General features: G+C 38.6%; 44 protein-coding genes and 1 tRNA gene (1 of these 45 running past the window's edge). 21 read left to right on the forward strand and 24 right to left on the reverse strand.

Translation table 11 applies throughout. The annotated features are described in order from the left end of the window. Nucleotides 1–194: 194 nt before the first annotated feature. The 3 genes from H4J59_RS07075 to ppiC form a co-directional block, all read right to left on the reverse strand. Nucleotides 195–1,394 carry an IS91 family transposase gene (locus H4J59_RS07075; RefSeq protein WP_182238033.1) on the reverse strand — a complete coding sequence of 400 codons (1,200 nt, stop codon included), beginning with the start codon at nt 1,392–1,394 and terminating at the stop codon, nt 195–197. 9 nt (nt 1,395–1,403) lie between these two features. After that, nucleotides 1,404–2,306: a tyrosine-type recombinase/integrase gene (locus H4J59_RS07080; protein WP_182238035.1), complete on the reverse strand. Its 903-nt coding sequence runs from the start codon at nt 2,304–2,306 to the stop codon at nt 1,404–1,406. A gap of 355 nt (nt 2,307–2,661) precedes the next feature. Continuing rightward, nucleotides 2,662–2,940, reverse strand: a complete 279-nt coding sequence (gene ppiC, locus H4J59_RS07085; RefSeq protein WP_182135705.1) for a peptidylprolyl isomerase PpiC — start codon at nt 2,938–2,940, stop codon at nt 2,662–2,664. 227 nt (nt 2,941–3,167) lie between these two features. On the opposite strand from ppiC, the gene can reads away from it, so the two are divergent. Both can and H4J59_RS07095 read left to right on the forward strand, forming a co-directional pair. Further along, nucleotides 3,168–3,770: a carbonate dehydratase gene (gene can / locus H4J59_RS07090; RefSeq protein ID WP_182238037.1), complete on the forward strand. Its 603-nt coding sequence runs from the start codon at nt 3,168–3,170 to the stop codon at nt 3,768–3,770. 144 nt (nt 3,771–3,914) lie between these two features. Beyond that, nucleotides 3,915–4,562 (forward strand): sulfotransferase, encoded by a 648-nt coding sequence (locus H4J59_RS07095; RefSeq protein ID WP_182238039.1) that lies wholly within the window; start codon nt 3,915–3,917, stop codon nt 4,560–4,562. Nucleotides 4,563–4,590: 28 nt separating this feature from the next. Here H4J59_RS07095 and arsJ read toward each other — a convergent pair whose 3' ends face one another. The 3 genes from arsJ to H4J59_RS07110 form a co-directional block, all read right to left on the reverse strand. Next, complete coding sequence (gene arsJ, locus H4J59_RS07100; RefSeq protein ID WP_182238041.1) at nt 4,591–5,835, reverse strand: organoarsenical effux MFS transporter ArsJ; 1,245 nt, start codon at nt 5,833–5,835, stop codon at nt 4,591–4,593. A 43-nt stretch (nt 5,836–5,878) separates the two neighbouring features. After that, entirely contained in the window at nt 5,879–6,928 is a 1,050-nt protein-coding gene (locus H4J59_RS07105) for an ArsJ-associated glyceraldehyde-3-phosphate dehydrogenase (protein WP_182238043.1), read from the reverse strand. Between the two features lie 77 nt (nt 6,929–7,005). Beyond that, nucleotides 7,006–7,356: a metalloregulator ArsR/SmtB family transcription factor gene (locus H4J59_RS07110; RefSeq protein ID WP_182238044.1), complete on the reverse strand. Its 351-nt coding sequence runs from the start codon at nt 7,354–7,356 to the stop codon at nt 7,006–7,008. Between the two features lie 267 nt (nt 7,357–7,623). On the opposite strand from H4J59_RS07110, the gene H4J59_RS07115 reads away from it, so the two are divergent. From H4J59_RS07115 to bfr (H4J59_RS07125), 3 genes are all read left to right on the forward strand, one after another. Next, nucleotides 7,624–7,818 carry a bacterioferritin-associated ferredoxin gene (locus H4J59_RS07115; protein ID WP_182238046.1) on the forward strand — a complete coding sequence of 65 codons (195 nt, stop codon included), beginning with the start codon at nt 7,624–7,626 and terminating at the stop codon, nt 7,816–7,818. A 155-nt stretch (nt 7,819–7,973) separates the two neighbouring features. Continuing rightward, nucleotides 7,974–8,438, forward strand: a complete 465-nt coding sequence (gene bfr / locus H4J59_RS07120) for a bacterioferritin (RefSeq protein ID WP_182238048.1) — start codon at nt 7,974–7,976, stop codon at nt 8,436–8,438. 35 nt (nt 8,439–8,473) lie between these two features. Further along, nucleotides 8,474–8,941, forward strand: coding sequence for a bacterioferritin (bfr, locus tag H4J59_RS07125; RefSeq protein WP_182135647.1), 468 nt, complete (start codon nt 8,474–8,476; stop codon nt 8,939–8,941). 510 nt (nt 8,942–9,451) lie between these two features. Here bfr (H4J59_RS07125) and secF read toward each other — a convergent pair. From secF to queA, 5 genes are all read right to left on the reverse strand, one after another. Continuing rightward, nucleotides 9,452–10,399, reverse strand: coding sequence for a protein translocase subunit SecF (gene secF / locus H4J59_RS07130; protein WP_182238050.1), 948 nt, complete (start codon nt 10,397–10,399; stop codon nt 9,452–9,454). A 12-nt stretch (nt 10,400–10,411) separates the two neighbouring features. Continuing rightward, on the reverse strand, nt 10,412–12,259 hold the full coding sequence (gene secD, locus H4J59_RS07135) for a protein translocase subunit SecD (RefSeq protein WP_182238052.1): 1,848 nt from the start codon (nt 12,257–12,259) through the stop codon (nt 10,412–10,414). Between the two features lie 173 nt (nt 12,260–12,432). Continuing rightward, nucleotides 12,433–12,768 carry a preprotein translocase subunit YajC gene (gene yajC / locus H4J59_RS07140; protein WP_182135644.1) on the reverse strand — a complete coding sequence of 112 codons (336 nt, stop codon included), beginning with the start codon at nt 12,766–12,768 and terminating at the stop codon, nt 12,433–12,435. 56 nt (nt 12,769–12,824) lie between these two features. Then, nucleotides 12,825–13,967 (reverse strand): tRNA guanosine(34) transglycosylase Tgt, encoded by a 1,143-nt coding sequence (tgt, locus tag H4J59_RS07145; protein WP_182238111.1) that lies wholly within the window; start codon nt 13,965–13,967, stop codon nt 12,825–12,827. 112 nt (nt 13,968–14,079) lie between these two features. After that, nucleotides 14,080–15,132, reverse strand: a complete 1,053-nt coding sequence (queA, locus tag H4J59_RS07150; protein WP_182238054.1) for a tRNA preQ1(34) S-adenosylmethionine ribosyltransferase-isomerase QueA — start codon at nt 15,130–15,132, stop codon at nt 14,080–14,082. A 224-nt stretch (nt 15,133–15,356) separates the two neighbouring features. Here queA and aceK point away from each other — a divergent pair, with 224 nt between their 5' ends. The 8 genes from aceK to H4J59_RS07190 all read left to right on the forward strand — a co-directional run bounded on the left by aceK (nt 15,357) and on the right by H4J59_RS07190 (nt 24,600). Then, nucleotides 15,357–17,087 carry a bifunctional isocitrate dehydrogenase kinase/phosphatase gene (gene aceK / locus H4J59_RS07155; RefSeq protein WP_182238055.1) on the forward strand — a complete coding sequence of 577 codons (1,731 nt, stop codon included), beginning with the start codon at nt 15,357–15,359 and terminating at the stop codon, nt 17,085–17,087. A gap of 212 nt (nt 17,088–17,299) precedes the next feature. Then, a tRNA-Trp gene (locus tag H4J59_RS07160) sits at nt 17,300–17,376 on the forward strand. A 150-nt stretch (nt 17,377–17,526) separates the two neighbouring features. Continuing rightward, nucleotides 17,527–18,009 carry a DNA polymerase III subunit psi gene (locus H4J59_RS07165; RefSeq protein ID WP_182238056.1) on the forward strand — a complete coding sequence of 161 codons (483 nt, stop codon included), beginning with the start codon at nt 17,527–17,529 and terminating at the stop codon, nt 18,007–18,009. Then, nucleotides 18,006–18,470: a ribosomal protein S18-alanine N-acetyltransferase gene (gene rimI, locus H4J59_RS07170; protein ID WP_182238057.1), complete on the forward strand. Its 465-nt coding sequence runs from the start codon at nt 18,006–18,008 to the stop codon at nt 18,468–18,470. Before H4J59_RS07165 ends, rimI begins: the two co-directional genes overlap by 4 nt. A gap of 423 nt (nt 18,471–18,893) precedes the next feature. After that, nucleotides 18,894–19,751 (forward strand): delta-class carbonic anhydrase, encoded by an 858-nt coding sequence (locus H4J59_RS07175; protein WP_182238058.1) that lies wholly within the window; start codon nt 18,894–18,896, stop codon nt 19,749–19,751. 495 nt (nt 19,752–20,246) lie between these two features. Then, on the forward strand, nt 20,247–21,827 hold the full coding sequence (gene prfC, locus H4J59_RS07180) for a peptide chain release factor 3 (RefSeq protein WP_182238059.1): 1,581 nt from the start codon (nt 20,247–20,249) through the stop codon (nt 21,825–21,827). A gap of 129 nt (nt 21,828–21,956) precedes the next feature. Then, entirely contained in the window at nt 21,957–23,696 is a 1,740-nt protein-coding gene (argS, locus tag H4J59_RS07185) for an arginine--tRNA ligase (protein WP_182238060.1), read from the forward strand. 94 nt (nt 23,697–23,790) lie between these two features. Further along, a complete protein-coding gene (locus H4J59_RS07190; protein ID WP_259369429.1) occupies nt 23,791–24,600 on the forward strand; it encodes a TatD family hydrolase in 810 nt (269 codons plus the stop codon). Nucleotides 24,601–24,649: 49 nt separating this feature from the next. On the opposite strand, the gene H4J59_RS07195 is transcribed toward H4J59_RS07190, so the two are convergent. Next, nucleotides 24,650–25,252 carry an AhpA/YtjB family protein gene (locus tag H4J59_RS07195; protein WP_259369434.1) on the reverse strand — a complete coding sequence of 201 codons (603 nt, stop codon included), beginning with the start codon at nt 25,250–25,252 and terminating at the stop codon, nt 24,650–24,652. Nucleotides 25,253–25,359: 107 nt separating this feature from the next. Between H4J59_RS07195 and serB the strand changes: the two genes are divergently transcribed. Beyond that, nucleotides 25,360–26,394 carry a phosphoserine phosphatase SerB gene (gene serB / locus H4J59_RS19645; RefSeq protein WP_310733172.1) on the forward strand — a complete coding sequence of 345 codons (1,035 nt, stop codon included), beginning with the start codon at nt 25,360–25,362 and terminating at the stop codon, nt 26,392–26,394. A gap of 176 nt (nt 26,395–26,570) precedes the next feature. On the opposite strand, the gene H4J59_RS07205 is transcribed toward serB, so the two are convergent. After that, the gene (locus tag H4J59_RS07205) at nt 26,571–29,024 is read right to left on the reverse strand and encodes a PilZ domain-containing protein (protein ID WP_182238062.1); all 2,454 of its coding nucleotides are present in this window, start codon (nt 29,022–29,024) and stop codon (nt 26,571–26,573) included. Between the two features lie 361 nt (nt 29,025–29,385). Between H4J59_RS07205 and radA the strand changes: the two genes are divergently transcribed. Further along, nucleotides 29,386–30,774 (forward strand): DNA repair protein RadA, encoded by a 1,389-nt coding sequence (radA, locus tag H4J59_RS07210; protein WP_182238064.1) that lies wholly within the window; start codon nt 29,386–29,388, stop codon nt 30,772–30,774. A 293-nt stretch (nt 30,775–31,067) separates the two neighbouring features. On the opposite strand, the gene H4J59_RS07215 is transcribed toward radA, so the two are convergent. From H4J59_RS07215 to metA, 3 genes are all read right to left on the reverse strand, one after another. Then, nucleotides 31,068–31,487 carry a BLUF domain-containing protein gene (locus H4J59_RS07215; RefSeq protein WP_182238066.1) on the reverse strand — a complete coding sequence of 140 codons (420 nt, stop codon included), beginning with the start codon at nt 31,485–31,487 and terminating at the stop codon, nt 31,068–31,070. An 821-nt stretch (nt 31,488–32,308) separates the two neighbouring features. Next, nucleotides 32,309–36,001 (reverse strand): methionine synthase, encoded by a 3,693-nt coding sequence (gene metH, locus H4J59_RS07220; RefSeq protein WP_310733173.1) that lies wholly within the window; start codon nt 35,999–36,001, stop codon nt 32,309–32,311. 28 nt (nt 36,002–36,029) lie between these two features. Continuing rightward, a complete protein-coding gene (metA, locus tag H4J59_RS07225; RefSeq protein WP_182238070.1) occupies nt 36,030–36,980 on the reverse strand; it encodes a homoserine O-succinyltransferase in 951 nt (316 codons plus the stop codon). A 336-nt stretch (nt 36,981–37,316) separates the two neighbouring features. Between metA and H4J59_RS07230 the strand changes: the two genes are divergently transcribed. Next, nucleotides 37,317–37,967 carry a methyltransferase gene (locus H4J59_RS07230; RefSeq protein WP_182135623.1) on the forward strand — a complete coding sequence of 217 codons (651 nt, stop codon included), beginning with the start codon at nt 37,317–37,319 and terminating at the stop codon, nt 37,965–37,967. 77 nt (nt 37,968–38,044) lie between these two features. On the opposite strand, the gene H4J59_RS07235 is transcribed toward H4J59_RS07230, so the two are convergent. From H4J59_RS07235 to H4J59_RS07245, 3 genes are all read right to left on the reverse strand, one after another. Continuing rightward, complete coding sequence (locus H4J59_RS07235; RefSeq protein ID WP_182238072.1) at nt 38,045–38,638, reverse strand: HD family hydrolase; 594 nt, start codon at nt 38,636–38,638, stop codon at nt 38,045–38,047. A gap of 180 nt (nt 38,639–38,818) precedes the next feature. Further along, on the reverse strand, nt 38,819–39,487 hold the full coding sequence (locus tag H4J59_RS07240; protein ID WP_182238074.1) for a YoaK family protein: 669 nt from the start codon (nt 39,485–39,487) through the stop codon (nt 38,819–38,821). 363 nt (nt 39,488–39,850) lie between these two features. Next, nucleotides 39,851–40,036, reverse strand: coding sequence for a hypothetical protein (locus H4J59_RS07245; RefSeq protein ID WP_259369430.1), 186 nt, complete (start codon nt 40,034–40,036; stop codon nt 39,851–39,853). Between the two features lie 593 nt (nt 40,037–40,629). Here H4J59_RS07245 and H4J59_RS07250 point away from each other — a divergent pair. Beyond that, entirely contained in the window at nt 40,630–41,274 is a 645-nt protein-coding gene (locus tag H4J59_RS07250) for a LysE family translocator (protein WP_182238076.1), read from the forward strand. Nucleotides 41,275–41,283: 9 nt separating this feature from the next. Further along, a complete protein-coding gene (locus tag H4J59_RS07255; protein WP_182238078.1) occupies nt 41,284–41,601 on the forward strand; it encodes a DUF962 domain-containing protein in 318 nt (105 codons plus the stop codon). Between the two features lie 311 nt (nt 41,602–41,912). Here the strand turns inward: H4J59_RS07255 and H4J59_RS07260 are convergent, their stop codons facing one another. Next, complete coding sequence (locus tag H4J59_RS07260; RefSeq protein ID WP_182238080.1) at nt 41,913–44,729, reverse strand: ATP-binding protein; 2,817 nt, start codon at nt 44,727–44,729, stop codon at nt 41,913–41,915. Between the two features lie 267 nt (nt 44,730–44,996). Further along, nucleotides 44,997–47,870 carry a response regulator gene (locus tag H4J59_RS07265; protein WP_182238082.1) on the reverse strand — a complete coding sequence of 958 codons (2,874 nt, stop codon included), beginning with the start codon at nt 47,868–47,870 and terminating at the stop codon, nt 44,997–44,999. A 390-nt stretch (nt 47,871–48,260) separates the two neighbouring features. Between H4J59_RS07265 and H4J59_RS07270 the strand changes: the two genes are divergently transcribed. After that, nucleotides 48,261–49,061 (forward strand): ion transporter, encoded by an 801-nt coding sequence (locus H4J59_RS07270; protein ID WP_182238084.1) that lies wholly within the window; start codon nt 48,261–48,263, stop codon nt 49,059–49,061. Nucleotides 49,062–49,299: 238 nt separating this feature from the next. Here the strand turns inward: H4J59_RS07270 and H4J59_RS07275 are convergent, their stop codons facing one another. Next, a complete protein-coding gene (locus H4J59_RS07275; protein WP_182238086.1) occupies nt 49,300–50,772 on the reverse strand; it encodes an NAD-dependent succinate-semialdehyde dehydrogenase in 1,473 nt (490 codons plus the stop codon). Nucleotides 50,773–51,361: 589 nt separating this feature from the next. Then, a complete protein-coding gene (proB, locus tag H4J59_RS07280) occupies nt 51,362–52,531 on the reverse strand; it encodes a glutamate 5-kinase (RefSeq protein ID WP_182238088.1) in 1,170 nt (389 codons plus the stop codon). A 1,399-nt stretch (nt 52,532–53,930) separates the two neighbouring features. On the opposite strand from proB, the gene H4J59_RS07285 reads away from it, so the two are divergent. Together H4J59_RS07285 and H4J59_RS07290 are read left to right on the forward strand one after the other, a co-directional pair. Beyond that, nucleotides 53,931–55,202 (forward strand): glutamate-5-semialdehyde dehydrogenase, encoded by a 1,272-nt coding sequence (locus tag H4J59_RS07285; protein ID WP_182238090.1) that lies wholly within the window; start codon nt 53,931–53,933, stop codon nt 55,200–55,202. A gap of 380 nt (nt 55,203–55,582) precedes the next feature. Beyond that, entirely contained in the window at nt 55,583–56,920 is a 1,338-nt protein-coding gene (locus H4J59_RS07290; RefSeq protein ID WP_182238092.1) for a sodium-dependent transporter, read from the forward strand. Between the two features lie 458 nt (nt 56,921–57,378). On the opposite strand, the gene H4J59_RS07295 is transcribed toward H4J59_RS07290, so the two are convergent. Further along, on the reverse strand, nt 57,379–57,671 hold the 3' portion of the coding sequence (locus H4J59_RS07295) for a DNA recombination protein RmuC (RefSeq protein ID WP_182238094.1). Its footprint extends 1,201 nt past the window's final position; 293 of the gene's 1,494 nt are visible here — the last part of the coding sequence; its start codon lies beyond the right edge, outside the window — the gene reads right to left on this strand; the stop codon is at nt 57,379–57,381.

Here is a 57,671-nt window from a genome sequence, read left to right on the forward strand (position 1 = left end):
TAAAAAGTGGACGATGCCGATAAGAAATTGGAAAACGGCCTTGAATCGTTTTATGATTGAATTTGAAGACCGTTTGAAAGATGTTATTTAAACCTGGCAGTTACACAAAATCTGTTACAGGGTCCGATTACAGTGTTTTAGACAAAGTGACCCCTTATCGAATGTTCGATAATTTCAATACCTTGTTACCGCTATTAATTCACAAGCTTCATCGGTGGTGCACGAGGTTTGAGCTGACTGTTCAAGATTTCTTTGATAACCATCGGCCCGCCACATTCAGGGCAGACAAAAACAGGCGCTTGCGCTTGCTTAATAGGTTTCTCTCCAACTAAGTCCTTAGTTTCGGGGATCACTTCAACTACATTGAGTAATTTGCGAGCCTTCTTCAAGTTCTTTTTACAGCCCGTGTTAGCAGTCAAGCCATAGTGACGAATACGATGAAAACCTAACGGTAAAGTATGTAGCAAAAATCTGCGGATAAACTCATTATTGCTTAACGTCATGGTACGATATCGTTTAGACACTTTAGCGCGATAATGCTTGCAGCGAAACGTCACCTCATTGCTATCACATTTAACCAAACGACTATTTGATATAGCAACTCGGTGGGTATAACGCGACAAATAGCTCAATACCGCTTTAGGGCCAGCAAAGGGACGCTTGGCATAAACAACCCATTCTTTTTTGCGTAATGGCGTAAGCCATTTAGCAAATGACGCCTTATCTTCAAGCGGTTCATCATTGCCAAAAAACAACAGAGAATGTTGCTGATGTGCTTGATATAACTTTTCAAGGTACAAACGTCTAAACAATCTTGATAGCACTCGAACAGGAAGAAAGAATCCTGATTTGCACGATACCCAATGCTCACCATCAGCAGATAATCCACCACCAGGTACAATACCATGTACATGCGGGTGATGAGTCATTGTAGAGCCCCATGTATGCAGCACAAATGTCACACCCAGTTTAGCCCCTAGACGTTTTACATCAGCGCCAATCGTCAGTAATGTTTCTGCCGCTACTTTGAGCAATAAACCATACATCACCGACTTGTTGTAATACGCTAAGTTGGCAACTTCTTTGGGTAAGGTGAACACCAAGTGATAGTAATCCACAGGCAACAGTTGTGCTTGTCGAGCTTCAAGCCACCTTTTTGCCGAGCTTGCTTGGCACTTTGGACAATGACGATTACGGCAGGAATTGTAAGATATGTGAGTGTGCTCACATGCTTGGCAACGTAATAAATGTCCACCTAACACTTGAGTTCGACAGTGTTCAATCGCTGACATGACTTTCAATTGATTTAAGCTTACATGCCCTTGATGAGTGTCACGCCATTGCTGTCCATGATGACGAAGTATATCGGCTATTTCTAATTGAGGACGAGTCATGGTGAATACTCACGACTTGTCCTTATCTTTTGTCTTACCCTTGTTTTCTAAGGCATCGAGTGGACTGATAACTTCGCGTAATAAGTTAGTAGCGACTTGCGCATACAAAGCGGTAGTGCTTAATCGAGCGTGCCCAAGTAACACTTGAATGATGCGAATATCAACATGAGCTTCGAGTAAGTGCGTAGCAAAGCTATGACGTAAAGTATGCATCGAAACTTGCTTTGTTATCCCTGCCAGTTTAGCCGTTTCTACACATATTCGGCTTAATTGACGAGCGGACATATGATTAATGGGATCAAGCCCTGGAAACAACCAACCTTCACGATGCATTTGTCCATGCTTATTGGCAAATACCCACCAATGTCGTAAATGATCAAGTAAGGCTGGGGATAGCTTTGCATATCTGTCTCGTCCCCCTTTACCTTGCACAACATGAAGTGCCATACGTTCTTTATCTATATCGCTGACTTTCAGTGATACCACTTCGCTAACCCGAAGCCCTGCACCATAGGCTACAGAAAATGCGGCATGATATTTTGGGTGTGGAGCCGCAGCAAGAAAGCGCTTAATTTCTAAGAGGTTCAATACGATAGGTAAATTACGAGCTACAGGTATGGAGCTTAATTTATACACGAGTTGAGGTTTATCTAACGTTATTTGATATAAGAATCGCAAACCAGTAATGATGCCATTAATAGTTGTTCCCGTGGTTCCATCATTCACCAAAAACAACTGAAATTCACGTAATTCTTTACGCGTAGTGTTTTCAGGTGAGTGTTGCAAATATTCAGATAAGCGATTAATAGCTCGGATGTAAGAAATTTGAGTTTTTACGGCAAGTTTACGTAAACTCATATCATCATTCATGCGTTGACGAAGGACTGGGGGGAAATATGTTGAAATCTTCATAGTAAATACTCCTAGCAAATTGAGGCGGAATACCTCAATACTAAGAGTAGAAAAGAATACAGGAGTTAGCAGGTGATACGAGACTTGAAAAGAACGCTATTACCGCGGAAGCGGTTTAGTTCTTTGAGCTTGAAGCGGACGTTAGGATTAACCAGTAGCTAACTTCCGTTTAGCGCACCAAAGACCTAAATGACAAAAGAAAGGAACCACAAAGTGTAGTGGTTGATCGGGCTAAGTGGATAACCCTTCAATCTTTATAGCTATTGAGATGGATAACTACTGAGCTGTATAACTACTGCGCTTTAAAAGTACTCCGCCTTACTAGGACTTACGAGGACTTAGTTTTTCTCTATGATTAGTTTCTATAAATAGTTTGAATAAGGTGATAACCAAATTTGGTTTTAATTGGACCATGTACCGTTAATATCGCTTTTTTAAAAACCACGTCATCAAAGGCTTTTACCATTTGGCCTGGCTTAAACTCGCCTAAATCTCCACCCTTCTTACCTGATGGGCAAGTTGAGTTTTTCTTGGCTAACTGTCCAAAGTCAGCCCCTTTGGCGATTTTAGCCTTTAATTCTTGCGCAAGCTTTTCGCTTTTAACTAAAATATGACGGGCACATGCAGCAGCCACATTATTCTCCAATTTAGGGTTAATAGCGTTATTATAACTAATTATGGTCAAGGCAAAGTAAATACTTTTAATTAACGCTGTAATTAGTTAACGCTGAATCATCTTGAGCAAAATTCATCACTTTATCCATAGCTAGGCGAATAGCCTTAGATATAAGACCAGTTTTTTCTTTACTTGTTAGCGTAACAACTTAAAATCACGGTATATTTTCCTTAGTTGTTCCCCCCATGAGTTCAATACAGCATTTATTTGACAATAATCAGCAATGGTCTGACAAGATAAAACAAGAAGATCCTAATTTTTTCAAGCATTTATCAGAACAACAGAACCCTGAATATTTATGGATAGGTTGCTCAGACTCTCGCGTACCGGCTAATGAATTACTGGGTATGCAACCGGGTGAAGTGTTTGTGCACCGTAATATTGCTAATCAAGTGATCCATACTGACCTAAATTGCCTTTCTGTGATTCAGTTCGCGGTTGATGTTTTAAAAATAAAACACATCATTGTTTGTGGACATTATGGCTGTGGCGGCGTTATTGCTTCTCTAGACAATCAAAGCCATGGGTTAATTGATAATTGGTTACATCATATTAAAGATGTTTATCGCTTTCATAAAGCGCGTTTAGATGCCGTTGAAAATAAAACTGAACGACTAAAATTGCTCTGCGAATTAAATGTGATAGAACAAGTTGCCAACGTTTGTAACACAACTATCTTAAAAAAAGCTTGGGATATAAAGCAAGATGTTACCGTACATGGCTTTGTTTATAATTTGCATGACGGTATTTTAAAAGACTTAAAAGTCTCGGTTGATTACAATAAATAATGGTGCTTAAAACTAGCCCTATAGCAAATATTGTTAACGGGTCATAAGACACTAAAAAGACTTAGTTTTTATTTCCCTCGGCTTATACAATGGTGCACTCACCTTGTACAATAGTGAATTTTCAGCACCAACATCGAAAATATTATGAACAAAATATTTATTATTGGCTTACCTAGAACCGGTACTACCAGTATTTGCGCTGCTATGCTTGAGCTAGGTTTTCATGTCGCACATACCGCGTATACCGATAGCTCATTCACTGAAGCGCAAGTGATCGCCGACACGCCGATATTTTGTGATTATCAATATTTAGATAAAGCTTACCCCAACGCTAAGTTTATCTACTTAGGGCGTGCTATGGATAGATGGCTACCTTCCATCCAGAAGTTACTCACCCGTATGCATACCAACCTTATTCGCGACGATGGTGGCTTTAACCCGATAATTAAACGCTGTTATCAAACAATATTTACGCCCTATAATCTAGATAACATCAATGATTTTGAGTTTTTAGCACTATGCTACCAACAACATCAAAGTCAGGTTTATCAGTATTTTCAAGACCGGGAAGATGACTTTTTATCAATAGATATTAGCGACAGTCAGAGCTATAAACAGTTACTGAGCTTTTTAGCGTTAACTGTCGATATTAATGATTATAAAGCCGCTAGCTTAGGTTTTGAAAAACTTAATGTCGGCGGTAAGATCACCGCTTGGAAAGATATAAAAAACACCTTAAAGGTTAGCTCTACCAATAAAGGTAGAGTAACTAAACTGCCCTATTTAACCTAAACACCATCATCAAGTGTATCTCGCCTAATTAAGCGCTGTTGCTTGATTGCTTGGTCAAATCACTACTAGCGGGATTAATTAAGCTGGCAAATAGCACAGCGAAAGCAATAAATACTGCTGATATATATAGACAGGCCACTAAGCCGTAAAGCTGAAATATCCAGCCTGAAAGGACAGTACCTAACAATCGGCCACAGGCATTAGCCATATAATAAAAACCTACATCAAGCGACACACCGTCTTTACCCGCCATATCAACAATCAAAAAACTATGTAGTGACGAATTAATGGCAAATAAAACCGCGAACACCATTAAGCCAATAATAACCACCCATTTAGCTGAAAATTCGCTCTGTAAGGCAAGCGCCATTGCTGTAGGAACCACAACCAATATAGCCCCCCATATCGCGGCATCTCTACCTGTGGGTGCTTTATTGGCAGGTTTTTTAGTTAATTTTGGCGCTAGCGTTTGCATCAGACCATAAAGTACGATCCAACCAGCAATAAAGCCACTGACCCCACTATGTGACCAAGCGAATTCGGTGGCTAAAAAAACAGGTAAAGCGACAACAAACCACACATCACGCGCGGCAAATAAAAATAATCTCGCGGCTGAAAGCAAATTAATCGCTCGGCTTTTTGATAGTATCTCTTTAAATTTAGGTTGGTATTTAGCTTTACCTAAGTCTGCTTGTAACTTAAACAGACTAAACAACCACACAATCGTTAACATGCACGCCATCAGTGCAATGGCGCCGGTAAAACCTAACCAAGTTAACAACACGCCACCGAGAAAAAACCCGATACCTTTTAAGGTGTTTTTAGAGCCCGTTAATAGTGCCACCCATTGATACAGTTTACCGCTCTGTCCTGCTGGTACTAAAAGTTTAATGGCACTTTTTGCGCTCATTTTATTAAGGTCTTTAGCGATACCAGACAAAGCTTGCGCCACCATGACATAGGCCACAGTAAGAAAACCACTCGGCACCAGTAGCATAACCAAAGCGATTATTTGTAAGGCCAAACCAATATTCATGGTTTTGTTTAGCCCGATACGAGCGCCCAACCAGCCCCCGACTAAATTGGTGATTACGCCAAAAAATTCGTAAAACAAAAACAGCAAGGCAATATTTAACGGGCTATAACCGAGCTGATAAAAATACAGCACAACTAACATCCGCAGCGCACCGTCGGTTAGCGTAAATGCCCAATAATTACCGGTGATCATTAAATACTGTTTTACCTGAACTGATAGGCCACTGAGTGCTTTCATTTATACAAATCTACTTTAGCTTTTAGCTTGGTGAGTTTTATGTCTAACTATTCAGATCAGAATTCAGATCAGAGTTCAGGTTAGAGTTCAGATCAGAGCGACCCACCATACGAGCGATTTCCGCTGTACGATTTGCATAGCCCCATTCGTTGTCATACCAAACATAAAGTTTAACTTGTGTGCCATTAACCACCATAGTTGAGGGTGCATCGATTATGCACGAGCGTGGATCGGTTTTATAATCAATTGAAACCAGTGGCCGCTGTTCAAAACCTAAAATATCTTTTAGCTCGCCATTCGCCGCCGCTTGTAAATAATCATTCACTTCTTGTTCTGTTGTGGCTCGTTCTAGCTCAAAAACACAATCGGTGATTGACGCATTAGCCAGTGGCACTCTTACCGCATGGCCATTCAGCTTACCTTTAAGTTCGGGGAAAATATGAGTAATAGCCGTTGCTGAGCCGGTAGTGGTTGGAATTAAGCTCATGCCACAAGCACGAGCGCGACGTAAATCTTTATGCGGTGCATCCAAGATAGTTTGTGTATTGGTGATATTATGAATAGTGGTCATTGAACCATGTTTAATGCCAATATTTTCGTGAATCACTTTTACCACTGGGGCAAGACAGTTAGTGGTGCAAGAGGCTGCAGTGACTATCGAGTGCTTGTCGCTGTCGTATTGGTCATCATTAACGCCCATAACAATATTCAATACGCCGTCTTCTTTCACTGGCGCAGTAACGACCACACGTTTCACCCCTTGGTCTAAATAAGCTTGCAGTAATGCTGTAGATTTCATCACACCCGTTGCTTCAATAACCACGTCACAACCTGACCAATCCGTGTCTGCAATAGTGCTATTTTGGCTACAGGTAATTTCATGGTTGTTAATCACTATATTTTCAGCTTTATGCTGCGCCTGATGTTGCCAAATACCGTGTATTGAATCAAAATTAAGTAAATGTGCTAAGGTTTCTGCGTTACCAGCAGGATCGTTAATTTTAATAATTTCAACATCATCCCAGCCATAGGCCACCCGCATCGATAAACGTCCAATACGGCCGAAACCGTTAATACCCATTTTAATTGTCATGATGATTTTCCTGTCAAAATTTATTTTATAATCACTTAGCCCGCTAAGTGATCTGGCTATTTTAAGCTTGGTGTCGCTTACTCACAACAAGTTGCAATGCGTTCAGGCCTAGCGCCCATAAGATGTAACGCTTGCAAATGTGGAGTAATAAAGTTGATATTTTCTTTTAAGGTTAAACTGATAACCTGTTGTGCCCATGTGGCTACATCAGGATTAATGCTATAAAAAACCCACTGTTTTTGTTTACGTGTTAATAATAAGCCCGAGCTTTTTAATACCGCCAAATGTCGGGATATTTTTGGCTGACTAGACTCAGCAAGTGCCGCCATAAGTTCGCAAACACAAAGCTCACCTTCTTCGGCAATCAGCAATATACTTTTAAGCCGTATATCATCAGCCAAATTTTTATAAAACTCAGTTGGATTCATTTGCTGCTCTTCTGGTTAATGCTCAGTTTAGGTGATAATAACCTAAGCCACTTAATAACGAAATAGTTATATAATAATTTTATTATAAAGTAATTATATTAAAATAAAAGTGGCTTAACGAATCTGGGTATTAAAATGCCGATCACACTTTAATAATTTAAATTATTAGGTTTATCAGTGTACTAATAAAAAGCACAAATTAATTGTTGAAACGAAACTAAATAAGAACTATTATCAATCGTGTTATCAATCACCAGAGAATTTTACATGTTTGTTTGTATTTGCAAGGGCATTACAGATCATCAGATTAAACAATTAGTCACTGAATCCGGTGTCGGGTCTATCCGTGAACTAAAACAACACTTACCGTTAGGTTCACAGTGTGGTACTTGCGTTAAAGTTGCTCAAAGTATTATTAATAACACTATTATCAATGAAAGCTTATTTAAAGAAGTCGGCTAAAGAGCCCGCTTACGTTAATAACCTGACTGCAATTGATAACGATTAACATTCTCAAACCATTGTTTTTAAATATTTTTTTCATCTATCCTTTTCATTCATCTACTTTCTTTCTATAATTGCAGTCAATATTTAATTAACTTAAATTTGAGATGCTAATGAAAGGTAACACCTCAGTACTCGCCATACTTAATAAAGTACTCACCAGTGAACTAACATCGATTAATCAATATTTTCTACACGCTCGCATGTACAAAAATTGGGGTATTAATGCCTTAAATAGCAAGTGCTATAAAAAATCAATTCTCGATATGAAGCAAGCTGATAAGGTTATTGAGCGGATATTATTTCTTGAAGGCCTACCTAACTTACAACAATTAGCACCACTGGCTATCGGTGAACATACCGAAGAAATGATCCGTTGTGATCTTGGTTTTCAAACTGCACAAATTGCGGTAGTGCGTAACGCCATTACTATTTGTGAACAACAACAAGATTATGTCAGTCGTGAAATGTTAGACACTATACTCAATGACGAAGAAGAACATTTAGATTGGCTGGAAACTCAGCAATACCAAATTAACGCTATGGGTATTGAAAAATTTATTCAGGCACAGCTATAAACAGCTTCAGCTAGACCATTTAGAAGGAAAATAAAATGAAAGGTAATACGCAAGTTATTGCAGCATTAAACGGCCTACTCTCCTATGAACTAGCCGCAATGGACCAATATTTCATTCATTCTCGGATGTATGAAGACTGGGGCATGAATAAGTTATTTGAACGTATCGATCACGAATTTGACGATGAAAAATTACATGCCTCAATGCTCATTCAGCGTATTTTATTCTTAGAAGGTATACCTGATATGCATACGCGCCAAGGCTTAAATATTGGCAAGACGGTACCTGAAATGCTGCAAAGTGATTTAGATGTGGAATATGCCGATGCAAAAGCGCTTAGAGCCGCTATTGCGCTGTGTGAACAGGAAAAAGATTACGTAACACGTGAGATTCTAGAAAAATTATTAGACGATACTGAAGTTGATCATGCCTTCTGGTTGGAACAACAATTAGGTCTCATTAAAACTATCGGTTTACAAAACTATATTCAATCGCAGTTATAACCAATATAGCCAATATAGTCACTAAAATAGTCTATAGGTAGCCTTAATATTGTCACACTTTCACACCGACGTGCATGTGCTTACATGCAGGTAAGTTATTAGGGGCAATTATAGAGCTGTATTAATGCTCTACAGCGCTATGGATGGTTAATACTTAAGAGCGGCAGCGTGATCATAGCAGTGCCTACATCCTGACCGCCATTCTATAGATAAAAAGCCAGTGAGTTTACTCGCTGGCTTTTTTAATGCGCCAACGCCATATCTTCACTGAATAAAAAGCAATCACCCTTTGTAACTTTGTCAGCACTCATCTAGGTTTAGATAAGCAATCAATGGCTTATTTAATCATTAGCATAAAACGTGATTAAAATACCCCTTACCTTGGTCAATGTCTCTTCGCATAAAATAGCTCAGCAAGTAAATCAAGCCATGAGTGATAAAGTGCCGATCAAAAAAAGGCCCGCATAATGCGAGCCTTAATTAAATCTAATCATAAGTGCTAAGGACGTTTTACGGTCTCATTTCTTCTTGATCCGCACCTTCTTTTTCAATCACTTCAGGGATTAAGTCTTCTTTCGAAATACCTAATGCCAACGCAACCGAGCTAGCTACATAAACTGATGAGTAAGTACCGACAAAAACCCCTAATAGTAATGCTGTCGCAAAACCATGTATTAGCGCTCCACCTTTAAAAAACAAAGCAGCAAGTACTAACAAAGTGGTAATTGAAGTAATAACGGTCCGTGATAAAGTTTGTGTTAAAGAAATGTTGATCACATCTTCAGGCGTACCAGAACGCACTTTTCTAAAGTTTTCTCGGATACGATCCGAGACCACTATGGTATCGTTGAGTGAGTAACCTATTACCGCCAGTACCGCTGCAAGTACCGTTAAATCAAACTGTAACTGTAAAACAGAGAACAAGCCTAACGTTAACAATACATCATGAAATAACGCGATAACTGAGCCTAAGGCAAAACGCCATTCAAAACGAAAGGCAACATAGACTAAAATACAGATCAGCGCAGTTAACATAGCTAAACCGCCCTGCTCTGCTAAATCATCGCCAACACTCGCCCCGACAAACTCAATGCGACGCATATCAATAGTTTGCCCAGTACCTGCTTGTAAAATATCAAGTACTTGGTTACCTAGCATTTCTGCTTTAACATCTTCACGTGGTGCTAAACGAATCACCACATCACGGCTTGAACCATATAACTGAACTACAGCATCATCAAAACCGTTTGAGTCCATAATAGCGCGAACTTTTGTCAAATCAGCCGATTCATCGAAACCAATTTCGATTAAAGTACCACCCGTAAAGTCTAAACCAAAGTTAAGCTTATTTGTCGCCAATGAAACAACCGAGGCTAGCATGAGTACAATGCTGAATACCAAGGCCACCTTGCGGTAGCGCATAAAGGCAACAGTTTCTTTTAATTGTAAAATTTGCATATAATTGAAGCCCTATATAGAAAGTTTATCGAGACGTTTACCACCCCAAACAGCGTTAACGATAGTACGAGTACCAATAACTGCGGTAAACATCGAAGTGATAATACCGATTGATAACGTGATCGCAAAACCTTTAACGGGTCCTGTGCCGATGGCAAATAAAATCAAGGCAGCAATTAACGTGGTAATATTGGCATCAATGATAGTTGAAAAGGCCGCGTCATAACCCTGATGGATTGACTGCTGAATTGATTTACCTTCACGAATTTCTTCACGAATACGCTCAAAAATAAGTACGTTAGCATCAACCGCCATACCGACAGTTAACACGATACCGGCCATACCTGGTAACGATAGTGTTGCACCTGGGATCAACGACATAATGCCAATAATTAAGATTAAGTTCGCCCCTAACGCTACGTTTGCCACCACACCAAAGGCACGGTAGTAAATCAGCATAAAGATGAAGACTAAACCAAAGCCCATCATAATGGCTTGGAAACCCAGTCTTACGTTTTCAGCACCTAATGTTGGACCAACAGTACGTTCTTCTACAATTTGAATCGGCGCAACCAAAGCACCCGCTCGAAGCAGTAAGGCTAAGTTATGTGCTTCAGATTGGCTACCTGCACCCGTAATTCTAAAAGTTTTACCTAAGCGTGCTTGGATAGTAGCAACACTGATCACTTCTTCAACTTTCTCGAAGATAGTATTACCTTCAGCATCAACACGGTCGGTTGGTTTGAATTCAATAAATACCGTCGCCATTGGCTTACCAATATTGCTTTTAGTGCTGTTTGACATTTTATTACCGCCAGCAGAATCTAAGGTAATATTAACTTGTGGGCGGCTATATTCATCAAAACTTGAACCCGCATCAACAATATGATCACCCGTAAGCATCACACGTTTTTTCAACAATACCGGCTGGCCATTACGTTCTTTTAATAACTCTGAGCTACCTGGAACACGACCATTAAGCGCTGCACCTAAATCACCTTCAGTATCAACTAAACGAAATTCAATCGTCGCAGTTGCACTTAAAATTTCTTTTGCTTTCGCTGTATCTTGCACGCCCGGTAATTCAATAACAATGTGCTTTTGACCTTGACGTTGTACTAGCGGCTCAGCAACACCTAGCTCATTAACACGGTTACGAATAATGGTAATGTTTTGTTGCAATGCATATTCACGGGTTTCTTTTAATTTTTGATCAGTCATTTTGGCGGATAAGGTTAAGCTATCCTCATCACTAAAAAATACTACATCACGGTTTTGTTTTTCTAGATATGACTCTGCACTTGCTAAGTCTTCCGCATTACGAAATTGAATATTAATGGCATCATTAACTTGTTTAACTGAGCGATAACGAATTTTTTCGCCACGTAAACCCGTGCGAAAATCATCAACTAAACTTTTTTGTACCTTAACAATCGCTTCCTGCATGTTTACTTCCATTAGGAAGCTAACACCACCACTTAAATCTAAACCTAACTTCATTGGCGTGCCGCCAACGCTTGCTAACCACGCGGGTGTTGCAGGTGTTAAGTTTAAGGCAACTGAATACTCATCACCAATATTGTCATCAAGTAGATCACGCGCACGTAATTGTTGTTCTGTGTCATTGAAACGCGCCAATATTTGACCGTTTTCCATCACAAGACTTAAGTAGGAGATTTTCTTTTCATCTAAGTGTGACTTAACTACGTCTAACGTTGCTGCGTTTGTTTCAATACCGCGCAAGCCAGAAATTTGTACTGCGGGATCTTCACCATAAAGGTTAGGAGTCGCATACAAAGCACCAACAGCTACTATAAATAGCACCATCAATGTCTTCCATAATGGATATTTGTTTAACACAATATCACCCTATTTTCTTTTGAATCGCGCGCTAATACTAAGCTAAGTTATCGCACGAAAGTTTGTTATAATTTTTGTTATCACTATTGCACAAGCTATGTAAGGCGTGCAATTGATCACTATCAATGCACACCTTCAAAACCGCTATAGCGAAAAAAGCCAACAAGATCTCATTATAGAGACTTCATTGTACCTTTAGGTAATACAGCATTAATTGCACTTTTTTGTACTGTAACTTCAGTACCTTCGGCGATGCTTACGACGATAAAATCTTTTTCATCTGAAACTTTAGCAATTTTACCAACAATGCCGCCTTGTGTTAGTACTTCGTCACCTTTTGATAATTCAGACATCAAACTTTTATGCTCTTTCACACGTTTAGCTTGTGGACGATAGATCATAAAATAAAATACTAAACCAAATACAGCTAGCATAATTAACATTGACATACCATCAGCCCCCTGAGCGGGACCTGCAGCAGCGTGGGCTTGACTAATAAATAAACTCATAAATACCTCTTTTTATTTTTCTGATTAATTTTATAAAATGGCGAAATTACAGCTGCTTATGCTGTTTCATTGTCCGCTAATGAACTAGCTAATGGCGGAACAGGTAAATCACGTAGCGCATAAAACTCGGCAACAAACGTATCTAGTTTGCCTTGCTCTATCGCGTCACGCAATCCTTGCATTACACGTTGATAAAAACGTAAATTATGCATGGTATTTAATTGCGAGCCTAAAATTTCATTACATTTGTCTAAATGATGTAAATAAGCACGCGAATAATTTTTACAAGTATAACAATCACATTCAGGATCTAATGGGCCAGTATCCGTTTTGTGACGAGCATTTCTAATTTTAATAACCCCGTTAGTAACAAATAAATGTCCGTTACGGGCATTACGCGTTGGCATCACACAATCGAACATGTCAATTCCACGGCGCACACCTTCAACTAAGTCTTCAGGTTTACCAACTCCCATAAGATATCGGGGTTTATTTTCTGGTATCAAGGGCGCGGTATGATCTAATATTCGAATCATATCTTCTTTGGGTTCACCAACTGATAAGCCGCCAATAGCATAGCCATCAAAACCAATACTGGTTAAGCCATTAACAGAGACTTCACGTAGGTCTTCATACATGCCGCCTTGTACAATACCAAATAAAGCATTGAGGTTACCTTCATGGGCATCTTTTGAACGCTGCGCCCAACGCAATGAAAGCTCCATTGACACTTTTGATTCTTCATGACTCGCGGGATAAGGGGTACATTCATCAAATATCATCACGATGTCAGCGCCTAAACTGCGCTGAACTTCCATCGAGCGTTCAGGTGTTAGCATAATTTTTTCACCGTTAACGGGCGAGCTAAATTTAACCCCTTCTTCGGTGATTTTACGCATTTTACCTAAGCTAAATACTTGGAAGCCGCCTGAATCGGTTAGAATGGGCTTATCCCAATTCATAAAGCCATGTAAGCCACCGTGTTGTTCGATAATTTCAGTACCTGGGCGTAACATCAAGTGAAAGGTATTGCCTAAAATAATTTCGGCACCTGTTTCTGCTACTTCTTCAGCTTTCATGCCTTTTACTGTGCCGTAAGTACCCACTGGCATAAACGCTGGGGTTTCTATTGTGCCACGGTCAAAGGTTAAACGACCACGTCGAGCTTTACCGTCTGTGGTGAGTAACTCGTACTGCATAGCGTTTTTTTCTGTTTTATTTGTCATATTTCATCCTTCGCCCACTAGCGAAACAGGCTAGCTGCTTTTACGTTTAAGTGGCTATAACCTAGCCAACTTGTATTTTTTACGATTAAGTATTGTGATCTTTTTTCGTTAACAGCATGGCATCACCATAACTGAAAAAGCGATATTGCTGTGCAACCGCATGTTGATAAGCCGCGATAATATTGTCGTAACCGGCAAAGGCACTAACTAACATCAGTAAGGTTGATTCCGATAAGTGAAAATTAGTAATTAAACTATCAACAATTTGAAATTCATAACCTGGGGTAATAAAAATATCGGTATCACCATAAAATTCACTAAAGGCTTTACCTTGTTCTTTAGCCACTTTAGCGGCACTTTCTAGCGAACGAACTGACGTGGTGCCCACCGCAATAACTTTACCGCCATTGGCCTTAGTTTGCTCAATTTGAGTGACAACACTCGCGGGCACTTCAACATATTCAGCATGCATAATATGGTCAGCGATTTCCTCAACCTTTACGGGTTGAAAGGTGCCTGCACCAACATGTAAAGTCACAAAAGCAAAATCTACACCTTTGGCTTTCAATACGGCCATGAGTGCATCGTCAAAATGCAAACCGGCTGTTGGCGCGGCTACCGCACCGGGTTTTTCATTATAAACTGTTTGATAGCGCTCGCGATCGCTGTCTTCATCAGGTCGATCGATATAAGGCGGTAGCGGCATATGGCCAACGTCATCTAATATGGACAACACTGATTGCTCACCATGAAATTTAAGCTCAAACAAGGCGTCATGTCTTGCTACCATAGTGGCTTTAACTTTACCTTCTAATAGTATTTCACTACCCGGCTTTGGCGATTTACTGCAGCGAATGTGTGCTAACACCCGATGTTCATCGAGTAAACGTTCAACTAAAACCTCTAATTTACCACCACTGGCTTTTTGACCAAACATGCGCGCTGGAATCACCCGCGTATTGTTAAAAACTAACAAGTCTCCCGCTTTAACATGGGCAACAAGGTCAGTAAACCTTTCATCATTAAGCACGCCACTATTACCATTTAAGGTCATTAAACGGCTGGCTGAACGGTTGGCTTTTGGGTATCGAGCGATAAGCTCTTCGGGTAAATCAAATGAAAAATCAGCAACACGCATGGTAAATAAACTAGTTTAAAGGTTAAAAAACGCGTAATTTTAGTGCTGCACGTCACGAATAGCAAGTATTAACTTGTAAAACTCAGCATAGGTTATAACAGCAATATCATCTAAAGTACCTCAGTGCTATCACGAGCATAAATAGCGACTATAGTTTAAAATTAATCACCTAAAACCTTCATTTTGACGTATGCTGAAATAAAATAACTTAGTCAGGTAAGCACATGAAAAATCTTGCTTTCGCTATCGCAAAAACTATTATCAACGGTTTTGAGCGACATATTTATCTTTACAGTGAAATAACAAAAACGGCAAAACAACGTTTTGAGCAACAACGTTGGCATGACATACAATTAGCCGCTAAAGCCCGTACTGACTTTTATGATCAACGTATAGAAGAAACACTCACCACTATTAAACAAGATTTTCTGGTCACTGAGCTAAGTGATGAGCTTTGGCAATATGTTAAAATTTGCTATATAGACTTACTCAGTAAACACCCTCAACCAGAGTTAGCTGAGAGTTTTTATAATTCAATTTTTTGCCATCTTTTTGAGCGTGAATATTATCATAATGCCTATATTTTCGTGCAATCAACCGCCACACGCTTAGATACTTTACCAACACCAAAAATATTCACCAGTTACTTTCCTGCCGAACAAGGATTGTTTAAAACCATCAACCACATTATGAATAGCCAAAATTTTTCAGTGCCATTTACGCACTTGAAAAAAGATATCAATATTCTAATAGCAAAATTTCGTCAACACGCAGATAAAACGCTCTATCAGCTATCAGATTTACAATTCGATATTTTAGATTCTGTTTTCTACCGTAATAAAGGCGCTTACATTATTGGCCGGGTAATTTCCCCAGGTGGTGAAACACCCTTTATTATTTCGCTATTAAACACTGAAAAAGAAGGTTTGTTTATTGACGCTTTGATCACCGAAGGTGAAGATATGGCGGTGGTTTTTGGTTTTGCTCGTGCTTATTTCTTTGTCGATTGCCAGCACCCACACGCATTAATTGTTTTTCTTAATCGTTTAACTCCCCATAAAACTAGCGCGGATTTATATTCTGCCATCGGTTTTCACAAACAGGGAAAAACCCAGTTTTATCGTGACTTTTTAAACCACCTTGATAACAGTGATGACAAACTTGTACTCGCGCCGGGTATCAAAGGTATGGTGATGTCAGTATTTATGCTGCCATCATATCCCTATGTTTTTAAAATTATTAAAGACAAATTTTCCCCCAGTAAAAATATGACTCGGGAAGATGTTAAAGGCAAATATCGTTTAGTTAAATTGCATGATCGAGTTGGACGAATGGCTGATACGATGGAATATTCCGAAGTGGCCTTTCCAAAACAGCGCTTCTCAGCCGAGCTACTTGAAGAACTCAATGCCGTTGCCCCTTCGTTGTTAAGGTATGAAGATGATTTAGTGATCATTAAACATATGTATATCGAACGTAAAATGACGCCACTGAATTTGTACTTAGCAACAGCCAATGATGCCCAAGTAGACCATGCTATGTCTGGCTACGGCGAAGCGATTAAACAGCTAATTGCCGCCAATATATTTCCAGGCGATATGTTGTTGAAAAATTTTGGTGTCACACGCCATGGTAGGGTAATTTTTTATGACTACGATGAAATTACCTATATGAATGAGGTTAATTTTCGCGTTAAGCCAGAAGCCGTCACAGAAGAGCAAATTTACGCTGCAGAGCCATGGTACTCTGTTGACCCTGGTGATGTATTTCCAGAAGAAATAGCCACTTTTGCTTTAGCCAATACCCGTTATCGACAAGCATTTTTAGGTCATCATGCTAATTTACTGCAAGCTCAATATTGGCAAGACTGCCAAGCGAGTGTGGCTAAAGGCGTTTTTGCCGATGTTTACCCGTATCCTGAAGCATCACGCTTTTGTCATTGGCAAAGTAAATAAAACCACCCGATATAGCCAAACAACTTTAGTTGTCTGGCTATATCGCTGTTCCACTTCAAGCAGTACCTTGAAGTGAACGACTATAAAACCAACAAAAACTAATAAAAATGAATAAAAACCCGCACATCTGCTGTTTATTTAGCCGAACAGTCATTTTTTTTAAATTTACGCTTTACCTTTAGCTCGGCATCAGTATAATTCGAATCTGTTGCAGGGGTGTAGTTCCAATTGGTAGAACAGCGGTCTCCAAAACCGACGGTTGGGAGTTCGAATCTCTCCACCCCTGCCAATTCCTTTCTGATGTTAGCTTGTGTTAATTATTACTCACTTACTCACTTAGTTAATTAACTCACCAAATTGTATTTATAAAAAATTCTAGTTCTTCCTATTTAAAAACTCTGTCATGATAACTGTGATTTCTAACTGTAGCTAAAATGATATGAGCATTAATAAAAGACAATTTGAATTATTACAAGCCATGGGCATTACCGTTTGGCAAAGGCGAGAATTATCCAGCCATAACTTATTGTCGGCTAATGCTACTGAGACTGCTCAAAATAACGCTACAAATAGCGACTCAAACACAGTAGTTACCTCACCCGCATTATCAAAATCAAGTTCGGATACAGCTAAGAAAATAGTACAAACAGCACAAAGTGACTGTATTGCTGTCGATCTAAAGTCGTTACTTAAACAACCACTATTTAAAGATATTATTCGTTGTTTAGGTACGAATAGCGCCGATTTATCCATCAGCCATAATAAAATCGATTTAGGTATTATTAATTGGCAATTCACGGAAAATGAACGCATTGAATTTCAGCATAACTGCTTAAGTACACCCGATTTAACCACGCTCGCCAACTCGCCAGAATTAAAAAAATCATTGTGGCAATCAATAGGATCTTTGAGCTCAACATGAAGAAAATAATTAACACTACCTTTACGCCTGTGCATCAGGATATAGTTGAACAGCTTATGGTGATTGAACTTGCCTGCCACCCACACCCGTGGAGTGAAAAAACCTTTAGAAGTTGTATCAGTGGGCGATATTTTGGTGATTATTTAACCATAGATAATCGTATTGTCGGTTTTTATGTTGGCGAATTCATATTGGGTGAAGCAACATTAATGGATATTTGTGTTAGCCCAGAGCAACAAGGTAAAGGTTACGGTAAAGCTCTGTTGTTACAGTTTTTCGCACACTGTAAAACACTCGCTACCGAGAGTATCTTCCTCGAAGTACGGGCAAAAAATATTAGCGCACAAATGCTTTATATTAATCAGGGCTTTATTGAAATATCACGCAGAACTGGCTATTACCCAAGTAATACCGGCTTTGGTTATGAAGACGCTATAGTGATGTCAAAAAAACTAAAATAAAATAAGCTAAAATAAAGTTAGGTGAAGTAAAAGTCTGTGTAATTTTTCCATAATAACGCACAGTAAAACCTTTACCATTTTTCTCCTCACACTTTGGATAATACTAACTTTATTATCAAGCCATAGTGTCTGGAAAATAGTGTCAGACAAATTCTGTCTGGCCAAACTTGTCTGGTTAAGCTGAGCAATTACTGCTTAACCTATCTCTAGCAGTCTGAGCAGCATTACACCGCCCTTAACAGCTTATGATTATCACTAAATTTATAGCCATTAACTAAACCATTACTGCTTGCTATATTATCTTCAGTCATTACAATTATATTTCACCTTTTATTTCTCATCATTTTAAAATCGATTATTCAACACCTTGTCTAAAACATAATAATGTGCGATGACTAGATTAATGCTAATTTTGGAGTTCTAATGATTAAAATAAATTACTTGCTAGCCATTATGCCACTGGCTTTATCACTTACTGTGCAAGCAAATTCAACGCACTTAAACACGGTTAGCGACGACCTTGTTAGCCAGCAAAGAGCAGCACTTGCTCACAACACAAAAAATAAAGGTTTTGGCCCACAATCGCCTAGAGATATAGATGCTGTTATGGGCACAAACACTATTGATTTTGGCAAAGCACCCGCCTACGAAACCATGAACTTATGCAACATTCATTTTCACAAAAATGCTGAGCATGCCGGTGGACAATTTACCCAATATGCCGGTAATGGTGATGGTCAAGGATATCAAAGCGGCTATCTATATTCAGGCAAGTTAACTGCACAGCAACTACAACCAGTATCTAAAAATGTTTGTCCTAGTAAACATGGCGGCTTACAATCTGGCGATACCATTGAGGTGCATTACGTTCATTCATCTGCGCAGATAAAACCTGGAGCGACCTTAGGTGCTTGTTTAAGTGAGTCGATTAAAAACCCCCAACTACGAGTGGAAACTCAAGTCTATGTCCTGGTTAACGATGATAACGCCTTGAACTTTAGTCAGTTAACCTTAGTTGGCGAACAAAACCAACAGTATCAAGCACTAAACCTGCCCAACAATACCGGTAAACCCGTGGTATATAGTGGCTCAACCACTGGCCCTGGTTATAATGAAGTAGCTTCACCTTTTCAGGTCACTTGGAGTGTTCGACCTGAAGTGGCTAAAGTCAATATTGATACGATAGCTCAGTGGTGTAAAAGCAATGAGTTTAACGAAGATCATGCCCATGGGGTCAGAAACCTAATCATTAATCATGAACTACTTTCACCGATCAAGTAGTCAGATGTTAATAATATCAATAACTCAGTAACACAAAAATAAAAAAGCAAACCATAGGGTTTGATTTTTACCTTAGGCGGTTCTAATTGACCGACAATACAACGCCTTCCTTTACTTAATATAAATCAAACATCTACTGCACTGAACAGACAAAAACTTTAAATAACATAAGCTTATTGAGCAAGATGACATCACCAGTTATAAAACACTCAAAGGCTGATCATACTTATACTTTCTTAACTGTTTATTAGATATTCATCAGATAAAAAGGCTAACCCATCATTAATTAAGCGCACATCAATAGTTAAAATTTGCCTTAGCACAATTAAAGAAATGACCTGGCTAGCAAGAACCATTGCCTATTAGGGCAAAAATAGAAAATAAAGTGACAATACAAGATATTGTTACTGCCCTTCGCACTTGTTTTCGCTATAATGTTGCGCTTTAAAATTTAAGTTAAATTTTTTTCATCCACTTTAAAAACAGGTAATTTGCATGTCTGTACAACAGCAAGAAGTCGACCTTAGACGCACCTTCGCTATTATTAGTCACCCTGATGCAGGTAAAACGACTATCACTGAAAAGGTCTTACTTTTTGGTCAAGCTATACAAAAAGCAGGTACCGTGAAAGGTAAAAAATCGGGACAACATGCAAAATCTGACTGGATGGAAATGGAAAAAGAACGTGGTATTTCAATTACTACTTCTGTAATGCAATTTCCGTATAATAATTGTTTAGTCAATTTACTCGATACCCCCGGCCATGAAGACTTCTCAGAAGATACTTATCGAACACTGACCGCAGTCGACTCTTGCTTAATGGTGATTGACGTCGCTAAAGGTGTTGAAGCTCGTACCATTAAACTGATGGAAGTTACCCGTTTACGCGACACCCCTATCATTACCTTTATGAATAAAATGGACCGCGATGTGCGAGATCCAATGGAAGTCATGGATGAAGTTGAAGACATACTAAAAATAAAATGTGCCCCTATTACTTGGCCAATTGGCATGGGTAAAGAGTTTAAAGGTGTCTATAATATTTTGACTGATGAGATATTTTTATATCAGACAGGTCAAGGTCATACTATTCAAGAAAAACGTGTCATTAAAGGCATAGATAACCCAGAGCTAGATGCCGTTATTGGTAATTACGCTGAAGACTTACGTGAAGAATTGGCGCTGGTTGTTGGTGCTTCTCATGAATTTAATCATGAAGAATTTTTAAAAGGCGAATTAACACCGGTATATTTTGGTACCGCATTGGGCAACTTTGGTGTTGACCATATGCTAAACGGCCTAACTCGCTGGGCTCCCAAGCCATTATCGCGCGCAACTGACACCCGAATTGTTAGAGCTGAAGAAGAGAAATTTTCTGGCTTTGTCTTTAAAATCCAAGCCAACATGGATCCTAAACATCGTGATCGCATTGCCTTTATGCGCATTTGTTCAGGCAAGTACGAAAAAGGCATGAAGATGAAACAAGTACGCATCGGCAAAGACGTTAGAATTGCTGATGCTGTAACTTTTATGGCGGGTGATCGCTCTAATGTCGAGCAAGCTTATGCCGGCGATATTATTGGCTTACATAACCACGGTAGTATTCAAATTGGCGATACCTTTACCGCAGGTGAAGATATGAAATTTAGTGGTATTCCAAATTTTGCGCCAGAAATGTTCCGTCGTATTCGTTTACGCGATCCACTCAAAGCAAAACAATTACAAAAAGGCCTGATTCAATTATCAGAAGAAGGTGCAGTACAAGTATTTAGACCTTTCAACTCTAACGATATGATCGTTGGTGCGGTAGGTGTATTGCAGTTTGAAGTTGTCGTACAACGCTTAAAAACTGAATACAAAGTTGACGCTATTTATGAACCGATCAGCGTAGCGACTGCACGCTGGTGTACATGTGATAACGAGCGCACTTTAGAGAAATTTCAAAAGAAAGCTTATGATAACCTAGCACTTGATGGTGGCAATAATTTAACCTATATCGCCCCGACTATGGTTAACTTAAGTCTAGCGCAAGAGCGCCACCCAGATATTGAATTTCAAAAAACACGTGAGCATTAATAAGTGTCTTGTAATTGAAAACCATTGATAGCCCATAATTTATCCATAAGCGTAATGAAAAGCATCACGCTTATTCACTCAAGTTATTGCCGCTCACTTGAGCCTTTAATCGAAGAAGAGTTAATTTAAATGAATATTAGCAACATCCTGAATGAAAAAGTTAAGCTTGCTATGACAGCGGCAGGTTTACCAGAAGGTACAAACCCTGCGATAAGTTTATCTAACCGAGCAAATTTTGGTGACTACCAAGCTAATGGTGTCATGGGTGCGGCTAAAAAATTAAAAACCAATCCACGTGAACTGGCCACTAAAGTAGTTGCTGCTCTGGACTTAACCGGTATCGCTGAAAAAGTTGAATTAGCCGGCCCTGGCTTTATTAATATTCATTTAGACAAAAGCTGGTTAGCAAAGCAATTAAATGAAATATCAAATGACAAAAATTTAGGCGTAATACAAGCAATAAAGCCTCAAAATGTTGTCGTTGATTACTCTGCTCCTAACCTGGCAAAAGAAATGCACGTAGGGCATTTACGCTCAACCATTATTGGTGATGCCGTTGTGCGCGCGCTTGAGTTTCGTGGTGAACATGTTATCCGCCAAAATCACATGGGTGATTGGGGTACACAGTTTGGTATGTTATTAGCCCATTTAAGCGATAAGTTGGCGGCTGATGAAGTAGCAGAAACTGCCCTGTCAGATCTAGAAAACTTTTATCGTGAAGCGAAAGTGCGTTTTGATAACGAAGACGGCTTTGCTGATCGTGCTCGTGATTACGTCGTAAAACTGCAAAGTGGCGATGGCCATTGTGCAAAACTTTGGCAACAGTTTATTGATATTTCAATTAGCCATAGCGAAGAAATTTATCAAAAACTCAACGTGACCTTAGCTCGCAAAGATATTATGGGTGAAAGTGCATATAACGATGATTTATCAAACGTTATTGATGAACTCATGGCACAAAAAATAGCGGTAGAAGATCAAGGCGCTAAAGTTGTTTTTATCAATGAAATGGCCAACAAAGATGGTGATCCCTCAGTATTTATCGTACAAAAGTCTGGCGGCGGTTACTTATATGCCACCACCGACCTTTCAGCTTGTCGCTACCGCAGTGGTCAGTTAAAAGCTGATCGTATTATTATTTTTACTGACGCTCGTCAAGCTTTACACTTTAAGCAAGTTGAAATTGTCGCGCGTAAAGCCGGTTTCTTACCCGAGCATGTCAGTTATGATCATTGCCCATTTGGTATGATGATGGGAGACGACGGTAAGCCTTTTAAAACCCGTACTGGTGGCACAATAAAACTCGCTGAATTACTTGATGAAGCCGTTATTAGAGCCAAAGCCGTTATTGCTGAAAAGAACCCTGATTACAGCGAAGCACATTTAACTGAAATTGCCAAAAAAGTGGGTATTGGCGCGGTCAAGTTTGCTGATTTATCAAAAAACCGTACCAGTGATTATATTTTCAACTGGAAAACCATGCTGAGTTTTGAAGGTGCTACCGCGCCCTACTTACAGTATGCTTATTCACGTATTCAAAGTATTTTTACTAAAGCAGACTTTTCAGCCAATAATAACTTACCCGCCATTGCTATTGTTGAACCACAAGAAAAAGCCTTAGCACTAAAGTTATTGCAGCTAGAAAATGTTATCGACTCAGTTATTAGCGAATGTACACCAAACTTGCTGTGTAATTATTTGTATGAACTGGCCAGTCTTTATATGAGTTTTTACGAAGCCTGCCCAATATTAAAAGATGATATAGCCAGTGATGTACAGCAATCGCGACTGGCACTAAGCTACATAATTGCCAATACGCTTAAACAAGGTTTAGATATTTTAGGCATTGACGTAATGGAACGCATGTAAATAAAATAGCCATACTAGGTAGTGTTGATTCGCTCATTAAAAAAGTGAATTAACACTTCGAAAATGGTTAATTAACGTAAAGTGGGGGGAGCAAATGACAGACATGCTAAGCTTTACCGACAGCCATTGTCATCTTGATTTTGACGCTTTTTCTGCCGATTTACCCGACTTACTTAAGCAATGCCAGCAAGCGAATATTCACCATATCGTTATACCTAGCATTGGCCCTAAAAACTGGCATAAGACACTCACACTAGCAAAAAATCACAGTAGTGAAACACTAACATTGCATCCGTGTTTAGGTATTCACCCTTGGTTTCTGAAGGACTTAAGTGCTGATAGTCTGACTGTTTTAGAACACTTAGTTAAAAGCCATCGCAATGACATTGTGGCTATCGGTGAGGCGGGTATTGATGGCGTTATTGCTCAAGCAGAAAATAATTTAGCGCAGCAAATTCAAATTTTTGAACAACAACTGACCTTAGCAAAATCCTACCAGTTACCCATTATTGTTCATCATCGCAAATCGCATCAGCATATTGTCGCTATGCTACGACAAAAAAACCTCACTAAAGGTGGAATTATCCACGCTTTTTCAGGTAGTTACCAGCAAGCATGTCAGTATATTGATTTAGGTTTTAAGCTGGGTATCGGCGGCACAATTACCTATCCACGCGCGGAAAAAACCATTAAAGCCATAAAGCGACTACCCCTAGCAAGCTTAGTGTTAGAAACAGACGCACCGTCAATGCCATTATATGGTTTTCAAGGCCAAGATAATTCGCCCTTACAGCTGATCAAAGTATTTCAAGCACTGGTGGGCATACGCTCTGAATCAGCGAGTGAACTTGCCCATGCATTGGAGTCGAATATAAACACTGTTTTAGCTTTCGCTAAAAGCTAGGTAAAACATAATAAAAAATAGTTAAAACAGTGTTAAAAAATGCTTTACACTAACGGCTAGGTGGCCTGAAACCTTGACGGCTGAAACGATTTAAACCACGGGTTAAGAGAAAGCCAATAACACCTGCCACCATCATCAACAAACGCATAATATCGTATTGATCACGGCTATTTTTAATCAGTTCATCGGCTAATATTGAGCGATAGAGTGAGAGTCGAATATAGCCGTGCAATTTATCTGTGCGCAGTTCCTGCACGAAAGGGATAACATCATCAGTTTGATTGATTTTTCGCAGACTAAGACCAAAAAGATCATTAATAGATTCTGCTTGCTCTGAACTGGCGATGTTTTGTCCAGTAATACCATAAATATGCACACTCTTTACTAACGGCTGCTGCACTAAGTTGTCGGTATATTGCTGTAACTGGCTAGGGTTTTGCGCCAAATAAGGCAATGTGCTTGTTGCTGCTTGTGCTAAATAAAGCTTGCCCATTTTCTTGGCATGAGCTTGGATCTCTAGTTGCTGATTATCACGACTGGTCACCCAAAAATCCATCAAAAATACCAACAATAAAATAGCGAGCGCTAATTGTAATATTTTATTATAAATTGGTGATAATTTAGGGTATAAAGGCTGTTCTATTTGCTTCATCAAACGAATTGCTTCCTATATTTCTGTAACTGCATTATAGAACCATATTTCAACTTTTTATACTAGGACAGTTATTTTAAATCGTGTTTTTCATATAAGGCAGTATCGTGACAACCCAAAAAAAATCAGTTTCTTTAGACAATATCCAGCACTTAAATTTAACACAATGGCTACCGGTTGACGCAAGTTCAAACAATATCGCCATTACTTTTGAAAAAGCACAACAAGCCTTTGTTTTATTTGATAATAACAACTTATCAACCCCAACAAATTCATCAGAAACCCTAGAGCTTATTGTTTTTGGTGATCTTAAAATTCTGACCTTAGTCAATTTGCTGAGCGAGTGTGAATTAACGCTGCACTGTCTGCATAAAATTAATCAACGTAATAACGCCACAAGCTATCGATTTGGCGTAAAAGTAAAAGATATTAAACAGGCACGAGATCGCCTCGCTAGCTTTAATATTAGTGAACAAATTGAATCGGCGTTATTACTGAATGCACCAACACTTTCAATACCTGGCTTATTGGTCATGGATATGGACTCAACCACCATAAAAATTGAATGTATCGATGAAATAGCAGCACTGGCGGGTGTTGGTGAAGAAGTAGCAGCAGTAACTGAACTGGCCATGTTAGGAGAACTAGATTTCAGCCAGAGTTTACATCAACGTGTTGCTAAACTTGAGCATGCGCCTGAAAACATTTTGGCACAAGTCGCCAGTAACATACCGTTAATGGAAGGCTTAGAAACCTTAGTTAGCGAACTAAAAAAACATCACTGGCGCGTTGCTATTGCCTCAGGTGGCTTTACCTATTTTGCTGACCACTTAAAACAAATGCTATCTCTTGACGCTGCTGTGGCTAACGTTTTAGAAATAAAAAATAACCTTTTAACCGGAAAAGTGCTAGGTGAAGTTATTGACGCAAAAGCAAAAGCAAATTGCTTAGTACAGCTGAAAGATGAATTTAATATTGCGCCGACACAAACAGTTGCTATGGGCGACGGTGCCAACGACTTAGTCATGATGGCCGCAGCACACTTAGGTGTTGCCTTTCACGCTAAGCCTTTAGTGCTAGCGCAAGCTGATGCTTGTATTACCACCTCAGGCCTAGATTGTTTACTGCATTGGCTTAAGTAGACCTTCAGGGGCAGTTAGTTAGCCCTTAGCTAACTTGCCCCAAAATTTTCAACGTTAATATGTCACAGCAAGTTGATTAATTATCTGCTCATGGTTAATGGTTAATGGTTAATGGTTAAAATGAAAAAGCTAATCACTTAATTAATCAAATATGTATCCGCTTTAGCAATAAAACGTTAAGCGTTGCGCGTTAAACGATAGCGAAAAAGCACTTCTTGGGTGATATCAAAAATTTGTGCAATGCCCGAAACACTCCAAATATTTTGTTCAATTTGTTTACCGCGATGAAGTGCATAAGCACTAATATAACTTAATTCAGGATGAAGGTAGCTCATGTCAGGTTCGCCAACGCGTGAAAGCTTTATCATCAGGCAGAAAAATTGGCCCTTTTCCAGCGCCTGATGAATAAAGCCTTGTTTTAATGCTTCACTGTTTAACTCTGAAGACAATTTTATACTGACCGCTTTGTCTACCTTGTCAACACTAGCCTTAAGCGCAATATAAAGTACATGGCAACTTGGCGAGTCCGTTTCCTGCATTTTCTTTAGCTTAACACTTAAGCTTGGCATTATATCCGCATGACCCAATATAGGATATAAGTTGTAATATAAATGACCATCGCTTAATTGCTGCATTACTGACATTAAGTTGCTATGACAGTCTCCGCCAGCAATAACTTCTGATTTATAACGACTACCACTTGTTTGTATAACAAGCGCAGGAACGGTTGAACTTGCACTATAGATATTGCGCAATGCTCTGGCTAAGTCGGGGCTAAACGTATCACATTCGTCAGAGGTTAATTTATCACTGTTTTTATCAATCAAAGCTTTAAAAAATTTACGGCCAATATGTTGATGCTGCTGAACAAAAATTCGTAAATTAATAATATTTTTAGCACTATTTACCCGCACAACTTCATAGGGTAAGTCAGTTAAAGCAAACGCTGAAGTTATTTTTTGTAGCTTAGGGAAACTTAAGTACACCATGTCACCTTTGAGCAACATGGTTGTTTCATCTAGTGAAACCTTCAAACCAGAGGGAGAAAAATCAAGAGAAATACCAGTTAAAGTAACATCATTACTTTCAACATGAACTGGCGTTTTATAAGTAAAACGTAACTCTTGTCGCTTATTTCTATAGTTTATGCCGATGTTATCAACAATCAACTTTTCACTTAAGCGTTTATGACCAAATTTTTTCAATTTAACGCTGTTAATACCCTCATAAGACCATGATTGATATGCCTGAATACTTTCATTTTGTGTAACATCATTTACCACAACAATATAAGGTGTTTTAGCCAATAATGCCTGAATATCATTAGATAGTGGCGCATTTAAATACGCGTTTTTCTCAGTCATACTATTAGATAAAGTAAAGTTTGACTGGCCACGACTTGGCACTACATCCAACAAAGCGAGTTGAGTAATTAAGAAATTTTCTTTTGACGCTGCAAAAGCCAAAAATTGTGTCATAAACTCAGGATCATCGCCAAGCTGTAATTCATCAGCAGTATAAAAATATGACTTACCTTGGCTTTGATGAATAAAACTAAACACTAATAGCGACTGTCCAGATAGCGCTAGCTTTTTAAGTCGAGTGATTCGTTCTGGTGTCATTAAACAAAATAATGTCGAATTATGCTGTTCATCCTGCCAATACTGATAAAGACCTTGGTTATTAGGGCAAGTCAGCGCATATTTTGGCGTTAAATTAGTATTGTTTTTTTCAATAAAAACAGGTAATTCATTAGATTTAGGTAGCACATATTGTTCAAAACTGCGAGCTTGCAAGGCACTAATAGTATTATCTAAATTGATTTTGTAACGACGTTTATTCCCTTGAATAAAGCTAAGCATATATTGTGTAAAACTATTGGGGCCAGACTTGTCTTGATGAGCTCTTTTAACGCCAACCAGCTGCATGTTATCTAATACGGTCAAATTTTTAACTTCATAAGTAAAGTCGCTCTCAGCCATTAGTTGAAACTGGTCTTCCAAGCCACTGAAACGTATTGTAATTTTTTGACCAATATCCATAGGCCTTAGGTCATTCACTTTGAACTTACAGCCACTGACACTTACATCTAAAGTGGTAGATTTAAATGTTCTATCATTACCAATAGTGACTTGAATCGAGATGACAAAATTCATCCGCTCTTCAATGCGATTATGATAAGGACCAAAACTATAAAATTTTGCTGGATATTGTGACTTTTCAAATACTTTAGTGCTGGCTTCTGGCGAGCCTTTACTGACCTGAGTTTTCTCTTTTTGATAAATAACCCGAAAGTTATTTTCGGTATTCATCGTTGCTTCGTAGACACCAAGACTATAGCCGCCATAACGCGTAAACGCTTCTGTAAAAACCACACTGGCAACATTGTCTAAAAAATGTATTCTTTGTTCGTGTTGGAAAATCTTACATTCACCATCAACATGACCTCGTAAATCAATCAAACGAGTACAAGGTGCAGCAAGACGTTTTAATTCCATTTTTAACAGAAAACGTTCTGTCTGCGAAAGGCTCTTGGAGACAGCATAAAACTTAGTTTCAAAGTCACTAGTTAAGACTTGGCCACTAAATTCATCAATAATTTTTTTATATTTTGAAAAATCTTTATTCATTTACGCTTCAATATCTTTACAATAAAGCCAACTACGCATCGTATATTAACTTAGTATCCGTACCATGTTATAAAATTAACACCACAACACTATATTCAACGTTGAATAGTAAACAATTTATCTTTAACTGTTTTACTGCAATAACTATACCGGTTAACTTGCTATAAAAGCAGTAGAACTAAAAAATTTTGTTTACCATAAACTAAATACTGACATTAGTTCAACTAAAACCCTGAATATAAAGCATAATAATTTTCCTGACAAACAGCATTTAAGTATTTTACCTTGATGTTTTGTCATAATTTTGACTAATTGCATAGCAAGAGGTTAAAAAATTTAAATTTAGACAATAGGCAGCCAAATGGCAAAGTTAGCAAAATTAGAATTCGTTTGTACCGATTGCGGCATGAACTACCCTCGTTGGCAGGGACAATGCCGATGCGGGGCATGGAATACCTTAGCTGAGATGAAAATTTCCGCCAACCAAAGTAAAAACCCAACAAAAAGTCGTATCTCAACCGGCGGCTATGCCGGTGGTACTGGCGGTGGCTCTAAAAAAATCAATGAAATAGCCTCTACTGAGGCTGAAAAGCAATTAACCGGCATAGGTGAGCTTGACCGAGTATTATGTGGCGGCGTTACCACCGGCTCTGTCAATATCGTATCAGGTGATCCAGGCGCGGGGAAAACTACCTTACTGTCCGATTTAGTTGCCCGTATGTCAAAAATAATGCCGTCACTTTATTGTACTGCCGAAGAGTCGCTTTCGCAGTTCAAAAATAGGGTCCAGCGTTTAAAGCTTGAGTATAATCCTGACGAATTGTACTTGTTGTCAGAAACCAGTGTTGAAGCCATTATTGAAGAACTAGAGCTAAAAAAAATCAAATTTGCCGTTATTGACTCCATTCAAGCTGTGGTTACCGACAATGCCAATGGTAGCCCGGGTTCACCATCACAGGTAAAAGGTGCCGCTCAGTTGTTAACGCAATACTGTAAACAAAATAACGTCACCATGTTTCTGATTGCCCATGTTAATAAAAACAATGAAATTGCCGGACCTCAAACCTTAGTGCATATTGTTGACGCCTTACTGCATATCGACACTAATGATGGCCAAATACGCACCTTAAGAGCGAATAAAAATCGCTTTGGTGACATTGATACCGTTGGCATTTTTAAAATGTGTGAACGCGGTATGCTCAGTGTTGATAATCCCAGTGAAATATTTTTATCCGGCTCGAGCACTGAATCACCTGGCTCAGCCATTACTTGTATTCGCAAAGGCAATCGAAACTTATTATTAGAAATTCAGTGTCTCACCACAGAAACCGAAGCTGAGTTTCCACAACGCGTTTGTGTTGGCCTAAATATGAACCGTATTAAGATGTTAACCGGAATTTTACGCAAACATACCAAAACCAAAATTTATCATGATACATTTTTCAATATTATTGGTGGTCTCAAAATAGACGAGTCAGAAACCTGTATTGATCTTGCGTTAGTGACAGCATTGTTAAGCAGCTTGAATGAATTTGTTATCCCAAGAACCACCTGCATCATGGGTGAGTTGAGCTTAAATGGTGATGTGCGTCCGATTGACAGCGGTGTGCCGCGGGTTAAAGAAGCGGCTCAACATGGCTTTACTGAAATATTTATTCCGTTTCGAAATTATCATAAATCGATGGAAGGCTTAGGCGCTAAAATATCGCCCGTAAAAACTATTCATGAGTTAATTGAACTGATTAAATAGCGCCTATGTAACAGACATAATTAGCGAGATTATTGCACAGTAAATGGCATAAAATAGCATTAGTTCAATTGGCACTAATGCTACAAAATGCGCTACATTGTTATAAAAATCACTTTATTTAACGATGGTTTTAATACGATAGCGACGGTTCAGGTTGAAAAACTGAGAGGAATCAGGATTTTTTATTTTGATTAAATATTATATTGCTAACGCCGGCTTCAGTTATGCCACAATTTGAGCTTTTGCTATCAAACTGTAAACGCTGGTGACTATATGTAGCAGCTCATTTTACTTTAAAGCATGTCTCGTAAGGTTAAAAATGTTTTCTTACCACGGTTCGGACTCTCTTTAATCATAGTAATAGGAGACATTTTTAGGTTAAATTCCTCATAACCAGCTGAAATTATTTTTATGATATTTTCGTCAATGAGCTTAAATGCCATTGACCATTCACTAAAGGCTCTATCTTTGATATTACCTTCATAGATCACTTCAATATTTCTATGTCGATTATCCAGAAGAATAGTTTGAAACAGTGCTTTAACTTTATCTTCTTCTCCTTCTAGAATCTGCATGATCTCACGATCGTGATATAACAGCATTCCGGTTATATCGAGTGCTTGGTTTTTTAATCGCCATTGTTTTAGCATACGCATTAATTCGACCTCTGATAAGCCTGCAGGAGAGATACTGGTATAAAGCAATTCAAACATAGTGAGTTACCCTCCATTTTAATTATTCTAAGTAGATTAAAACCCTAACAATATTATGCGAACTTCTCAGTAATATCTGCTGAACAATATTTCACAATTTTAAATAATTAGAAAGAGTAAATTTAATGTTTATTAAAATCTCACAAAATATTCTTTAGCTATCATGACAATCGTTTTACAGGTTTATTTACCCCATGAGATTGGCCATACAAAATGGAGCCGTGTTATGTCGATAACGCCTGCTAAGAATTTAAACCTCTGATTCACCTAGTTGATGTGAAATAATGGTAATTAGCGAGCAGAAGCACTAGCGTTAAAGCAATAGTCAGCACTTTAAATGCACAAAAAAAGTCGTTAATTTTTTCAGTGCAACATTTTCAGTCCAACAACCGCTCACTGAATCTGACAACTTAAAATTCAACTTAGCTCAACCACCATCACTGATGAAACACTTGCCTTGGCTGAAGTCTGCTTGTTGAGATAGTGTCACTCAATATAACTATTGATATCATCAAAGCTACATTATTGCTGAAAGTAATTTAACTCCAACATAGGTTCACTTAAGGGGGGCGTTATTGTATAACGTGAATTAAGTACACAATGACCTGAATCTTACGACATTATCTTGTCCAAAGATAATGCTGATGACCAATATTAAAAAAGCGCTATAGCTTGTCTTGCTATAGCGCTTTTTAGCTTTTATACCGTTTATTTATTATCTTATCTTTGCTATTACTTCTGCGCTGTTACTTCTACGCTATAAGATAGGCTAATAAAACATCTCCCCTCGTCACTTCAAGCTAAAGCTTATAATTTATAGTTTACGAAGGTTCATAATCTAAATTAGCCGACAACCAACGTTCAGCCTGTGGCATGGTCATTTCTTTACGTGCGGCATAACTTTCAACTTGGTCTTGTGCCACTTTTGCCACGGCAAAGTATTTAGACTCTGGATGCGCGAAGTACCAACCACTTACTGCGGCACCAGGCCACATAGCAAAACTTGAGGTTAAGTCCATACCAATGTTTTCTTCGACATTAAGTAAGGTCCAAAGCAAGCCTTTTTCTGTGTGCTCTGGGCAGGCAGGATAACCTGGCGCAGGCCTAATACCCTGATATCTCTCACGAATTAAACTATCGTTATCCAAGGTTTCATCTGGCGCGTAGCCCCAATATTCTTTGCGAATTTGCTGGTGTAAATATTCAGCGCTGGCTTCAGCGAGTCTATCGGCAACCGCTTTAATTAAAATACTATTATAATCATCGTGATCGGCATTAAAGACTTTCACTAACGCCTCAACTCCAAAACCAGCCGATACGGCAAATGCGCCAATGTAGTCATCAACACCTGAGGCTTTATCAGCGACATAATCGGCTAAGCAACGATTATATTGGCCCGTGGGCTTTTTGCTTTGTTGACGTAATTGGTGCAATTTCATTAAGGGTTCAGTACGCGAGTCGTCGGTGTAAAGTTGTAAGTCATCTTGCTCACGATTGGCTGGGAACAAACCAAATACCGCTTTTGCGGTTAATTTTTTATTATTAATAACATCATCTAACATCGCATTAGCGTCATTAAATAACTTAGTTGCCTCCACGCCGACGACTTCATGCTTAAGAATTAAGGGATACTTACCAGATAACTGCCAAGTCATAAAAAATGGCGTCCAATCGATATAGTGCCTAACAATATTTAAGTCGATATTATCCAGTACAGTCACACCTAATTTATTTGGCACCTTAGGGGTATAGTTATCAAAGTTAATCGGCACCGCATTGGCGCGCGCGTCTTTCAAAGAAATCAAACTTGAACGCGGGCCTTTTTTGTAATGGCGCTCACGCACTTTAACGTATTCAGCGGTTTGGCGCTCAACAAAGGCCGCTCTATGCTCATCAGAAAGTAGTGTACTTACCACAGAAACCGAACGTGAAGCGTTAGGTACATAAACCACAGGATGTTGATATTGAGGTTCAATTTTTACGGCGGTATGCGCTTTAGAGGTTGTAGCGCCACCGATAAGCAAGGGTAAGTTAAATTCTTGGCGCTTCATTTCTTTAGCAACATGCACCATTTCATCAAGTGAGGGAGTGATCAACCCTGACAAACCAATAATATCGACCTTTTCAGCACGGGCAACACGTAAAATTTCTTCACATGACACCATCACACCTAAGTCGATAATCTCGTAATTATTACACTGTAAAACCACGCCAACGATATTTTTACCTATGTCATGAACATCGCCTTTCACCGTTGCCAGTAATATCTTGCCGTTAGATCTTACTTCAGTTTTTTCTGCTTCAATAAAAGGATTTAAATGCGCGACCGCTTGTTTCATGACGCGGGCAGATTTTACCACTTGCGGTAAAAACATTTCGCCAGCACCAAATAAATCACCGACCACATTCATGCCGTCCATCAACGGCCCTTCGATAACATCTAATGGCCGTTTAGCGACTAATCTAGCCGCTTCAGTGTCCTCAAGAATAAACTCATTAATACCTTTAACGAGCGAATATTCTAGGCGCTTATTCACTTCTAATTCACGCCAGGTTAAATCAGCTTTGCTATTTTGACTACCCGCTTGGCCACGATATTCTTGTGCCACATCGAGTAGGCGTTCAGTAGCGCCGTCATCAGAGTTTTGTATCACGTCTTCAACCGCTAGACGCAGGTTGTCGGGGATATCAGAATAAATCGCTAACTGGCCGGCATTAACTATACCCATGTCCATGCCATTTTTTATCGCATGATAAAGAAAAACCGCATGTATCGCTTCGCGCACTGGGTTATTGCCGCGAAATGAGAACGAGACATTAGAGACACCACCAGAAATCATGGCATGGGGTAAGTTTTGCTTAATGTCACCTACCGCTTCAATAAAATCACGCGCATAATTGTTATGCTCGTCGATGCCAGTAGCCACCGCAAAAACATTAGGATCAAAAATAATATCTTCAGCGGGATAGCCAATTTCATTGACCAAAATATGATAAGCGCGCTGACAAATTTGATACTTACGTTCACGAGTATCGGCTTGGCCTTTTTCATCAAACGCCATAATAATGACCGCAGCACCATAACGGCGCAGCAGTTCAGCTTGTTCACGAAAGTTGTCTTCACCCTCTTTTAAACTGATTGAATTTACAATGCCCTTACCTTGAATACATTTTAAACCCGCTTCTAAAATATCCCATTTAGAAGAGTCCAACATAATCGGCACTTTGGCGATATCTGGCTCACCCGCAATTAAATTCAGGAATCGAACCATGGCTGCTTGTGAGTCCAACATGCCTTCATCCATGTTGATATCGATAATCTGTGCGCCGTTTTCAACTTGTTGTAAAGCTACTGCGATGGCTTGATCGTAATTTTCGTCGGTAATTAAGCGTTTAAAAACTGCAGATCCCGTCACATTGGTGCGCTCACCTACGTTAACAAACAAGCTATCGTCTTTGATGGTCAGTGCTTCTAAGCCGGATAAACGACAAGCTATTTCTTTCGCTTTAATTTCTCGAGGCGCGATATTCGCTACGGCATCAGCCATGCCTTTAATATGCGCTGGTGTGGTGCCACAACAGCCACCAATAATATTTAAAAAACCCGCATTGGCCCATTCAGCAACATGCTCGTCCATATCTTCAACGGTAAAATCATATTCACCAAAAGCATTAGGCAAACCCGCATTAGGATGAGCAGAAATCGCCACATCTGAAATATGGCTTAATTCCTCCACATATTGGCGTAATTCAACCGGGCCAAGCGCACAGTTCAAACCAAATGAAATCGGTCTAGCGTGACGTAAAGAATTGTAAAAAGCTTCGGTGGTTTGCCCTGATAACGTTCGCCCTGAGGCATCGGTAATTGTGCCTGAAATCATCACAGGTAAACGTTCACCGCGACTTTCAAAGACGGTTTCAACAGCAAATATAGCGGCTTTAGCATTGAGGGTATCAAATATTGTTTCAATTAAAATGATGTCACTGCCTCCGTCAATCAAGGCGTTGGTCGATTCAATGTAAGCGTCTTTGAGCTGATCAAAGGTGACATTACGATACGCTGGGTCGTTAACATCAGGGGAAATTGAACAAGTGCGGTTTGTTGGCCCTAACACGCCAGCCACAAAACGGGGTTTATCTGGGTTTTTCGCGGTGAATTCATCAGCCACTTCACGTGCTAATTGCGCCGCCGCGAAATTAATATCAGCACTGTACTCCGCCATATCGTAATCAGACATGGCAATAGTGGTGGCGTTAAAAGTATTGGTTTCAAGAATGTCAGCACCGGCAATAAGGTATTCGCGGTGAATAGCTTTAATAACCTCAGGTTGAGTCAGCACCAACAAATCGTTGTTACCTTTAACATCGCTATGCCAATCGGCAAACTGCTCGCCACGATAATCTTGCTCTTCAAATTTATACGCTTGGATCATAGTGCCCATAGCACCATCTAAAATAAGAATGCGCTTTTTTAATTCGGCTTGTAATCGGCCATAAGAAACTGACTGCACCACAGGTGCTTTTGATTGAGTATTTACTTGCTTAGACACGAGATTTCCCTGGATGGATGGCTTTAATATGGTTTGCATCTAATTGATACGGCGTAATTTGATAAACGTAATAATTTAACCAATTGGTAAAAAGTAAACTACCATGGCTGCGCCAGGTGTTTGCTGTGGTTGAATTGGGATTATTGTCAGTAAAATAATGCTCAGGCATTGACGTGGTACGGCCCATTTCAAGGTCACGAAAATACTCTTCACTCAAGGTTGTTGCGTCATACTCTGGATGGCCGGTAAGGTAGACTTGCTGCTTGTTTTTGCTCGCAGATAAATACACCCCTGCCTCAGCTGACTCCGCCAATATTTCTAGATGTTCCAGTGTTTGATAATCCGACTTATCGATATAACCATAGCGAGAATGAGGCACATTAAAGCTTTCGTCGAAGCCTCGGGTTAACTGCTCTTCTGGTTTCAAACAATGATGGTGATAAACGCCAGAGAGCTTTTTTTTACGCAAATGTCGCTTCAAACCATAATGATGATAAAGCGCTGCATGTGCTGCCCAACAAGAAAACATGGTTGAAGTCACATTTTTTTCTGCCCAGTCAAACACTTGACAAATTTTGTCCCAAAAGGTTACTTGCTGATAATCCAACAACGCCAGCGGCGCACCGGTAATAATTAAACCGTCATATTGTTTATGTTTTATATCATCGAATAAGCGGTAAAAATTATCTAGATGTGCTTGCGGCGTATTCTTAGATTCATTGGCATGTATGCGGACAAATTCAACATTAATTTGCAATGGTGTATTGGCCAACATGCGAAGAATTTGCACTTCAGTTTCAATTTTATTGGGCATTAGGTTAAGAATAGCCACTTCCATTGGGCGAATTTCTTGATCTGCAGCGCGACGTTCAGACATAACAAAAATATTTTCTTTGTCTAAAATTGTTAACGCGGGCAATTCATCGGGGATTTTTATGGGCATAGTATTAACCTAATGTCGGGTAATTCGTTATATCTGTGATCGCTATAAAATAACGCTGAAAAACAATATCGCTCTTTACCATTTATATCTACCTACAATGTGACTTGGATTGCTAGCTATGTCAACCTCTAAACGTATAGACGTCTAAACATTTTAATATGATTTAGCCGTTTATCGTTTAGTCGTAAAGAAAATTCGCGACAAAAAACCTCTACAGGCTAAGTTATAGCACGCGAAATATATTGTCATTTAAGCTAAACACTGTAATCTTAGCCGACTCGCGCACTTTGCCATTTGTCTTAAGAGACTTGGCTCCGCGCCTACCTAGGCAGCACAATGACAAACCTTCGCTACAGTTATCAAACCATCGAGTTTGGTAATACTGATATCCATCTTTGTACCTTACGTGATAAACAAGAATTTTATGACCCTGAAGACATCGCCCAAAACTTAGGTATTTCATCGGCAACTTGGTCTTTATTTGGTGTTATTTGGCCGTCAAGCTTAGTGCTGGCACATTTTATATCGCAATACCCCGTTGGCACAAAACGGGTATTAGAAGTAGGCTGTGGCATAGCGCTTAGTAGCTTGCTCTTAAACAAACAAAAAGCAGATATAACCGCAACAGATTACCACCCCGAAGTAGGAAAATTTTTACTGAGAAACACCCTGCTTAATCAAGACGGTCCGATTAACTATGAGCAAACTAATTGGTCAAACAAACAAGATAGCTTAGGACTTTTTGATTTAATCATAGGTAGTGACCTACTATATGAAAATGAACATATTGAATTGCTTGCCAACTTCATCCAAGCCCATGCAAACAAAAGTTGTGAAGTTATTCTTGTTGATCCGGGGCGCGGACGTAAAACTAAATTAAGTACAAAAATGCTAGATTTTGGTTTTAGCTCTACCCATATTAAACCTGAGCATACCGATTACATTAAACAAGATTTCAAAGGTCATATTCTTAAATTTAAAAGATAGAAGCTTAGCTGCTTGTTTACTTATATATTAACAAGCAGCTAAGGCATTGCTCTAAATACCTAGAAGTTTTATTACCGCTACGCGTTGCGTAACCAGCCTTTTTCTACGGCAAACTCAATTTGCTCAGCAACATAAGTCCATAATTTTGGGGCTAAACCATCTAAGAGATTGTTACGCGCAATAACTTCAGATCGGCTAACATTATGCTTAGCCCAACTGCCTCCGTCATTTTTCATATTTTGCAGTAAAGGTAATACTCGATCCATTGCTTTGGCAAATTTAGCATCGGTTGTTTCTGCCGCTTCAAACTCTAGCCATAAGTTTAACATTTCTGAGCATTGCTTTTCAGGCAACAAACCAAAAATACGCTTTGCCGCTGCAAGCTCTTTAGCTTCTTGCGCATCAAGTTCGGCTTGTGCTGCAAAGGCAAAAGTATCACCGGCATCAATTTCTACTATGTCATGAATAAGTAACATGCTAGTAACTCGGGCAACATTGACTGGCTCTGCGGCATAAACATGTAAGGTTTGCGCCATCATGGCAATATGCCAGCTATGCTCGGCACTGTTTTCTGGTCTATTCTTATCCGACTTTACCATCACCTTTCGGTAGACAGCTTTAAGACGGTCTAACTCTAAAATAAAATCTAATTGTTGCTTCAAGTCTTGCATTACCTCTCCTATATGAAAGCTAGCACGATGATTTTATGATCACATAAGTTGATATGGGGGCTTTCATCGATAACTCCACCTTTGCAACAAACACAATCTGCTGAAGTGTCGATAAAGCGACTTAATAGACTAGTGATAAATTTACCCTCTACCTTGGCAACCTGAAAAATGGTAAAAGTGCTAGCCCCTAGCTTTCGCTTTCGCATTATAGATTGAATATATTAAGGCTAATAAAATACAAATACCTGCGGGTACAAATAACGCGTAAAATTTAAATAAAATAAATAAATAAGTACCTAAGCTCCCACCGACAACAAACCCTATAATAATTAACAAAAATAATAATGCCTTTCTATTATCAAATGTATCGCCCCTTAATTTTGCACCTAACATAATACCCAAATCAGTAAAAATACCGGTGACATGAGTTGTTCTGATCACTGCACCACTATAAGTAGTGGCTAATGCATTCTGCAATCCACACGCGGCTGAGGCCAAATAATGGCCATTTAAAGAATCTTTTGTTAAGAAATAAATAGCGCCAAAAAGCAATGCCGCTTCTAGGTAAAGCAAACCACTATAGTTGCGGCCTAATTTTAAGGCCCCACCGCGTATAAAGTAGCCCGATATACCCGCACCTATTAAAAAGCTCAATAGAATAAGCAGTAAATGAAAAGCATCAGTAAATGTCGAGTTTACAACTCCTGTGCCAAGCAGTGTGGCCGTACCAGATAAGTGCGAAATCGATTGATGTTTAAACCCTAACAATCCAACCGCATTAATAAGTCCTGCCACTAAAGCAAGTACAAATGCACCGTATTCTACCCATCGGGGTAATTTTGAAATCACTATGTTCCTTAAGCTGTTAGCGCCTATTTGAGTGTAAAATTAAGCTCAGCTGAAATTAAAATAAGTTAAAATAAGTTAAAATAATTAACGGTATGAAAATCGCCGAGTTACTCCACTAGTGACAAGCTGATCAGCATTTATGTTGTCTTACATATTTAAAAACTGTCGAGGTATTTTGCTTAATTAACTGGTGTTAATCATCTTGAATAACCGCTTAAGTTTCTTTAACAGCAAGTAATCAACTTGATATAAATTCATCGGTTACATATATCTGAGTTAAATACCTCTGGCTTAAATAAGGCTCAGTAAGCACAACTAACGCCACCTAAGCTGTACAATTACTCATCTATTTTAAACCTTACTTTATACCGAGTTAAATAAACCCGCTAGCCACTCAAAAGTTAACACTGTGGTAAATACCTTTAAGCCAACCAAGCTTAAAAGAAAAACAATGAGCAAGGTTTTATTTCTCTGACTTTTTATATTACGCCAATACAATAGTTTTGCTTTAATTTCATCCGTAACTTCATTTTTTGTATCTTTCATCATAATACTTCTCAATATAAATAATAACTTAGACTTATTTTATAGCTGATAAAGTCTCAACTGCACATCAGGTTTACTTACTTATTGGCCAAGTACGTGTAACAAATTTTGAGTATTTTTGGCAATAATATTAAATAATACCTGCACTGTAACATACGCGTTTTTATTAACTCTTTACCAATGGCATAAAATCGCAATATCTAGACAGATTTAGCGACAAAGGCCGTGTTGTGTTGAACTTCAAGCAAGGTAACTTCTGACGATTTATTAGTTTTAATTGCTTTGTTATCGTTAATTATTCTTGTCTCAGATAAAATTAACTTGGCTATACATATTGGACACGTCACATTAAGCTCGGCTTAGCGGTTTTTGGACTGAAGTATGGACCTACAAAAAATTGCCCAACGCTATAACGTGTTCAATACAGATGAGTGTTTTTATCAATAAGTCTGCTTTCTAAACTAATATTTGCAGCTATATTTTAGCAGTGTTAATTTAGTGATGAGTTTTTATCATGTTATAGACATAGGTGTTATTAGTCGCTTTTTAGGCTATTTTACGAGAATATGTTTAAGGTTGCTGCTTAGGGAATACTCATGGATTTAATGCAAGGCTTACTATTAATAACCTCCATACATTTGTTGGCGGCAGCATCGCCAGGGCCTGATTTTGTTTTGGTGTCGCAGCAAACTTTGTCTAACGGCAAACAAACAGGCTTTATGGTCAGTATTGGTATTGCATTGGGATTGTCGGTGCATATTATTTATTCTGCGCTAGGTTTAGCTGCTGTTATCGCTAGCTCAGCAACCGCGTTGTGGGCGATAAAAATCATCGGTGGTGGTTATTTGATCTACTTAGGTGTGCAAGGTTTAAGCGCTAAACCGGTTAATAACCTTGACCCTATTGGTAAAGTCAGCGAGCAAAAGGTGCTGGAAAAGCATCGCAATTTAAGCGCAATTGCGAAAGGTTTTTTATGCAATGCCTTAAACCCAAAAGCGCCAATATATTTTGTGGCCTTATTTACTGTGGTTTTATCACCGAATTTACCGCTATTACACTTGGTTATTTACGGTATATGGATGATGATATTACAGCTGCTGTGGTTTTCTACTGTGGTGGTTTTACTTTCTCGGCCAAGTGTTAATGAAAAATTTCAACGCTTAGGTCATTGGATAGACCGTGTACTTGGTGGCGCTATGATTTTAATCGGCTTAAAAGTATGGGTCAGCAAAATAAATTAGGTGATTTTCATGACAAATATAGCCGTTAAAAAATATAAAAATTTCAAGTCGTTTTATCCGTTCTATTTAAGTCAACATGAAAATATTATTTGCAGAAGGTTGCATTTTATTGGCTCTAGTTTAATTATAATCACTCTGACCTATGTCTTGATTAATGCTGCTTGGCCATTACTCTGGACCCTACCTTTTTTAGGTTATGGCTTTGCTTGGCTTGGTCATTTTTTCTTTGAGAAGAATAAACCAGCGACCTTCACTTATCCTTGGTATAGCCTGTTAGGTGACTGGGTTATGTATAAAGACATTTTGATGGGTAAACTTAAGTTCTAAGGATTTTTTGCTTGGCTTTAGTTTCTTCTATGTAGCACAAGATTACTTAGCAGGATTGAGCTTGCCAACCAACATACAATTAAAATAGTAGACTTAATAACACACTCGCAACAAGAGCGCTTAAGAGCGATAGCATCACATAACAAATGTTGGCTGACATGCTCGGGGTCTGGTAACAAACTATAGGTGTGATTGAAAAATATTCGCGGTCATTAGCGCTCAAATTTAACATAGCGCTAGATTTAAATATCCCCTTAGAAACAGTATTTAAATAACCTATTTAAATACTAATAAGCATGCTTAGATACGCCTTACCATAGCACCTGGTCTATTTCATTCAACAATTGTTGGGTGTGATTATTGACCACCAAACTTTGGTTGTTTTGATTGCTTTTAATTATCATTTCTAGTTTCAGAGCACATTTAGATAGCTCAGCAAAGCCAAACATTTGCGCGGCACCGGCAATGCGATGCGATAGTCTGCCCAGTTGATCAAAATCATTGTTATTAATGTGTAACACTAAGTCTTGCTGCTCTAATACCAAGTTTGATTTAAATTTTTGTACTAAATCTGACATATCGAGATTACTAAAAATTTCACTGGCTTTTTCATGTGAAAAACTGCCATCGTAAAATTTTGTAATCGTTGGTATAAAAATATTTCGTTCAATGGGTTTAGATAAATGGCCACTAAAGCCCAAGGATAAATAATGCGTTATTTCATGCGACATGGCATTTGCCGTTAATGCAAAAATTGGCGTTTTACAGCCCTTTTGCTGCAAGATATTAAACGCCTCAATACCATCCATTTCTGGCATTTGAATATCCATTAAAATCAATTCGGGTTGGTGTTGTTCAAATAACGCGACCGCTTCTATACCGTTACGGGCAGTTAAAACCTTTAGCCCTAACGACGATAATAATCGAGCAATAAGTCGTCTATTATCGTTGTGATCTTCAGCCAGTAAAATGGTGCCCTGTAATGGCGAAGCGACTTCTTCAACAGTGACTTTAGTAGACGATATGCTACTTTCACTGCATTGCTCACTCAAACTGGCTGTACAGGGTAAACTAAAAGCAAAAACACTGCCCTGGTTTAGCTCACTTTCAACTTCAATTTTACCGCCCATGATTTTGGCTAACTGGTCTGATAAACATAGTCCTAAGCCGGTCCCACCAAAGCGTCGGCTAATACTGCTATCCCCTTGGGTAAAGCTTTCAAATATACTTTGCAGCTGGGAACTGCTCATACCGATGCCACTGTCAGTAATTTTAAATATTAAGTTATTTTCACTTTGACTAATGTTTAATTCTACATGCCCTTTTGGGGTGAATTTAACCGCATTAGCGCATAAGTTGATCAAAATTTGTTTAACTCGAAAACTATCCATCTTGATCAAAAATGGCTCTGGCAAATAGTGAATAATGTTAAAAGTTAAACCTTTCGAGCTTGCTTGCAAGCTGAACATATTAGCGAGTACTTGCAAAATGTCGTGCAAGTTTTGTGTTTGTATTTCAAGTTCTATTTTGTTGGCTTCAATTTTACTTAAATCAAGAATATTGTTAGTCAGTTCGAGTAAATGTAAGCTATTGCCATGAATAATTTTAACTTCTTTACCAATAAAATCCTCTTCAACATCACCATTCATTATCGCCTCAGCTTGACCAATAACTGTGGTTAATGGTGTTCTAATTTCATGACTCATGTTCGCTAAAAACTGACTTTTAATATTATTAGCACTTTGTAATTCTTGCATTAAATATTCGAGTTCAGTGGTTCTTTGTTTTACTTTTGACTCAAGTCCTAGCTTTGAGCGCAGTTCTATTACTCGACGTGCAATTAAAAAACTAATCAGTAAGCTGGCAACAACCACAATAATAATAATAATACGCGTTTGTGAAGACCGCTCCACTTCGAGTTCTTGTAAACGTTTTTGTTGCTTTAATTGTTCTACTTCTTGTTTTAGTTGATCAGAGTTAAATAAAGCTAATTTTGAATTAAGTTCATTATTATCTAATTCAAATTTTACTTGCAAAAAATCACGTTGACTTTTAACTGCTTTAAAGTTTTTATGCTGCGCAGCATATATAACTGACTGTAGTGAAAGGTTATATTGTATTTGATTTTTATTGTCCCTCTTTTTAGCCATTTCACTTGAACGCTCAGTATATTCTAATGCCAAGTCATATTTCCCTTGATAAAAAGAGGCTTTGGCTAAACTATATAGTGCACCTACATAAGCATTGTCGTGTTCTTGCTCAATACTTAAGCGAAGGCTTTCTGTGGCATAAGTTATGGCTTGGTCGATATTATGAAGGTCGTTATGTAGTTCGGCTAAGTGATATAACACCGTGGCAGTATAAAAATCATATTTATTTTTGCGGGAAGAGTTAAGCGACAGTGTCATATAATACTCAGCTTTTTCATAATCACCGGCATATTTGTAAGCGATGCCTATATCACTATATGCCATAACGATACCTTTTATATCTGAAATTTTTATCCGACTTTCTATTACGTCAAGATACATAGATATCGCTATATCGTAACGTTTTAGCTCTAAATGAAAATCGGCTATATTAAATTTCACATCGATTTTGTCGGTTTCACTGCCAAATTTTTGATATATTTTTTCCGCTAGTTGATAGCTCAACAGCGCACTTTCAAACTCACTGGTTTTTGCATGAACTAAGGCAACATTATTATACAAATTTGCTTGGGCAATGGGTTCATCGAGGATAAGATAATAATTAAGTGCTTGTTGATATGAATGTAAAGCCAAAGCATATTTACCTTTATAGTAGGCATAAACTCCCACTCTTTTATAGGCGTCAGCTTCAAGTTGTTTTAAGTCAAACTCCTGAGCAAGTTGTTGCTCTTTTTGGGCAACGTCAATAGCATGGTCAAGTTGACCTAATTGATGAAGTATTCTACTTTGACTAGCTAAAACCGAGAGTTTATCTAAGGTTGATAAGGTTTTATCTTTACTGAGCGAGGTAATTAACACCAAAGCTTGCTTTTTGTCGACCATGGCTTCGATTACCGATAGCTGCTGGCCAAAGTGTTTACCTATATATAAACTTTGGTTCTGACTTTGCACCGCAGAACTGGTGAATAAATTTGTCAATAAAATTAATAACAATATTCGCTTGAAAATTACTTTCGATGACCGCTTAAAATATGCGTTTTTTTTACTAACAAGTAACTTGCTCTTTTTGCTCATTTAGCTTTAGTCTATTATTTCAATTGATAAATATATTATTTAGCGGCTAGTTATAGCATTTTAGTATTCGACTAACAACGCTCTAGGTCATTGATTTCTTTTGTTGCTTTAATCAGATATAACACCAAAAATAGCTTTTATTTTACATGATAAAGCTTATTTAGATGCATTTTACCATAGCACTTGGTCTATCTCATTTAATAATTCTTGGGTGTGGTGACTAACACTCGAGCTTTGATTGTTTTGATTTTTTTTAATGACTGCTTCTAATTGCAAGCCACATTTAGATAACTCAGCAAAGCCAAACATTTGGGCGGCTCCAGCAATGCGATGTGATAATTTACTTAGTTGTTCAAGATCATTATTATTAATGTGTAACACCAAGTCTTGCTGCTCTAACACTAGATTCGATTTAAATTTTTGCACTAAGTCTGACATATCAAGGTTATTAAAAATTTCACTGGCTTTTTCGTACGAAAAACTGCCATCGTAAAATTTTGTAATCGTTGGTATAAAAATATTTAGTTCAATAGGTTTAGATAAATGGCCATTAAAGCCTAAGGATAAATAATGCGTTATTTCATGCGACATAGCGTTTGCCGTTAAGGCAATAATCGGGGTTTTACAGCCCTTTTGCCGTAAAATATTAAACGCCTCGATACCATCCATTTCTGGCATTTGAATATCCATTAAAATTAACTCGGGTTGGTGTTGTTCAAATAACGCGACCGCTTCAAAACCGTTACGGGCGGTTAACACCTCTAGCCCCAATGACGCTAATAATCGAGCAATAAGTCGTCTATTATCGTTGTGATCGTCCGCCAGTAAAATGGTGCCCTGCAATTTTGGGCGTTCTTGCTCAATAGTAACTTCGGTGGACGATATTTTACTTTCACTACATTGCGCACTGAAACTGGCTTTACAAGGTAAGCTAAAGGCAAAAACACTGCCCTGATTTAACACACTTTCAACTTCAATTTTACCCCCCATGATTTTAGCTAACTGGTCTGATAAACATAACCCTAAGCCGGTACCACCAAAGCGTCGACTAATACTACTATCCCCTTGGGTGAAGCTTTCAAATAGGCTTTGCAGCTGCGAACTACTCATGCCGATGCCACTGTCGGTAATTTTAAACATTAAGTTATTTTCACTTTGACTAATGTTTAATTCTACATGTCCTCTTGGGGTGAACTTAACGGCATTAGCGCATAAGTTGATCAAAATTTGTTTAACTCGAAAACCGTCCATCTCGATTAAAAAAGGCTCTGGCAAGCAATGAATAATGTCAAAAGTTAAACCTTTAGAACTTGCTTGTAAGCTGAACATATTCGCGAGTTCTTGCAAAATGTCGTGCAAGTTTTGTGTTTGTATTTCAAGTTCTATTTTGTTGGCTTCAATTTTACTTAAATCGAGAATATTGTTAGTTAGTTCGAGTAAATGTAAGCTATTGCCATGAATAATTTTAACTTCTTTACCAATAAATTCATCTTCAACATCACCACTTATTATCGCCTCAGCTTGACCAATAACTGTGGTTAAAGGTGTTCTAATTTCATGACTCATGTTCGCTAAAAACTGACTTTTAATCTTGTTAGCACTTTGTAGCTCTTGCATTAAATATTCAAGCTCGGTGGTTCTTTGTTTGACTTTTGACTCAAGTGCTTGCTTTGAGCGCCGCTCTATTAGTCTACGTGCAATTAAAAAACCAATCAGTAAGATGGCAATAATCATAATAATCATAATAATACGCACTTGTGACGAACGGCTCATTTCCAGTACTTGTAAACGTTTTTGTTGCTTTAACTGCTCAACTTGTTGCTTTAGTTGCTCAGAATCAAAAATAGCCAATTGCGAGTTAAGTTGGTTATTGGCTAATTCAAGTTGTGTTTGCATAAAATCACGTAGGCTTTTAACGGCTTTAAAAGGATGATGTTGCGCTGCATATATAAGGGCTTGTAGTGATAAATTGTGCTTAAGTTGTTCTTTATTGCCGATTTGGTTGATCACTTCAGTAGATTGTTCAAGATGTTGCAATGCTAGATCATATTTTCCTTGATAAAAATAAGCGGTAGCTAAGCTATATTTTGCCCCTACATAGGCATTATTGTGTCCCTGCTCAACACTTAAGTTAATACCTTCCTTAGCATAAGTTATCGCTTGGTCGATGTTCTGAAGGAAATTATTAAGTTCGGCTAAATTATGTAAGGTAGACGCGGCATTATAGTCATCTTTATTTTGACGATGTAAACTAAGTGCCAATTTCATGAAGTGTGCAGCTTGTTGATAATCGCCCGCATACTTATAGGAAGAGCCCAAATCACTATAAGCCATTGCTAGACCGATTTTATCTGAAATTGCTTTGCGTTTTTCTATGATGTCATAAAACATTTGAATTGATACATCGTAGCGCTTTAAGCGCAAATACAAATTGGCAATATTATTGAAGACGTCAAGTTGATCTTTTTTACTGCCAAATTTCTGATAAATAGGTTGAATTTTCTGATATATCGCTAACTCAAGATCATTTTGGGCTGTTCTACCATAAACCAAAGCAATATTGTTGTATAAATTGGCTTGGGCAATAGGCTCGTCGAGAGTGAGGTAATAATTAAGTGCTTGTTGGTATGAGTATAAAGCCAAGCTATTTTTACCATTATAATAGGCATAAACGCCCACTCTTTTAGAAGCATTAGCAGCAAGTCTTTTTAAGTCAAATTCATTGGCAAGTTGCTGCTCTTTTTGAGCAGTTTCAATGGCGTTCTCAAGTTGGCCTAATTGATGATATATTCTACTTTGACTGGCTAAAACGGAAAGTTTACCTAAAGTTGATAACGTTTTGTCTGCACTGAGTAAGGTGATTAACTCTAAAGCTTGCTTTTGATCCACCATGGCTTCGATTGTAGACAGCTTCTGACCAAAATTTTTATCAACGTATGGGGTTGGGTCTTGGCTTCGGCTTTGACTTTGCGCAGTAAAGCCGACGAATAGATTTGCAAATAAAATCAAGAAAAATAATAACAACGTTCGGTTGGGAACCGTCATCCATGACACCTTAAAATACGCTGATTGTTTACTAGCAAGTGAATGCTTATATTTACTCATATAGTTATAATCTATTATTTCAATTGATAAAAGTATATGTGGTGGGTAGTTATAGCATTTTACTATTCTACTAACAATGCAAAGGGTAATTGATTTTTACCTTATCTTATCTTATCTTACAATGTCTTATATTTTATTATATTGTCTTGCCTTACTTTGACATTAAGGCTGTACTACCTCAAAAATTTCTTCAAAAAAATGGCTGTTCTTTCAACATAAATAGTTACTAAAATTTCACTAAAAATCTCACTAAAACTTAGCCAAGAGCATGAAAAAAGGCTTATAATCCGAGGTTAAATATCCCCATAATCCATGATTAAAGTTATCTCAATGTATCAGAAAACTAAAGTTGCATTCACCCAGTTAAAAAACAATAAATTTTTCGAATTAAGTGTTATCTGCGTCATTATAATTTCTGCACTTGAAATTGGCGCTAAGACTTTCCCGCTTTCAAGTACAGCTATTTCTATTACCTCACTGCTCGATACCTTCATCACACTTTTTTTCTTATTTGAAATTTCGTTACGCTTTCTTACAGAAGAAAAGAAAATAAACTTTTTTAAATCCGCTTGGAATATCTTCGATACGCTAGTCGTTGTTGTCAGCCTTATCCCAATAAATCATTCTGAAATGGTTTTACTGGCTAGGTTAGTTAGGGTGTTTCGTGTTTTAAGAATGGTATCTGTTGTGCCTGAACTTAGAATACTCATTAATTCGCTGGTTAAGGCCATGCCTCAATTAGGCTATGTCGTGTTGTTGATGTTTATTATTTTTTATATCTACGCGGCTGTTGGTAGTTTTTTGTTTAATACCATTAACCCGAAATTATGGGGTGATATCGCGATATCGATGCTAACACTTTTTAGGGTAATGACGTTTGAAGATTGGACCGACATTCAATATGAGACGATGGAAATTTATCCTTATAGCTGGATTTACTACATAACCTTTATCTTTTTTACTGCATTCGCCTTTCTCAACATGGTCATTGGTATTGTGGTTAATGTGATGGAAGAAGAGCGCTCAAAAGTAAAGAACAAAAATCAGCCAACGTTAAGTGACTTAAAACAAGAGATAACAGAATTAAAAACACTTATTTTGCAGCTGGATAACAAAAAGAGTTCTAGTTAAGTAGTTTTTGGCTACGCGCGTTAAAAGTTAACGCCTTACCCATACTGATAATTTTATCGACAATTGGTCATTATCCGTATGAATGACATAAAAATTTGGCATCACGACAAGTAACCACAGATTCAACCCTATTTTTAACTATTCAAGCCATATTTTATATGGCTTGAATAGTTAATACTCAGTGAATATCAACTAAGTCATTATCAATAAAGCAAGTGATAATACTGGCATAATAGCGCTATTTATCTAAACCACCCAAGCATAAATATTTAATTTCCAAATAATCATCTAAGCCATATTTCGAGCCTTCACGGCTACTACCTGATTGCTTAACACCACCAAATGGCGCAGCAGCGTTAGAAATAATGCCTTCGTTAATGCCAATCATTCCATACTCAAGCCCTTCGGCAACACGCCAAATTCTACCAATATCTCTGGCATAAAAATAAGCGGCTAGACCAAATTCCGTATCATTAGCCATAGCGATGACCTCGGCTTCATTATCGAAGGCGATAATGGGAGAAACTGGACCAAATATTTCATTTTTAGCAACAGGCATATCATTGGTAACATGACTCAAAATTGTTGCTTGGTAAAAGTTTTCGCCCGCGGGGTCTTTCTTAGCACCCAAAATGACTTTCGCGCCCGCTGCAATAGATGCTTGCACTAATTTATCAACATCATTAACCGCCTGGCTAGAAATCATAGGACCAATGATAATGCCGTCATCTAAACCATTACCTATCGCTAATTTCGCCACGCTAGCTGTGAATTTTTCAGTAAATTCTTCCAACACTTGGTTTTGAACGAAAATACGATTAGTGCAAACACAAGTTTGGCCAGCATTACGATATTTTGAAAGCAACGCCCCTTGTACAGCCGCATCAATGTCAGCATCGGCAAAAACGATAAAAGGCGCATTGCCGCCCAACTCCATTGATACTTTCTTCACAGTTGTAGCACATTGGCTCAACAACGTTTTTCCTACTGGCGTTGACCCTGTGAAGGTAAACTTAGCAACATCAGGGTGCTGAGTTAACACTTTACCTATACCACTAGCGTCGTCACCAACCACCACATTAAATACCCCTGCAGGAATGCCTGCTCGCTTGGCAAGCTCAGCCATAGCTAAAGCTGAAAGTGGTGTTTGTGTTGCCGGACGAACAACAAAAGTACAACCGGAAGCTAGTGCAGCCGCGGCTTTTCTGGCGATCATAGCATTAGGGAAATTCCAGGGTGTGATCGAGGCAACGACACCTACTGGCTGTTTAATCACTATAATACGTTTATCCCCTGACGGTCCTGGGATCGTATCACCATAAACTCGCTTGCCTTCTTCTGCAAACCATTCAATAAATGCCGCGCCATAAGCTACTTCGCCTTTAGCTTCGGCAAGTGGCTTACCTTGTTCTAAGGTTAATATTCGGCCAAGATCGTCTTGATGTTGGAGCATCAAATTAAACCAATTACGCATTATGCCTGCACGTTCGTTGGCCGATTTTACTGACCACATTTTTAATGCGCCTTTGGCGGCATTTACCGCCAATTCTGTTTCAACAACACCAGCATTACTTACTTTCGCCACTTCACTGCCATCAGCTGGATTGGTTACAATGATCTGAGCTTCACTGCTATGCCAATTACCATTAATGTATGAACAATTTTTAACTAACTGACTATCTTGTAAACCAAGATCTGAGTTATTTTGCATATTAAGCTCCATTGCCATCTGTTGAGTTATGAATATCAATTAAAATAAGGGATACGTCAACTGAGATCTGTGCTGGTGATCTTAAAATAAGTAAAAGCTACTTATACTTATACCCATTTGATTAATTACTTGCTCACGTTGAGGGTTAACATAAACAGCTGCTCTGTTATGAGATTTATAAGTAATCTAGCTGCTGACTAAGTTTTATGGTTGGTCATTATTCATTTTCTGTTATGAAAAAGCTGAGTTACTATTTAATCAAATCGATACTAACGATGACGTTAATAAAAAGTTCTAGAATAACAGGTTATAGCCGTTTCATTAAGTTTGTGATCTTGTTGTACGGGGAAATATAGTGCTCAACAGCCTAGCTAAAACTCAAACTCAATTATGCCAATTATCACTAAGGCATTTAAGCTAGGAGTAAAGGTAAAGGTTATTAAATTTTTCGAAGTGAAAATAAATTAGGGGGGAGTAACAATTTTTAAATAAAAATAAGGCCGGTTGAATACGACAGTAACGCAGATAAAGCGAAAGCAGTATGCAACAGCGGCCCTTGTTGTTATATCAAAGTGATTAACGATTCACTTTAAACCGGTTCATCCCAAGAAAGATGATGTTCAGCCAATACGACTAAATTTTCACTGTTAATCAGACGATGCGATGCAGCATAGCCAAGTATATTCTCAACAGTCTCTTCTGGACGGCTTGAAATAATAGCAGTTTCATCTGATGAGAAATTACACAAACCACGTGCTATTTCTTCACCTTTTTCATCATAGACGTGAAGCACGTCTGCGCGTTCGAAATTTCCGTGTATAGAAACAACATCATGGCAGGTAAAACCATCGTCACCACCATATAATGAGTCAGCTACATCTTGTTTGATCACTAGGCTACCAGCCATTTGCAAGCGATCTGTCAACCAAATATTCCATGCCGATGAAGGAGATGAATGGGCAATACATTTGGTGTGCTTGCGTTCGCCACGTAGTATTGCAGTAACAGGATCTTCCATTGTTCCTCTAGCAATAATAGTGGTGCAACCGGCATTCTGTGCCATATTTGCTGCTTGCAATTTAGTCAGCATACCGCCGGTACCTAAAGAACTGGTACTGCTTGCCGCTTCCATGTAACTGCTGACATCTTCAATAGATTCAACAAATATCGCACCTTCTTCTGAAGGGTTTCGGTCATAAACGCCGTCGATACAAGTTAAAATAAACAGATACTCAGCACCAATCATTTGAGCGACTTTCGCTGCTAGTCTATCGTTGTCACCGACACGAATTTCTTCGGTGGTCACGGTATCATTTTCGTTGACAATCGGCATTACACCCTGTTTGATCAAACGGTGTACCGTATTTTTGACGTTAAGAAAACGACGTCGGTTTTCGAGATCATCTAAGGTAACTAATACCTGTGCAATATCAAAACCATACTCTAATGCAATTTGCTTATAAGCATGCATTAAGATGGGTTGTCCACAAGCCGCTGCTGCTTGTTTGTCTTGAACGCTGGCGTTTTCAATGGTACAGCCAACGGTATTAAGACCTAATGCAACTGATCCTGAGGACGTAAGTACAACTTCGTATCCTTGATCACGTAACGCAGAAATATCATTAAGCAAGCCATGCATGAAGGCGAAACTAGGTGTTAAATTCTTAACGTTTGCTAAAAGGCTCGAGCCAACTTTAATGACTATACGAGGTTTGATTCGTGAAACTTTTTCTGATTTTGGTTGTTCGAATGAGGGCAAAATGACTCCGTCTTCTGATTAATATAATTAAATATCTGGGCTGAACCAATAAAAGTTTGGTGCATAAGTCTACAGATATTTCCGTAATATTTTTTGTCGGTGTGCGATTATCTTATTATCAAAACATCAGTTTTACTAGCAATATATTGCCTTAGAGATGATAGATAAAAAATTGCTGAAACGTTTAAAAAAACGTTAAAATTTGACAACAATCGACAAATGAGTTGGGAGATTATATACTAAAAACCCTATTTTTTCAATTGAACTTAAAATCACCTTTGCAAAACGAATGCAAAACGAATGCAAAACGAATGTAAAACGAATGTAAAACGAGTTTTTAAGATTGTTTTTTAAGGTTATATTGAACACTTGCAAAACAGGCTGTATTTCATTTAACAGCAAACTAAAAGCATGAGGAGTTTTATGTCATTAATTATGATTGGTTGTGGGACGATTGTGCTTCATTGTTGACTCACTGGGTAACTTCTACTGTTCAGACAATGGCCATCATTAATTCCTCTTTAGTTAAAACGCCTCCCTGTATTGTTGTCACACAAGCAATTAAAGAGCTGTCTAATCAAGGTTATGTCGATTAAAACGCACTTATTGAAAAAGTATTGTTAGCCTATTGTCGCTACCTTACTGATTCAGGTTACCTTATTTTCTATCGCCGAAGGTTACTCGGTATCCTCAATAGAAAAGCGGGTTAGCAAACAAACGATTATCTGTTTGATGCAAAATGTGCTGGCTCATATTGGTCTAGGTGTTAGCGCAATTAGACACTGTCGTGGGATTAACTGAAGCGTTTGGTTATACGGATTTGGCTGCCAGCGAAAATGAGCTAAACCGAGTTACAGTATAGGTGGAAACGGCTCAGGTTATGCTTTTGAAATTGCGTGCTGCTGGCTTGAATCAGTGATAACACTGGGGTTTTTAGCTCGCACCACCAAAGCACGGGTACTCGACACACTTGCCTGGCTCAATGAAATTGGTAATGACGCACAGACAGCACGTCTAAATATGATAAAACTAAGTGATCAGTAAAAATGGTACAATGGGGGCAGAATTGGCAGCGTCTCAGCAAAATGTCAAATGAGATACACTCATTAATTCGACCTTTTTAGCCACTGATCAACAGGCAGTGGCGCTGCGTTGATATTTCTTCGCCAAGGCGATGAAGTGGCTCAAGGTTAAATAAATAACGATTAAATTAACATCTAAAGTAGTATTGAGCACAGTGAATACTATTAAGTACTTTAAGCTGAACTTTTACTATTGTTTTAATATTATTTTTAATATAAATATTGGCAATAAAAATAAAAGTTAACAATTTAATACCATAATCTTGAATTTACCAAACAGTTTAGAGTGAAGCGAATAAGCAAAAGGAAACTCATTTATGTCAAATAGTAATAAAATAATCGATACTGAAACTATGATTGAAAATCTTGGTAAGCAGGCTAAAGCCGCAGCCAAGATTCTGGCCAGTGCCACTACCGAACAAAAAAACCAAGCATTAACCGTTGCCGCCGATGCGTTACGTCAGAATACGCCAGCACTACTTGAAGCAAATGCTTTAGACGTTTTAAGGGTTAGAAAAGCGGGTAAAGCTGAGTCATTTATTGATCGCCTTGAATTGAATCCTGAAAGAGTCGAAGCTATGGCTGTCGCCTTAGAAAGCATTGCCAAACTACCCGATCCTATTGGTCGAGCCCTGGCAGAATTTGATCGTCCCAATGGCCTAAAAATAACCCGTGTATCAACACCTATCGGTGTTATTGGTATGATCTATGAGTCTCGCCCCAATGTGGGTGCAGATGCTGGTGCCTTATGTTTAAAGTCAGGTAATACGGTGATATTGCGCGGCGGCTCTGAAAGTCTTAATTCTACTCGCATTATTGTTGAGTGTATGGCAACAGGCTTGCGTGCAGCTAATTTACCAACCACTTGTATACAACTCGTTGATACCGATGACCGTTCTGCCGTTGCTGCATTACTGCGTTGTGCTGAATATGTAGACTTAGTTATCCCTCGTGGTGGCCGTGGCCTTGTAGAGCTAGTGAGAAACGAAGCTCAGGTGCCAACATTGTTGCATCTCGATGGCAACAATCACATTTATATTGATAAAGACGCCGACTTAGCAAAAGCATTGAGTATTGTTAAAAATGCCAAACTACGTAGAACCGGTGTTTGTGGTGCGACCGAAAGTTTAGTCGTAAACCAAGCAATAGCTGCTGAGTTTTTGCCTAAATTGCTTAATACCTTAGACAGTTGTGAAGTTCGAGGTGACCTTGCAGCCCAAGCCTGTGACGCACGAATTAATCCCGCTAATGACGCTGACTGGGACACCGAATATCTTGACGCTATTTTATCGGTCAAAGTTGTAGACGACTTAGAAGAAGCGCTTGATTTTATCGACCAGCACTCGTCTAAGCATACTGACGCTATTATTACTGAAAACGCAGAAACAGCAGAAATTTTTATGCGTGCAGTTGATTCAGCGGTAGTGATGCATAATGCATCAACCCAGTTTTCAGACGGTGGTGAATTTGGTATGGGCGCTGAAATCGGTATTGCTACCGGTAAAATTCACGCACGTGGACCTGTAGGTCTTGAGCAACTAACGATATTTAAATATCGTGTTGCTGGCCAAGGACAAATCCGTCCTTAATCCTAAGCACAAGATGACTAAGTAAAACAAAAAGCTATTAAGCACTATTGATTAATAGCTTTTTGTTTACTGTATCTTTGTGCAGGCCGTCAATTTCGATAAGATGATGAAATAGAAAAGTGTCTAGCGTTTTATTTTTAAAAACGGTTTACGTTTTTACACTGTCTATGTTCATGTACCCTTCTTGTACATTTAAAATTTTTGATCCTTGACGTTTTATTAACTATTGCTTACTTAATACCCCATAAGTCACCCTGCAAAAATAAAATGATAAAAACATAAAATCAAAACCAACAAATCGTTAAAAAAACTTTGCTAACCCGTGTTAACTAGGTAAGCTCAAACCAAAGCATTAATAACTACAATAATAATTATCATTTATGAGTAATATCAGAGATTCATTTCATTCGAGAATAGGTTTTGTTCTCGCTGCCGCGGGTTCGGCCATTGGTTTAGGCAATATTTGGGGTTTTCCAACTCAAGCAGCCAATAATGGTGGTGGCGCCTTTTTATTTGTTTATTTAGTCGTTACCGTATTACTGGCCCTACCGGCACTTTATGCCGAAGTTTATATTGGCAACCAAGCACAGAAAAACCCAGTTTCAGCATTAGAAGATGCTTGTCGCGACACCGCACCAAGGCTGGGTAAATATGCCGGTTTGATTGGTTTAGGCGGCGCCATCATGATGTTAAGTTTCTACACCATTGTGGCTGGCTGGATGCTCGCACATGCAATATCACCACTTGCAGAGTTATTGGGTTATCATGATATTTCTCAGTGGCTTGCTACATCAAGCACGTTAAGAAATTTATTATTTACACCCGTTTTTATATTACTTGGCGCGGCTATTATTCATCAAGGGGTTAACGCCGGCATTGAAAAATGGTCTGCGCGATTAATGCCAGTTTTATTGATCATGCTAGTCGCATTAATTACTTACATATTGCAACAACCCGGGGCAGAAAAAGGTTTAAGAACATATTTAATACCCGATTTTTCACAGGTCACTAATCCAAAGTTAATTATTTCTGCCATGGGCCAAGCCTTTTTCTCACTCTCTATTGGCGTTGGTGGCATGATGGTTTACGGATCTTATATGAAGAAAGATGACGATATAGGTAAGCTCGCTATTTCTATTACCGTACTCGATACCTTTATTGCTTTTATGGCTGGTTTATTAATTATTCCAGCACTTTATGTTGCAGAAGCTGCCGGACAGCAAGTATTTCAAGGTGATAAGTTAATTGGTGAAGGTCAACTTATTTTCAACATATTGCCAGAGCTTTTTAACTCTATGGGCAACATAGGCATGGTAGTAGCCATAGGCTTTTTTTCGTTATTATCCATTGCTGCCCTCACCTCGACGATTTCTTCAACAGAAGTACCTGTGGCTTATCTTGTTGAAGATAAAAATCTTAGCCGTTCTAAGGCAACTTGGTTGGTATCAGCCATTGTATTAACCGCCAGTATGACCATAATCACATTTTTTGATAGCCTGTTTGGTATGGTGATTCGTGTACTTACGACTATTTTACAGCCACTGAGCTGTTTGTTTTACTTTATTGTTGTTGGCTGGTTATGGAAACGCGGTAACAAGCTACGCGATGTTTCTTTGCAAGAAGGCAGAAAATGGTTACCCATATGGGGCAATTATTTACGCTTTGTTTGTCCGTTATTGTTAACGGTAGTATTTGTCAATGTGGCTATATTAAATTAAGTCAAATAGATGAAATGCTAATGGCGCGATTAGCGTAAAACCATGATTTAAAAACGTCACTATACACGGCTGTAGGGACGTTTTTTAAAGCATCATCATCCCACTCTAACTCAGTATTTATGCCGTAAACTTATGTGGCTTAAAGCCTATTTTCACTGGAAGCCTTGTTAACCCAATAGGCATATAAGCGTTTATATGCTCAACTATTGGCTCATATTATTGCCAGTTATTTTTAGCTCTGTGTAATACTGGATGGGCTAATTTTACACTTTATTTAGTATTGAGCTTTGAAGTTATTGTCCAAGTGAAATACCGAAGTAAAATATCGACGGGGCAACTTGGTATTTAGCGTTAACTGTTAACACTTACTGACAGCCATGAGCAAATAATTTATGCCCTATAATGATTGAGCATTAACCTACTGCTGCTAGAACACTCAGTTATAGCCGTATTTATTCCTATGTTATCGCTACACTCTCTTCTTCCTCTGCTTCTTTTTCACTTTCTTCTTTATCTTCTTGCTTTAATTCTACCTGCTCTATTTTATCAAAACGGTTGCTAATCTTATCCGCTGAGGTATGGATTTGTTTTACGTCACTTGCCGCTTGATCAATATGTTTTGCTAAATTGGCAAAACGGCCCTTAAAGCGAGAAAAATCAGTCGAAAGATGCGATAAATGCGCTTGAATAACATGTATTTGTTTGCGGGTTGCTTCGTCTTTTAACACTGAACGTGCGGTGGTTAAAATCG

Origin of the sequence: Colwellia sp. MB02u-10, assembly GCF_014077185.1 — a bacterium.
GTDB lineage: Bacteria > Pseudomonadota > Gammaproteobacteria > Enterobacterales > Alteromonadaceae > Cognaticolwellia.

What these genes read in the sequence shown, in the direction of transcription:
- H4J59_RS07075 (WP_182238033.1), bottom strand. Translation starts at nt 1,394, where the DNA reads ATGACTCGTCCTCAATTAGAAATAGCCGATATACTTCGTCATCATGGA.
- H4J59_RS07080 (WP_182238035.1), bottom strand. Translation starts at nt 2,306, where the DNA reads ATGAAGATTTCAACATATTTCCCCCCAGTCCTTCGTCAACGCATGAAT.
- can (WP_182238037.1), top strand. Translation starts at nt 3,168, where the DNA reads ATGAGTTCAATACAGCATTTATTTGACAATAATCAGCAATGGTCTGAC.
- H4J59_RS07095 (WP_182238039.1), top strand. Translation starts at nt 3,915, where the DNA reads ATGAACAAAATATTTATTATTGGCTTACCTAGAACCGGTACTACCAGT.
- arsJ (WP_182238041.1), bottom strand. Translation starts at nt 5,835, where the DNA reads ATGAAAGCACTCAGTGGCCTATCAGTTCAGGTAAAACAGTATTTAATG.
- H4J59_RS07105 (WP_182238043.1), bottom strand. Translation starts at nt 6,928, where the DNA reads ATGACAATTAAAATGGGTATTAACGGTTTCGGCCGTATTGGACGTTTA.
- H4J59_RS07110 (WP_182238044.1), bottom strand. Translation starts at nt 7,356, where the DNA reads ATGAATCCAACTGAGTTTTATAAAAATTTGGCTGATGATATACGGCTT.
- H4J59_RS07115 (WP_182238046.1), top strand. Translation starts at nt 7,624, where the DNA reads ATGTTTGTTTGTATTTGCAAGGGCATTACAGATCATCAGATTAAACAA.
- bfr (WP_182238048.1), top strand. Translation starts at nt 7,974, where the DNA reads ATGAAAGGTAACACCTCAGTACTCGCCATACTTAATAAAGTACTCACC.
- bfr (WP_182135647.1), top strand. Translation starts at nt 8,474, where the DNA reads ATGAAAGGTAATACGCAAGTTATTGCAGCATTAAACGGCCTACTCTCC.
- secF (WP_182238050.1), bottom strand. Translation starts at nt 10,399, where the DNA reads ATGCAAATTTTACAATTAAAAGAAACTGTTGCCTTTATGCGCTACCGC.
- yajC (WP_182135644.1), bottom strand. Translation starts at nt 12,768, where the DNA reads ATGAGTTTATTTATTAGTCAAGCCCACGCTGCTGCAGGTCCCGCTCAG.
- tgt (WP_182238111.1), bottom strand. Translation starts at nt 13,967, where the DNA reads ATGCAGTACGAGTTACTCACCACAGACGGTAAAGCTCGACGTGGTCGT.
- queA (WP_182238054.1), bottom strand. Translation starts at nt 15,132, where the DNA reads ATGCGTGTTGCTGATTTTTCATTTGATTTACCCGAAGAGCTTATCGCT.
- aceK (WP_182238055.1), top strand. Translation starts at nt 15,357, where the DNA reads ATGAAAAATCTTGCTTTCGCTATCGCAAAAACTATTATCAACGGTTTT.
- H4J59_RS07165 (WP_182238056.1), top strand. Translation starts at nt 17,527, where the DNA reads ATGAGCATTAATAAAAGACAATTTGAATTATTACAAGCCATGGGCATT.
- rimI (WP_182238057.1), top strand. Translation starts at nt 18,006, where the DNA reads ATGAAGAAAATAATTAACACTACCTTTACGCCTGTGCATCAGGATATA.
- H4J59_RS07175 (WP_182238058.1), top strand. Translation starts at nt 18,894, where the DNA reads ATGATTAAAATAAATTACTTGCTAGCCATTATGCCACTGGCTTTATCA.
- prfC (WP_182238059.1), top strand. Translation starts at nt 20,247, where the DNA reads ATGTCTGTACAACAGCAAGAAGTCGACCTTAGACGCACCTTCGCTATT.
- argS (WP_182238060.1), top strand. Translation starts at nt 21,957, where the DNA reads ATGAATATTAGCAACATCCTGAATGAAAAAGTTAAGCTTGCTATGACA.
- H4J59_RS07190 (WP_259369429.1), top strand. Translation starts at nt 23,791, where the DNA reads ATGACAGACATGCTAAGCTTTACCGACAGCCATTGTCATCTTGATTTT.
- H4J59_RS07195 (WP_259369434.1), bottom strand. Translation starts at nt 25,252, where the DNA reads ATGAAGCAAATAGAACAGCCTTTATACCCTAAATTATCACCAATTTAT.
- H4J59_RS07205 (WP_182238062.1), bottom strand. Translation starts at nt 29,024, where the DNA reads ATGAATAAAGATTTTTCAAAATATAAAAAAATTATTGATGAATTTAGT.
- radA (WP_182238064.1), top strand. Translation starts at nt 29,386, where the DNA reads ATGGCAAAGTTAGCAAAATTAGAATTCGTTTGTACCGATTGCGGCATG.
- H4J59_RS07215 (WP_182238066.1), bottom strand. Translation starts at nt 31,487, where the DNA reads ATGTTTGAATTGCTTTATACCAGTATCTCTCCTGCAGGCTTATCAGAG.
- metA (WP_182238070.1), bottom strand. Translation starts at nt 36,980, where the DNA reads ATGCCCATAAAAATCCCCGATGAATTGCCCGCGTTAACAATTTTAGAC.
- H4J59_RS07230 (WP_182135623.1), top strand. Translation starts at nt 37,317, where the DNA reads ATGACAAACCTTCGCTACAGTTATCAAACCATCGAGTTTGGTAATACT.
- H4J59_RS07235 (WP_182238072.1), bottom strand. Translation starts at nt 38,638, where the DNA reads ATGCAAGACTTGAAGCAACAATTAGATTTTATTTTAGAGTTAGACCGT.
- H4J59_RS07245 (WP_259369430.1), bottom strand. Translation starts at nt 40,036, where the DNA reads ATGATGAAAGATACAAAAAATGAAGTTACGGATGAAATTAAAGCAAAA.
- H4J59_RS07250 (WP_182238076.1), top strand. Translation starts at nt 40,630, where the DNA reads ATGGATTTAATGCAAGGCTTACTATTAATAACCTCCATACATTTGTTG.
- H4J59_RS07255 (WP_182238078.1), top strand. Translation starts at nt 41,284, where the DNA reads ATGACAAATATAGCCGTTAAAAAATATAAAAATTTCAAGTCGTTTTAT.
- H4J59_RS07265 (WP_182238082.1), bottom strand. Translation starts at nt 47,870, where the DNA reads ATGACGGTTCCCAACCGAACGTTGTTATTATTTTTCTTGATTTTATTT.
- H4J59_RS07270 (WP_182238084.1), top strand. Translation starts at nt 48,261, where the DNA reads ATGTATCAGAAAACTAAAGTTGCATTCACCCAGTTAAAAAACAATAAA.
- H4J59_RS07275 (WP_182238086.1), bottom strand. Translation starts at nt 50,772, where the DNA reads ATGCAAAATAACTCAGATCTTGGTTTACAAGATAGTCAGTTAGTTAAA.
- H4J59_RS07285 (WP_182238090.1), top strand. Translation starts at nt 53,931, where the DNA reads ATGTCAAATAGTAATAAAATAATCGATACTGAAACTATGATTGAAAAT.
- H4J59_RS07290 (WP_182238092.1), top strand. Translation starts at nt 55,583, where the DNA reads ATGAGTAATATCAGAGATTCATTTCATTCGAGAATAGGTTTTGTTCTC.